Raw genomic sequence first — 56975 nt, forward strand, 5'->3', positions numbered from 1 at the left:
TGTGATGTGATTCGGCAAGTGGTTGAACATGTTGCAGGGCGAGTACCAGTCATCGTCAGGCACTGGTGCGAACTCAACCTCAGAAGCTATCGAACTCACAGAGTATGCCAAGCAATTGAACGCTGATGCCGTTCTCTTGGTCACACCGTACTACAACAAGCCAACACAAGAAGGCTTGTATCTGCATTTCAAGGCGATTGCAGAAGCAGTTGATATTCCGCAGATCTTATATAATGTTCCGAGTCGAACAGCATGCGATTTATTGCCTGGCACCGTCGCCAGATTGTCAAAAATCGACAATATCATTGGCATCAAAGAAGCCACTGGCGATGTCAGTAGAGTCAAGGAAATTCAGTCACTCTGCGCTGACAACTTTGAGCTGTATACTGGCGAGGACGCCAACACGGTCGACTTTATCCTGGCGGGGGGGCAGGGCGTGATCTCGGTGACAGCCAATGTGGCACCCGCAGCGATGCACAATATGTGTCAGGCGGCGCTTGACGGCAATGAGTCTGAAGCTCGAGCCATCAATGAGACATTGGCACCGTTGCATCAAAAACTGTTTGTTGAATCAAACCCAATCCCTGTGAAATGGGCACTAAATGAAATGGGGCTTATCCCACCCGGTATCAGACTGCCGATGACGGTCTTATCTGAGCAACACCACGAAGCAGTACGTGAAGCATTACGTGCTGCAGGTGTTCTGAATCACTAATTGAGCGAACTTGATTAATGAATGTAAAAAGCTTTAAAAACGGTTTCCTGACACTTGCAATCGGCATTGCTGTCACTGGCTGCGGCGCTCTGGAGAGGGTTGTTCCTGATACCACTGAAAATTATCGCCGCGCTGACACCATGCCGCCACTGGATATCCCACCAGATTTGAGCACTTCTCGAATCAATGATGATATTGCTGGTACAACTCAAAGCACGGCAACCTTCTCTGAATATGAAGAAGCGGCCAATAATCCCCTGGCTGCACGCTACAACATTGTGCCAGAAGCCAGACCAACACTTACCGGTGAAGGCGATGACCGCGTGCTGACAGTCCCCGGTGATCGTGATCAAACCTGGCAGCGTGTCAACGCATTCTGGGCAGAGCAACGTATCGGTATTCGCCGCGCAGATGAGCGTATTGGCTTGATGGATACAGAAAATGACCCAGAAGGTTATTCATATCGCTTGCGTATGGAGCGCGGTGACAGTGGTCGTTCAGCACGCATCAGACTGACAGGTCGTGATGAATCTAATATCAATCGTCAAAAAGACGAAGCGATGATGCGTCAACTGGCAGATTATCTGGGCACATTGTTCCAACAGGAACGCCAAGTTGCACAAGCCAGGCAAGCCACACAACCAAGCCAAACCAGTGTCCGTGTCACGATGGTTGACGAGGGCGATGGTCAGCAACTGCTGGTTGAACAAGAGTTCAGTGATGTTTGGGGTCGTGTAGGTCGTGTGCTGGATACACGTGGTTTCCGTGTCGAAGATCGTGACCGTACCCGTGGCACCTACTTTGTTCGATACATTGATCCATTCAGTGAAGTTGAGCGTGAAAAACGTGGTCTGCTGAGTCGTATGGCATTCTGGCGCAGTGCAGCTGAAGTAGCGCCTGAAGAGTACTACTATATCCGATTGATTTCAGATGCTTCTGACACTCGAATTATTATTCTCGATGCAGAAGAACGACGTACAAACTCAGATACTGCCAGACGTCTGCTGGATCTGCTGCAGGAACAGCTGACACAGTAATGCGTTTCGCCTCGATTGGCAGCGGCAGCCGGGGAAACGCAACGATCATCCAGCATGGAAAAACCACACTCATGGTGGACTGTGGTTTTTCCGCGCGGGAGACTGAAAAACGTCTGCAACAGCTCGGACTTGATGCCAGACAACTGACGGCTCTTCTGGTCACGCATGAACATGCGGATCATGTGAACGGCATTCGTGTGCTGGCCAGACGTTATCAATTACCGATTTATGCGACACCGGGTTCTGCTGGTTGTTTATCTGCGGATGTGCAAGCCCAGATTCGGGAAATTGGCTTTGATGAAAGTTTTGCAATCAACGATATAGGCGTTACACCTTTTGCTGTCCCCCATGATGCACGAGAGCCCAGTCAGTTTGTCTTTGAGTCTGGACAACATAAAGTGGGACTTCTGACGGATACCGGCAGTATTACCCCGATTATCGAAGCGGCCTTGAATGATTGTGATGCATTGATGCTGGAAGCCAATCACGACGCTGAAATGTTGGAACGCGGCGAGTACCCTGATCATCTGAAATATCGTGTAGGAGGTCGCTTTGGACATCTCAATAATGCCCAGTCAGCAGCTTTGCTAGAGCGAATTAACACACAAAAGCTTCAACATATCGTGGCAATGCACTTGAGTGAGAAAAATAATTCACCCGAGATCGTAGCGCCACTGTTAGCAAATGTTTTAAATTGTCAGCAAGACTGGATTGGTATTGCCAATCAGGACACCGGCTTTGGCTGGCGTCAAACCCTGTAACCTTACACAGAGAACGTTCATGGAAAAACTGCAGCAACTGTACGCCGGCAAAGCAAAAAGTGTCTACGCAACTGCCAATCCGGATTATGTCGTTCTGAGCTTTCGTGATGACACATCAGCCTTCGATGGTGAAAAAGTAGAACAACTCAGCCGCAAGGGCGAAGTTAATAACAAATTCAACGCCTTCATCATGCAAAAACTGGCAGAGGCTGGTATTCCGACACACTTTGAAAAACTGCTGAATCCAACGGAATCACTAGTTAAACACATGCAGATGATTCCAGTGGAATGTGTAGTCAGAAACGTTGCATCAGGCAGCCTGGTAAGACGTTTGGGTGTTGAAGACGGAATGAACCTCACGCCTCCTGTGTTTGAGTTTTTCCTGAAAAATGACAGTCTGCATGATCCGATGATCAACGAGTACCACATTGCGACTTTTGGCTGGGCCACAGAACAACAGGTTCAGCGCATGAAAGCACTGACCTTTGAAGTCAACCAGGTGCTCAAACAACTGTTTAGTGATGCCGGTATGATTCTGGTGGACTACAAGCTTGAGTTTGGCGTCTTTAAAGGCGAAGTCTGCCTGGGTGATGAGTTCAGTCCAGATGGCTGTCGTTTGTGGGATGCTGAAACTCGCAAAAAACTGGATAAAGATCGTTTTCGTCAGGGACTGGGTGGCGTGATTGAAGCCTATGAAGAAGTCGCAACACGAATCGGTGTGCCGCTTTAGGTTGAAAGCCAGAGTCGTGTCAGGTTAGTGCTCTGGCGACAATGAGTGAACAATAGCCAAGACAGCACAGCGTTGTAACAGAATAATCCAGCTTTATGACCACAGCGAAGTGGCGGCTTTGAGGTGCATCGTTGACCAATCAACGTCGAAAAGCCACTATATCAGCCAGTTGACTACAAACCGTAACGTCTGCCTTAGGGCTCGAGTGAATTATTAGTCATGGAATGATACCTGATGAAGGTTTTGGTGTTTGGCGGTGCCGGTTATATCGGCTCACATGTATGCAAGTATCTGGCACAGCGTGGCCACGAGATCACTGTTTTTGACAACCTCAGCACGGGGCATGCAGAAGCCGTGCGTTGGGGAAACCTGGTTCAGCAGGACATTCTCAATCCCGATGCCATCGAAGACTGCTTCAGGCAGCATGGGCCATTTGATCTTGTCATGCACTTTTGTGCCAAGTCACTGGTCGGCGAATCGGTAACTTCACCAGAGATTTACTACCGGAACAATGTTGTCGGCACCATGAATATTCTGGATGCGATGTTGGCAACTTCTCATCAGCGCATCATCTTTTCCTCCACCGCCGCTGTTTACGGCAATCCACAACAATCGCTGATCGACGAGCAGCATCCAAGATCGCCGATCAATCCATATGGCCAGTCCAAAAAAATGGTCGAGGAGATGTTGCTGGATTACGCCAACGCACACGGGCTGGATTCGGTATCACTTCGTTACTTCAATGCATGTGGGGCAGATCCTGAAGCAGATATTGGCGAGAGTCATCAACCTGAAACACATTTGATTCCTAATGTGCTGAAATCACTGGTAAACCCGAGCCAGAATGTTCTGAAGATTTTTGGCGATCAGTATCCAACCGCCGATGGCACCTGTATAAGAGACTATATTCACGTCAACGATCTGGCTCAGGCGCATTTGCTGGCGGGTGAGTTTCTATTTAATCGTTCCGGTGCTTTTGCTTTTAACCTCGGCAACGGAAGTGGTTTTAGTGTCATGGACGTTGTGAAAGCTGCCAGTCAGGTCACTGGACGACACATTGACTATCAAATCGAAGCACCCAGAGCAGGGGACCCTCCGATTCTGGTCGCCAATGCCCATCAAGCACAACAGCAACTGGGCTGGAAAGCTGAATACACCTCATTGGAAGCCATCATCGAAACAGCATGGCGTTGGCATCAAAATGAAAACTTCTGAAGGAGACGGGCGATGATTCCGGTAATTCTGTCGGGTGGAACAGGTTCCAGACTATGGCCATTGTCACGTAAAAACAAACCCAAGCAGTTTTTGAATCTGTTTGGTGAGCATAGTTTGTTCCAGGAAACTGTGTTGCGCTTGTCCGGGCTGGATGAGTTACAACCGCCAATGATCATCTGTAATGAAAATCATCGTTTCATGGTCGGTGACCAACTGGGAGAACTAGGATTATCGGCAACCGAGATCATTCTTGAACCCCATGCACGCAATACTGCACCTGCGGTCACTTTAGCCGCCTTGCGAGCACTGGAGGGTGCTGATGATCCGATATTGCTCATTTTGGCGGCTGACCATGTGATTAAAGATGTTCCGGTTTTTCATGCGGCGATAGAAGATGCATTAAAGTTAGCCCGGCAGAATCATTTGGTGACCTTCGGTATCCAAGCTGATCAGCCGCATACCGGTTATGGCTATATTGAATCAGCCGAAAAAGGCCAGGCCGCCAAGGTGGTCAGATTTATTGAAAAACCTGATCTTGCCACTGCTGAGAGCTATCTCAAGGCCGGTAACTTTTACTGGAACAGTGGCATGTTCATGTTCAAGGCCTCTGTGTTTATCGAAGAGATGCAAAAATTTGCACCTGAGATCGTTCAGGCTTGCAGGGCAGCACTGAACAATATTCGCACTGATCTTGATTTCACCCGGCTCGACGCCGAGGCATTTCAACATTGCCCAAGCGATTCGGTCGACTACGCCGTGATGGAAAAAACCCAACAAGCGATGGTGGTACCGCTGGATGCCGGTTGGAGTGATGTGGGTTCCTGGAGTTCTCTGTGGGAAAACCATCCACATGATGAGCACGGAAATGTCTGTATTGGCGATGTGGTGACCGAATCATCCAGAAACTGTTATATTCACAGCGAAAACCGACTGGTGACGGCCATTGGTGTCGAAGACTTAATCATCGTAGAAACCCATGACGCAGTCATGGTGTTACCCAAGTCTCGCTCACAGGATGTCAAGACACTGGTCGAAAGACTCAATGACGAGTCAAGAAGTGAAGCCGATGTTCATCGTACCTGTTACCGGCCATGGGGGCATTATGACTCCATTGATGCGGGTGGCAGATTTCAGGTCAAACGTATTACTGTGAAACCGGGTGCATCACTGTCATTACAAATGCATTACCACCGTGCAGAACACTGGGTGGTTGTGAGTGGTACAGCAGAAGTAACCTGTAACGATGAAGTCACTATCCTTTCCGAAAATCAGTCAACGTATATTCCGGTCGGAGCGGTGCACAGATTGAGTAATCCGGGAAGACTTCCACTGGAATTGATTGAAGTTCAGTCCGGCAGCTATCTTGAAGAGGACGATATTATCCGCATTCAGGACAACTACAACCGACAATGAGTACGGATACACTAGGATATTTATGACGCAAGGCAAGATTCGCAAGCACGACGCCAAACTAAACGCAATTGCCCGTCTGGCTGACAGCGCGATTATCCTGATCACTTTCCTGGCCTTGATGGACATCTTTGCAATTGAGTGGCAGCCAAAGCATGTCTGGTCATTATTGCTGTCCATCGTATTGTTTAATTTCTTCGCAGAGAGTCTTGATGCCTATCGTTCCTGGCGGGGAACGGATCTACGACATGAGCTGTATGCCATCCTGTTTGCATGGCTCACCGCAATTTTGATTCTTATCGTTGCAGAGCTGTTGATTCTCAACGAGCAAACCTACGCAAAACCTTTTGTGGCGATATGGATTATCGTCACACCGATAGAGATCATCTCTTGGCACATGATAGTGCGAACAGGCTTAGGCATGATGCGCGCCAAGGGTTTAAATACCCGAAGAGTAGCCATTATTGGCGCAACATCGCTGGGCCATATGCTGGAAAGTGCATTCCGTGAAATGGATTGGTCTGGATATCGATTCACTGGCTTTTACGATGACCGCAAACCTGCGCCTGATCGAAGACTTAATGATGAACAGGTTGAAGTGGTGGGCAATATCGACCAGCTCATTCAAGATTGTAAGGATGGCAAGGTGGATGTGGTCTTTATCACGCTTTCGCTTGCCGCAGAGGCGAGAATCAAACAAGTCACTGAAGAGTTGGCGGATACCACGGCTTCAGTATATCTGGTGCCGGATTTGTTTACATTCAACTTACTGAATTCTCGATGGGTTGAATATCAGGCATCACTGCCATCAGTATTTATGAAACTCCTTTCGCAGGGGTTGATAGCCTCATTAAAAGGGTTGAGGACATTGTGCTGAGCTTTATGATTCTGCTGCTGATTGCTATTCCTATGATGTTCATAGCGCTTTGCATCAAAACGACCTCCAAAGGCCCGGTGTTTTTCAAACAGACCCGCTATGGAATGGATGGTGAAAAAATCAGGGTATGGAAATTCCGCACCATGTATGTGGCAGAGGACGGACCCAAGGTCGTACAAGCCACTCGAGATGACCCGCGGATTACACCTTTTGGACGATTTTTACGGCGAACATCGCTTGATGAATTACCCCAATTCTTTAATTCTCTGGGTGGTTCAATGTCGATTGTTGGTCCCAGGCCCCATGCCGTTGCACACAATGAAGAGTATCGTTCAAAAATTCACGGCTATATGCTGAGGCATAAAGTGAAGCCGGGTATTACTGGCCTGGCACAGATTAACGGCTATCGTGGAGAGACCGATACGCTGGATAAAATGGAAGGCAGGGTCAAGTATGACCTGCAATATATCCAGAACTGGTCACTGATGCTGGACCTGAAGATCATTATGTTGACGATATTGCGTGGATTTTCGGGTAAAAATGTTTACTAACCAGAAAAGGCAGCATACAATTCAGCTATGTGGTGAAGGAGCGCGACAACAATGATCACAGACACTCGTCATAGCGTGATCATTCAATAGACCATCGTCGGTCTCAAAACCTTACCGGATATAAATCAAATCAATAGTGTCAGAGGCGCTGTTGATATAAAGAATTCGTTGCTCAGTGTCATTTTTTTGTCACTGTACCAACGTACAATATTCACAGTACAAAAACATCTGTACTGTTGAGCCATCGTCAGAGAGATGGGTCTGGGCGGTGAAATTCCTTAGGGCATTGATGCTCTAAATTTGTTAGCCAAACTTGTCGTGAGGCAAGGACGGAAAACCACGGGTCTTTGAGCGGTTTTGAAGACAGCCGGGTTGCATTGCTAATTTTCAATTTGTAAGGAAATTGTTATGAAAAAAGCGATGCTATTTTTTGCAGCATTATTGTTCTCGGTAAGTGCACATGCGGCTGTGTTGGATTTGACAACATTTGATAATGATGTTGCAAACAACACGACCAATCTTGCAATAGTGAACAACCCAACAGGTGCATTTTCGTTCAATGCAGTTAACACAACAGGCTCTTTCTCAATGGGCCATGTCGTAGTAGCTGCTGTTGATACGATGGCAAAAATCGAGTGGTCATTTAACCAGTCTGCCGATTTGATTACTGCCCAGATCTCAAAAGGCGGTGATTTTCTTATGGTTGAAACTATCACTGGTGCTGGTACTGTCTTTACTATGATGTTGTTGGCAGGTCAAACTTACTTCTTCGATATCATCGGTGAAGCTAAAGCTGGCATGACTCTGACTCTGGGTATCACTGCTGTACCACTTCCAGCAGCAGTATGGCTGCTCGCTCCAGCCCTGCTGGGCTTCTTTGGTATGCGTCGTAGAGCAATGAAAGTTGCTGCTGCCTAAGCACACCAAGTAGTACTGAGTTAACAATATTGTTAGTTTGACGGGAAAGGGGACTTCGGTCCCCTTTTTCTATTTGGACAGGCTTGATTGACTAGCGAAGTTGTTTTGCTGGATTAGACGTTACAGCCATGTCATGCCTGGTTTCTATTGTGTAGTCACGGGAAAAAACTTTTCTAACTGTACTGTCATGCCGACCGAAGCGGAGGCATCTCAAAAGGAAGTATGAAGCCTGGCTGAACGTGTGTTTTGAGATCCCTCGACAAGCTCGGGATGACAATAATGTGGCTCGGGATGACAGAGGCTTATAGGGGATGACACGTGCGTGTGTGGGTTGACACAAAAGCGTACAAGCAGCATGTCATGCCGACCGAAGTGGAGGCATCTCGAAAGGAAGTATGAGGCCTGGCTGAACGGGTGTTTTGAGATCCCTCGGCAGGCTCGGGATGACAATAATGTGGCTCGGGATGACAGATGCTTATAGGGGATGACACGTGCGTGTGTGGGTTGACACAAAAGCGTACAAGCAGCATGTCATGCCGACCAAAGTGGAGGCATCTCAAAAGGAAGTATGAGGCCTGGCTGAGCGGGTGTTTTGAGATCCCTCGGCAGGCTCGGGATGACAATAATGTGGTTCGGGATGACAGAGGCGTATAAAGAATCGCAACATGTTGCCGGAAACAACGTAACAAACACAGGAATGATGAAGTAAGGGTCTGGAAAGAGAGAGAAGCGTCCTTCCGATAAGTGTGCGGCCACACCCGGTCATTCCGGAAAATGTGTAACCCATACACCTCGTCATTCCGGAAAACGTGCAGCGTTTGTCCGGAATCTCTGCACGGCCTCAACAGATTCCCGCATGCGCGGGAATGACGAAAGAGAGGCGGGAATGACGAACGAGGGGCAGAAATGACGAAGTAGAAGCAGGAATAACGAACGAGGGGCGGGTGTAAGGGGATAAATGAAGGAATGATGAAGTAGAGGCATGAAAAGACGGAGCATTATCATTCTGGGGACGTGAAACCCACACACCTCGTCATTCCGGAAAACGTGCAACGTTTGTCCGGAATCTCTGCACGGCCTCAACAGATTCCCGCATGCGCAGGAATGACGAAGTAGAAGCAGGAATGATGCAGTAGAAGCAGGAATGACGAAGTAGTAGCAGTAGTAATGAAGTAAAGGCGATGTAACGACGACTAAGATACCAGGTGTGTTATCTTTAATTTTGCTCAATCGCTTGCTCACAAACAAAAATAACTTTTTATATTAAAAATCACATGTTAACATCATGAACTCAAGTGATTTATAACAGAGGAACCTGTCATGTTTCTGAATATAAGACTATTTATCGCGATTCTTCTCTTGGCAGGTTTGAGCCACAAGAGTTTTGCTAATGAAGATCGTTATCTGCTGAACGCAGGCGATGTTCTTTTTGTCTCTGTCTGGAATGAAGAAGCACTTCAGAAACAAGTGGTTGTGTTGCCTGATGGCAGTATGAGTTTCCCGCTTGCCGGAGAAATGATTGCTGAAGGCAAAGCCATCAGTGAAGTCGAACAAGAACTAGTCAGCAGACTCTCCGACTATATCTCTAACCCAGTTGTTAATGTCTCGGTGCTCGCCGTTGAGGGCAACAGCATTCACGTACTTGGCAAGGTGCAAAACCCGGGTTCATTTGTAATGCGTCAGAATCTCCGAGCGATGCAGGCACTGAGTCTTGCTGGTGGATTGACCCCATTTGCATCTGAAAACAACATCATCGTGCTTCGCCAGGTCAACGGTGAGCAGCAAACACTCAACGTCCGATACAGTGACATCAAACGTGGTAGAGCGCTGGAGTCAAATGTGCTGCTGCAAAGCGGTGATGTGCTGGTTATTCCATAAGCCATTGAATTCAATTCGATGAGATATTCGCTACTTTTGCTGGGCGTTGCGCTCACCACACCCGCCTTATCGGCAGAGTGGGTCATTGATGGTCGCTTGACTCCTAAAATCGAATATGACGATAACGTTCTGCTTCAAGAATCAAAACAAAGCAGTACTATCTACTCTGTCAGTCCAACGTTAAATTTTTCAAGGTCTTTGGAGAACAATAGTGTCCGAGCGTCCTTGGGCTATGACATCGAGCGTTACGCAAGTCTGAGTCGGCTGAACAGAGAAAATCCTTTCGCTGATATTTCAGCGAGTTATCAAACGATGAGAAGCGGCTATGGTATATCCGCTTCATATAGAGAGCGGACGGTTCGTTCAATTGCAGAAGAAGATACTGGTGATTTTAGTTCTGATGCTACAGTTCGGTCCCGTCGAATAGCACCAAGTTATAGCTATCAGCTCACAGAACGTGATGTCATTGCGTTTAATGCGAGCTACTCTGAACTTCGCTACGACCAACGTAACTTTAGTGACAATGACACTCTGACATTATCATCACAATGGTCGAGAAGTTTTTCTGAACGGTTCTCAGCTGGGTTTAACGCAGGCTATACCCAGTATGAATCAACAGGGGAATTCACCCGCTCGGACTATGATTCAACCAACTTTGGTGTCAACCTGAGTTATCGTTGGACTGAGCGAACCAGCATTACGGGTTCTGCAGGTGTCAATTATTTAAAAAGCACTGTTCGAACTGGGCCGGTAAAACAAAACGACTCAAACAGAGGCACCTTAGCCTCTGTTGCAATGAGTCACCAAACAACGCTAGATAACTTCAGTCTCAATCTTTCACGATCACTGAATCCCTCTGGCGAAGGTGTGTTGAATCAACAAGACCGAGTTTCTTTTAACTGGTCCAGAAAGCTAACAGACCGAATGTCTTTCAACCTCAGTACCAGTTATTCTCAAACATCGAGAGCCGACGATACCGGATCGAATAAACGAAAATTCACTGATGTAGCGCCAAACTTGAGTTGGAGAATGACAGAAACTACCTCAATCAACACGGGCTATCGTTACAGAAAAATTCAGGGCGATCGTGAGGATAATATCAACGGCAATGCTGTCTTTGTATCGTTCGGCTACAATTGGGATGGCATTCGCTTTTCCCGCTAATCAACCGCGCACAGAGTGAAATAATGGAAGAAGAAGTAAAAGGTCTTCGTGACTACTGGGATATATTGTGGCGACGTAAATACTGGATATTGATTCCTGGATTAATACTCTCTGCAATCGCTGCCAGTGTTGCCTATTCACTACCTGCGACATACAAGTCAGAAGGCTTGATTCTCATCGAGACTCAGGACATACCGGCTGACCTTGTAAGGACAACGGTGACAAGCTATGCGGATCAAAGGATTGAAATTATCCGGCAGCGACTTCTGACAACAGCCAACATTATGGCAATCATTGAAAGGCACAATCTTTATGCCGAACAACGTCAGGCAATGACTTCTAACACCGCGATTGTGAATTCATTCAGAAGTAACGTCAGCGTTCAGATGGTGCAAGCAAATGTCACAGATCCAGCTACTGGCCGAGCACGAAGAGCCAGCATTGCATTCCGTGTTTCGTTTATGGATCAATCGCCGCAAGTAGCTCAGCGCGTGGCCAATGATTTGGTAACCGAATTTCTGGATGAAAACGTTCGAACTCGTGTCGATATGGCCGCAGATACCGTTACATTCCTGCGTGACGAAGGCGATAGGTTCCAGCGTCAAGTGCGTGATATCGAGTCCCGAATTGCACAATTTAAAAACCAGCACAGCGACAGCTTGCCAGAACTGTTGCAATTCAATCTGACCACAATTGACGGTTTCCAGCGTGAGCTCGCCGCTAATGAGCGTCAAATTGCTGTAAATCAGGATCAGATTCTCACGCTTGGCATGCAGCTTTCTGCAGTAGATCAATATCTTCCCGCAGGAACTAGTGCCGCACAAGGTCGTACTCAACCCAGCTCATCCCAGCAACGTTTGGATCAGTTGCGTCTTGAGTTGAATGCGCTTAAGAGTCGTTATGCTGCTACGCACCCAGATGTACTCAGAGTTGAGAGGCAAATTGAAACATTACAACAAGAACTTGGTGTTGATGGCCCAACCGAGCGAACTCGGGTAGAGGCCGAACTTGAATCTGTCAGATTAGATCTTCAAAGTGCCAGGGAGCGTTATGCAGAAAGCCATCCCGATATTATTGCCTTGCAAGGACGTGTGAGTAGCCTGGAAACTAGACTGGCTGAACTACCGGTTACTGCAGCAACAACAGATGTTGCTAACGTGACTAACAACAGCGAACGACCACTTAACCCGCTATACATTCAGATTACAGCGCAAATCAATGCAATGGAACGTGAGTTGGGTCGGCTTAGAACTAGACAAGCCGAATTAAGGGCGCTTATAGAAGAATACCAGGCGCGTGTCCAGCGAACACATCTTGTTCAGCAGGAGTACACAGATTTATCGCGTGACCATGAAAATACTCTGGCTAAATATCGTGAACTGAGAGCCAAGCAACTTGCCGCTGAACTATCACAAACATTAGAAGCTGAAAGCAAAGGCGAGAGCTTTACATTGATTGAGCCGCCTGTTGTGCCAAACACTGCTGAAAAACCAGACAGGCGGAAGCTAACCATGATGGGGGTTGTAGCTTCCTTCGGTGCTACCGGCGGCTTGGCCTTTTTGTATGAAATGTTGTTTGGTGGCGTTCGTGGTTATAATGCAATGACTCATGCATTGGGCAGGGCACCTTTAGTGGTAATTCCCATCATACCCACGGAGCGTGACCGTCGCCGCAAGCGTCTCAAATGGACATTGCTGTTCATCATCCTTATTGCAGCCGGCATTGCTGCCGTTGCAGTGTTTCACTTTTACGTGATGCACCTTGAGGTGTTCTGGTTCAAGCTCATGAACAAGCTTAGCTTGCTCTGATATTTCATTAATCGGATGTCTGACAGATATGGATAGAATTCAAAAAGCGCTTGATAAGGCCCGTGAGAAAGCTGCGTCAGAACCAGCCGTCAGTCCGGTCAATCGTCCGCAGCCTCAGGTGGCTGAGGATCCGCTTCAAGCCCCAATTACAGATATTGAGTACACACAAACTCAAGTTGTGCCCGCAACACCAGATCAACTTGCAGAAAATCGAATCATCGCAGGCTTTTACAACAATCCAAATTCTGCCGTATTCAGAATGTTGCGCACCCAAGTATTAAAAAAAATGCGCTCAAACAATTGGCAGACACTGGCCGTCACTTCACCGACAGCAGGAGAGGGCAAGTCAGTCGTTGCAGCCAATCTTGCAGTTGCGATAGCGATGGAGCTTAACCAGACGGTATTGCTGGTTGATATGGATTTGCGTAACCCAAGCATTAGTAAATATTTTTCACTTAACGCCAAGATTGGCCTTAAGGAATACCTTGAATCAAATCTGCGTTTGTCAGACGTGCTGATGAACCCTGGCATCAAACGCCTGGTAGTGCTGCCTGGCGTTGGTCGTGCTGAACATTCAGCCGAACTACTTTCAAGCCCAAAAATGGCGCAATTGGTGGAAGACATCAAAGCGCAATATGATTCCCGCGTGATTATTTTCGACGTACCGCCATTGTTACAGACTGACGATGTGCTGCTCGCCACCAACTACTTCGATTCCGCTTTGCTGGTTTTGGAAGATGGCAAAAACAATGATGCCAACATCAAAAAATCCTTACAGATGCTTGAGGGTACCCACTTGCTCGGAACGGTGATGAATAAATCCGAGCGTCCACCAGAACACCAGAATTATTGATAAATGTATTTAGAACACTTTGGCTTAGACCATAAACCCTTCAATCTGGTACCGGACCCGAATTTCTTTTATCTGAGTCCAAATCATAGAAAAGCGCTGACCATGCTCGAGTACGGCTTGATGAGTCATGCGGGCTTTACTGTGGTAACGGGGGAGATAGGCGCTGGAAAAACCACACTCATCCGAACGCTGCTTAGTAAGATTGGCAATGACTGTGTGATTGGACTTATCAACAATACGCATGAATCATTCGGTGACTTGATGGGCTGGGTATTAGACGCGCTTGAGATTGAGTCAACTGCTAGCGACAATGCGGGTCGTTATCGCGATTACATCAACTTTGTCATTGAACAACATGTTGCTGGACGCCGCGTCGTGTTGATCGTTGATGAGGCGCAGAACCTTACCGTTCAGTCCTTAGAAGAGCTCAGGTTGCTCTCAAACGTCAATATTGACAGTGATATCTTCTTACAACTTATCCTCACAGGTCAGCCAGAGCTGGTTGATAAATTAAACCGACCTGAGCTTAAGCAGTTTGCTCAACGGATTGGCATTGAATTTCACTTGGGCGCTCTGAGCTACCCTGAAACACAAAAATACATCGAATACCGACTTGAAAAAGCAGGTGCTAAACAACGCATTTTCAGTAACGAAGCCTGTGCCGTTATTTTCTGTTATAGCGAGGGTGTGCCACGACGAATCAATAACCTGTGTGACTTTGCAATGGTGTATGCATTTGCTGATGACAGGACATTTATTGATGCTGCACTGGTGCAGGAGATGATCAAAGACAAGCAAAGCTCAAGGGTTGTTTACAACGCACTGTCCGACAAACCGGAAGTTGCCAGAGTCAGAAAATCGCTTTTGGAACAATTTAATATCCAGCTTCGTTAACTTTTTGGGTTTAATTTGCTCAACTGTGAACCCATTCACAAACGAGAATGAATATGATTTATAGAATTGACTCTGTCACCCATCGCCATGCGGGTGTCTCCGGGTCATGAGTGACATAAAAAACGCTCTGCCCCCCAGAGTGTTTTTGAGCCTGACGTTAGTCAGGCTTTTTTTTGCGCATATTGTGTCAGTGGCACAGATGAAGAAATGCAAGAACCCCCGATTAATGAGTGAAAAGTACCTGATATTTGTGAACAGCTTCGCACTTGTGTTAACTATTGTCTCAACTAGAGGTGATTTGTGACGCAACTCACAGCTACATGCAAAATCGATCCCTAGTATCGACCCTGCATTAATCGCAAAAAAATCATTGGGGGGCGATGATTATGAAATTTACTTCTATGCTATTCTCTGGTCTGCTGTTAGCGTTCGCAACAGCGGCTTCTGCACAAAACTACTATGTATGCGACAACGGCGACGACAATAACGACGGCCGTTCTGAAGCAACACCATTTCTCAGTTATGAAAAAGCCATGCAGACATTTAATCGAATGGAAGCAGGTGAAAGCGTGTTGTTTTGTAGGGGAGGGGTTTTTCCTGCCGAAGTATTCGCACGAATCGCGAATTGGAAATGTAGTGCTGAAAAGCCTTGTACTATGGCTGACTACGGCGATGCAGCTAAGCCAGCACCGACAATTGTTGCCAACGGAGTCATACCGCTGAACTTCCAGAACGGCGGAACATCCAGAAGGGATGGTGGCTATATTGTCAGAAACTTGACTTTGCTCAGCAAGAAATTTGAGCATGTCGGGGTCATGCTATACAACGATGTCAATGACGTTACATTGGACAATCTGCACATCGAAGGGTTTAACGTCGGCGTCTACTCTGCGGGGGCAAACCAACCGGAAGGTGGTTCAAACCAAGCAAATGATCGAATTTTTCTGACAAACTCAACGATTATTAATAACAGAAAACAGGGCTGGTTGGGTGGCTGTAATGATTGCGTGATTGACAACAACCATTTTGAAAATAATGGTTTCGGCACCGCAATATTCGATCACAACGTCTATATTGACAGTCCAGTGAAGTCTCAGGATTTTTATAATAGAAACATCAGGTTTACAAACAACACATTGTTGTATTCAACTCGTGTGGACGGGCTCTGCCAAGGTGCATCATTTGTTGTTCACGGCATAATCAAAGACTTGTACATTGACGGCAACATCATTCGTGAAGAAGCCGGTAAAGTCGGCCAACATTGCTGGGGTATAGCTGTTGACCCAGGCAATCAGTTGGATGAGTCTTTTGTCGGCCTAACTATTACCAACAACAAATTGTTCAACGTAGGCAACCTGGGTATTGGCTGTGCTTCGTGTAAAAACGTTTTAATTGCTGATAACATTATTGTTGATGAAGGTAATGTTCTGAGAACAGGTATTGCTGTTCCCAACAAGACAGAGAATTCCTTAAAGTCTGAAAATGTAACTATACGCAACAATAAAATCGTAGCAAACCATGATCTTGCACACGGTATATTATTGCGTGGCTCTCATGAGTTTGATGTCTACAATAATGAGATAAGCCTGTCTTCCACAGACTCTCGCTCAAGATGTATACAACAAGAGGCCGGTAATCTCGAAACTGATGTCTCACGCAATACTTGCGATGCTCATACCAGTGTCAAAATCATTGATGAACCTGCTCTAGACACCGATGTCAGCCAAGAAGAGGTGGCAGAAGCAATAGTAGATCAAAAAGCTACTTCAGACAGTCAGCAGGCTAATGAAGAAGTGGCTTCCAGCGAAGGTGCAACAGAGGTTGATGAGACAGTCTTTATTAGCCCAAGAGCTTCAGGCGAAACTACTGTAACCGAATCTACCACAACTGAAACGACAGCATCTTCAGGAACCACAGGTGGAAGTAGCGGCGGTGGCACAAGCAGTAGTCGAGGCACCAGCTCTACATCAAGTAGCGACGCAGAGTCGACTTTGGCGGACGATGGATATACCGGTTCTACATACTCAAACACAAGCGCTGCCGGAACTGTCGAAACAAACGATTCAGGTAGCACAACGGCTATTTCTGACAGTACAAAGGGAAACAGTAGTTCAAGGTCTGCGAATGCTCAGCCAGGTAACTCATCAATCAAAGCCGTGACGATTGATGATGTGAAAGACGTCACTGAAAATGATATTTCAGATGTCGATGAAAGTCAGTGTCGTGTATTCGCACGTGGTCGCTGCATGATGATGTGACAGAAGGTTGTATTGTTGACGAGAAAAGCTGGTTACGAAAGTAACCAGCTTTTTTTGTGTTTGTGTGAAGCTTGTCACATGTCCTATACTTTTGCTGGTGTCACAGGAAAAATATGAGACAGGGTTAGTCTGCGATGAGATCGAAGTTTGTCTGAAATAGAAATTGTTCATTACAATCCCAAGAGAAAAATTTTTAGTGGTCGGTTAGGGCGTATTTTCCCTATTAAAAAACCTCTGAATAATTTCGGCGACTTACTTGGCCCTCTAGTTGCTCAACATTTGCTCAGAAATGAGTACGGAAAATTCTCAGCGCAAAAAAATGTAAGGCTTTTGACCATTGGTTCCATCATACATTTTGCCAGAGATGGTGATGTGATTTGGGGAAGTGGGATAAATGGGAAAGTTCCTCTGACGTCTTTGCACTTTTCTGAGCTTGATGTCAGGTCTGTTAGAGGGCCTCTAACCCGAGATATCTTAATAGAACGTGGCATTGATGTACCTGAGGTATTCGGAGATCCTGGTCTGTTGACACCCCTTATCTACCCTCATTTAAAAGAGCTCCAAAAAACACCTCGTTATGACTATACCTTTATCCCCAATTACAACGATATACCAAGGTTCAGTGACGAGTTATGGTATTCACCTCAAAGTGGGTTGATGAATTGCCTTGAAAGAATAGCAAAAAGTCGTTTTGTGACAGGAACAAGTCTGCACGCAATCATCATTGCTGAATCATTGGGCATCCCTGCAAGGGCGATTCGGTCGAATAATGAACACGAATTTAAATATGCTGACTATTTTACCGGGACAGGAAGAGACAACTTTGCATTTGCAGACTCTATCGAACAGGCATTATCGATGGGGGGGGAACAGCCGATAGACATTAGCAATATCTCCCAGCCTATTATTAACTCCTTTCCATTCGATTTATGGCATGGCATCGATTGATAGAAGTATCTCAGAATGGAAGATAAGCCATTGCAGAGCGCCAACGACGTTTCGCTAAAGAAAAGAACAATTAATAGTGGGATGTGGACCATAGGCAGCTATGGTGGCCGTCAACTAATTCGACTCGGTAGTAATGTTATTCTCGCAAAGCTTCTGTTTCCTGAAGCTTTCGGTCTCATGATGCTTGTGACGGTATTTATGCAGGGGCTTGGCATGCTCTCTGATATTGGTACTGGACCGAGTATCATTCAAAATAAAAATGGAAATGTTCCACGTTTTCTCAATACAGCATGGACCATGCAAATCATGCGTGGTGTCATTGTTTGGTTGATGGCTGTACTGACTGCGCCATTTTACGCAGGCATCTTTGACGAGCCTTCACTCAAGGTTTTGATTCCTGTCGCGGGTCTTACCGCAGTCATCGCTGGTTTTAATTCTACAAAGCTTATCACCGCCAACCGGGATTTGACTTTGGCTCGCATTACAGTCATGGACTTTTTGACTCAAATAGTCTCAATTGTGGTGATGATTGTCTGGGTATTGATCTATCCAACTGTCTGGGCTCTGGTAGCTGGAGGTTTGGCAGGGGCATTCCTAAAAATGATTCTCAGTCACACCATTCTGACAGGTTCCAAAAATAGTTTTGAGTTTAACCTGGAATATGCGAAGGAAATTTTCAGGTTTGGCAAATGGATATTTTTTAGTACGGCGCTCACATTTTTGGTCATGCAAGTAGACAAATTTCTACTGGGGTACCTTGTAGGTACGGCCATGTTAGGTATCTACACTATAGCGGCGATGTTTAACTCTGTTGCCCAATCCGTGATGCAGACGTTGACAACAAGAGTTTTGTTTCCCTCATATGCAGAGGTAATTAGAGGCAGTGATATAAAACGTTTGCAGCGGGTACTAACCAAAACACGTTTGTTACTTATAAGTAGTGCTTGGGGCATTTCTCTTGGCATGATTGTCATTGGGGCGATGCTGATCGATATTCTTTACGATGAGCGTTACGCCGATGCCGTTTGGATGATCCAGATTTTGCCGCTGAGTACACTTGTGGGTGCCTTATCTCTGACATACCACAGTGCAGTTCTGGCCAAGGGTGGTTCTGCAAGTTTGTTTGTTATTAACTTTATTAAACTTCCCGTTCAGGTTTTTATGATGATATTTGGATATCAATTATGGGGTGTTCCAGGCCTAGTAATTGGATTGACCATGGTTGAGTGGTTGGTGTATCCGGTTACCGCATGGATCGCCTACAGAAATAAAATATGGCAAGCTAAGATTGATTTAATTGCTATTGCTTTTGCTGCGTTGATCGCCTACTACTACATCGGTTATCTGGTCACTTCGGCAAAGATTCCAATATGACTAGACAACTTTTTGTTCAGTCCACGATGGAGAATAAATCCATTCGTGGTATTTGAGGAAGCGCTGAATGTCTGGGAATGACAGTGGTTAGGACAAAAGGGGGCGGGAGTTTATGGATAAATGCACTGAAAATGTAGCCAATCAAGAGTGAGAAATCATGTCAGATCCATTAGTCAGCATCGTCATTCCATGTTACAACCGTGAACGATACATAACAGATGCGCTTAACAGTGCGTTGAATCAAACTTACTCGAATATTGAAATCATCGTTGTAGATGACGGCTCTACCGATAAGACTTTAGAGGTTTTATCTGGTTATGCAGATAAAATCCAAATTATCAGTCAAACAAACAAGGGTGTTAGTGCGGCAAGAAATGCAGGTTTTTATGCATCAAAAGGTGATTATGTCGTTTTTTTAGACTCTGATGACTGGATGTCAGACGATCTTGTCGAAAAGCATGTCCAAACTGCAAAAATTTTCCCAGAGGTTGATATTTACTGCTCTGATAACAGGGGTATTGATGGGCAAGGTAATTTATCTGAGATAGCCAGAACAACCTACCCCGATCAGCCAGACACACCATTGGAATTATTTCTTCTCAAGCCACCTCCATTTCCTGCTTGTGAAATGTATAAAGCCTCAACAGTGCGACAACTGGGTTGTTATGATGAAAGCATGAAATCATTTGCCGACTCAGTGCTCAGACTCAACATAATCCTGGCAGGTGGTAAGGTTGTCAGGACGCAGGGTGGCTACGCTGTCTATAGACCTGTTGCCAACTCAATTACCAAGACTGGTAAGCTCCACGCCTCGGCAATCAGATTGATCAAGAAACTACAAAAACATCCTGCAGTTATAGATGATCCTACGAAACAAGAACTCATTAAGAACCGCTTGCTTCGTCACAGAATGAGAAGATGGAAAAATGTATTTAGCTATCATCTCAGTTTCAAGCCGACCTCAATTTTGAAATTAATTTACCATCTCTTCACCACATCAAAAATGGATCCGGGTTATATGGTATTCATCCTACGAGATCAGCCATGGAAACGATCAGCTGATGAGGTTTTTTAAACCAGGATGTTCTATGAGACTGGTTAATGATCTCTTTGCTGTAACAATATTTGAATGGTAATTTGAAATAGTGTCACTGTAGCCTGGCCGATGAGTTTCAGCGCAGAGATGAAGATCATGTCGTATATACTTTATGTATTGAGAGTGTTGCCGCGCGTGAAAAACAGAACAGAACTAATGGGTGAGACAGTATGAATATACTTGTTATGGGAGGTGCCGGTTTTATTGGTAGCGTACTCATTCGTAGGTTGCTACAAGATGGGCATAGAGTCAGTGTGTTTGATCGTGATGCCCGTGTCCTCATCAACCAAATGCCTGAACTTGCCAGTGCCACACAGGCAGACTTTTCGGATGTAATGAGTCTTGCTGAAGCAATGACAGGCGTCGATCTGATTTTTCATTTGATTAGCACCTCCGTGCCATCAACTTCAAATAAAAATCCTGTACACGATGTTGAAAGCAACCTTGTGAATACTGTAAAGCTGCTTGAGCTGATGCGCGCTACGGATGTGAAGCGAATTATCTACTTATCATCGGGAGGGACTGTTTATGGAAATCCCGTCTCTCTGCCGATCAACGAGTGTCACTCAACCAACCCGACCTGTAGTTATGGCATTGTAAAACTTGCTATCGAGAAGTATCTGCAAATGTACGCCGAACTGTATCAGCTCGATGTGACTATTCTTAGACCATCGAATCCCTATGGTCCAGGCCAGACTCGTAAGGGCGTACAGGGTTTTATTGGCACGTGTGTCGACAAGATAAATTCGGGGCAAGCAATTACCATATGGGGTGATGGCAGTGTTGTTCGAGATTACGTATACATTGATGATGTAGTTTCAGCCTGTGTTAAGGCGATGTACACCAGTCAACGTGGGCCATTCAATATATCCAGCGGTGTCGGTTATTCTCTCAATCAACTAGTCGAAATGATGGAAAAGTTTCTTGATAAAAAGATTGAAGTTATCTATCAGGAAAAACGTAACTTTGATGTTCCTGAGGTGGTTCTTGATAATCAACTGGCCAGGGCAACACTCGGATGGACGCCTAAGACAACCATTGAGAATGGGTTGAAACTGACTCTATCTAATCAAGCTTGATCAAAGTATAGGTCAAAAAATATGCATTGAGAGGGTTGAATCAATGCCTGGTAAAACTGTATTTTCAGCTCCCAGATAATTAAGACAATCAAATGCATGCTCGTATTAGGGATTAATCAGCAACGTGGATAAAAACACTCCCCTCAGAATTCTTGCGCTTAGACCCAGCTATATAAATAACTATGGCATTGGCTATGCAGCGACACAGCTGGCAAAGTTCATGAATAAGGAGGGCGAGGTTATTTCGCACATTATGTCGATTGACTCTGTTTACGCAAAAGAAGGCAACTATGTGAAAACATTGTTACCTCGCTTTCTGAATCGACTTGCTACAAAGCTGTTCAGTGAGCAATCGCTGAAGAAATTCACCGAACGACGGTTCATCAGGATGATGAAACATTATGATGTTGCTCATCTTTGGCCCGGCATATCAGTTGATACAGTGCAGCGAGTCAAATTCATGGGGAAAGTGATCGTCATGGAATGTGTGAATTGTCATCAATCAGTGGCGAAATCAATTCTAGATACCGAGTCGCAACGGTTGGGCGGTGTTGTCACTAACACGATCAGTCAAGATGACATCAAATTCGAGAATGAACTCCTTGAAGCAGCAGATTTTGTCTTTGGAACCAGTCCTGAGGTAATCAATTCACTTTTAAGTCAGGGTGTTAAGACTAATAAAATTATTAATACCTCCTATGGTCTGAGTGATGAGGATATTCATCCGCCATCAATGAAAAAACCAAAAGCAGCTGACGACTTAGTTGCAATTTTTGTTGGCAGTGTGATTGCGAGAAAAGGTATTCATTTACTGCTGGATTACTGGCTGAGTGCCAATGTTCCGGGAAAATTGAAGGTTATTGGACGAATTGCAGCCTCGGACAGACCGCTCGTCAGTGCATATTTTGATAAGCCTTCGATTGAGTTCATTGAATTTACAAACGAGTTGCACTCACATTATGCAAATGCAGATGTATTTTTGCTGCCTAGCCTTGAGGAAGGAAGTCCTCTTGTTACATATCTGGCATTGGGCGCGTCATTACCATGCATTGTATCTTCAATGGGCGCGGGCGGTGTTATTGAAGATGATGTCGAAGGTTTTGTCATTAATCCACATCACAAAGAACAGTGGATCTCCGCTATCAGACAGCTTTTCACCGATAGTTCACTTCGTGAGAAGTTCTCAAGGAATACTGGAGATAAGGCTGAATATTATCGGTGGCAATTGGTCGCTTCACGGCGTGCCGATGCTTTATTGAGGGCATGCAGGTCAAAATGACGCATCGTTGTTTTAGTGTGTATAGTCGACACTATACGCACAGGCTTGATTGGAAACATGAAATGGACTAGCGTCTGCAAGGACAGGTAATGGGAAGCATAGTGGAGGCTGCATATAGATGATTGGCCTTGGACAACGCTAAAAAATACTTACACGTGATATACATTCCAAGATATTAATAAATTCAATTGAAGATGATTTCAATAACGCTTTAACGGACCTCTATGCCAGCAATAACTGCCTATATTGCCATTTCTGTATGGCCATTGATCATATTGTTTCTGTTAAAGCGATTTGGTTTAGAAAAAGGGATCTTGCTTGGTTTATTAACCGCTTATATGTTTTTGCCCGCCGGCTTTAGTATCAATCTGCCTGGAATACCGGCGTTTAATAAATTTTCAGTAACAGTGATTACACTGATTGCCTATCTGCTTCTGAATGGGCGTGGCTTAGGATTCTTGGAGCTTCCGAGGATGTATAAGCTTATTTTGGTGTGGTTTCTTGCCACACCTTTTCTGACGGCTATAACCAATTCAAACTCATACCTTCAGTTGCCTGGCCTTAGTTATTATGATGGTTTGACTGATAGTGTTGGTCAATTTCTGTTTGTAGTGCCATTTATGCTTGGCTTTAAGTATTTCCAGACAGATGACAAGCATTATTTGATTTTTAGATACTTTGCGATGGCTGTGTTGATTTATGCAATTCTTGCTTTATATGAAATAAGAATGAGTCCACAGTTGCACAATATCGTCTATGGATATTTTCCACATTCATGGCTGCAGCAGGTTCGAAGCGGTGGATTTAGGGCGATTGTTTTTATGGGGCACGGACTGTTAGTTGCTCTCTTTTTGGCAATCGGGCTTGGTTTTTTGGCCGCACTCAAAAAAAAACAAGCGGCAATTTTGTCCACTTCAGACGGGAATTGTGATCGCGATTGTAATGATCACATTGGTATTGATGAAAAGCTTGGCTGCATTGGTCTTTGGGCTATTTCTTTACTTTACGATCTTGCTGGCAAGTACAAAGCGTGTTCATCAACTCTCAGTGATGATAGCGATAATTTTCTTATCTTATCCTGTGACCAGTGCCATGGAGGTTTTCCCTCATCAGAGACTGGTGAATATTGCCCAAAGTATCAATCCGGAACGAGCGCAGTCACTGGAGTTCAGGTTCAGGCATGAATCTGAGCTATTAGCTCATGCCAGTCATAAGTCGTTATTTGGCTGGGGCGGATGGGGACGAAACAGAGTTTGGGACGAGGAAACTGGAGAAGATCTGAGTGTGACCGATGGTAAATGGATTTTGACGCTGGGGATTCGTGGTTGGTCCGGCTTCCTTGCAGAGTTTTTTTTGATTACCTTACCATTGTGGTATGCCTTTAAAATTCAAAAAAGAAAAACTGGCATTGAACAGAAGCAGAGAATTTATCTGGCATCGTTGGCTTTGATTCTGGCAATAGTTCTACTTGATCAGATGCCGAATGCTTCACTGAATCCACTATATGTATTTCTTGCCGGAGCATTGCTTGGCAGGGCACAACATTTAAGTAAAACTCAGGTAACAAATAAACCTTCAGAACAAACTGTGAAATCGGGCTGATGGCTATTTGAGTATGACTCACTAGTCTGAAATGATAAAACATCAAAGAATGAGAGACATTTGGAGCTCGCATGATGAATAACAGAGCTGTAACAGGCGTTGTTTCCACCAATTCAATAGCCTATGTCGATGCGATATTTGATAGTTATGCCAGAGATGAAATAGTCGTTTTGCTTCGAGATAAAGACGACGAGCGTATTGAGCTGCTAGGTGTTGACAAGGTTATACAGTCTGAACAAAAGTTTGGTTGGCATGCACGCAAACTTGATTTCAGAAATGACGATGCGCTTGCCCAAATTGCATTTACATCTGGTACTGAGGGTGAGCCTAAGGGTGTAAAGCTGACACACAGAGCACTCTCAGATGTCGTATCACGGCTCAACGCTGTCATGGAGGTCGATAGTGGCATCAGAGAATATGTAGGCATTCCGGCCAATTTCTCATTTGGTTTTGGCCGATTCCGGGCGGTTTCAGCAATCGGTGGCCGGGCCTTTCTCCCTGAACAAGGCTTCAATCCCTTCGAAATAAAGCAAATGTTGCTTGCTGAGGAGATTAACGCAATCTCAGCCGTGCCTAGCCTGTGGCGCTCGCTATTGAAGAATTCTGATATGTATGGCGATGAGTGCGAAAACGTAAAGTGGATTGAAATCGGTAGCCAATACATGAGTCAGGCCGAAAAGGAAGCGCTTAAACGATTATTCCCCAAGGCTGTCATCGTTCAGCACTACGGGTTGACAGAAGCCTCGAGAAGTAGCTTTCTCAGGATTGATCAGACGGAAGGAGCGTTGCTGGAATCTGTTGGAAAGGCTTGGGGTGAAACCGAGTTTAAAATCTCTTCAGCCGGCAATATATGCATCAGGGGCCCTCATGTTGCGCGGGAACTGATAAAAAATGGCGAGACGGTTTCTAATGTTGATCAGGATGACTGGTTTCACACCAGTGACCTCGGGCGGCTGGAAAATGGCTACCTGTATTTTGATGGCAGGGCTGATGATCAGATCAATGTTGGCGGAATTAAGCTCTCGCCAGACAGCTTGGAGCGGAAAATCAGAGAGCAACTGAAGATCAAAGATGGTATATGCGTCTCGGCATTACCTGATGAGCACCTTGGGCATGTTGTGCTCGTAGCTGTATTACCAGAGCATGAAAAAAATATCAGAGATATCACCGAATACACTACAGAAATTCTCAAATCAGCGGGTGTGATGAACCCGAATGCCTTGAAGGTTGATTCGATAGATAAATTTCCGTTGACGGCAACTAATAAAGTACAACGAAAGCAACTGGCAAAGAGTTTTCTGGCATTGGCAAAAAACTCATCAAAAAACACGATATACGTAGCGCCAACTAATGATGTTGAAATTGCACTCGTTAGCATATGGGAAAAGTTACTCAAGAGAAGCCCTGTCGGTGTCGATGATAATTTTTTTGATTTAGGCGGCGATTCTCTGCTGGCTGTGATGGCTACCCTTGAAATATCCAATGTTACTGGTCAGAAATTGGATGTGGGTCAATTGTTTGCTAACCCAACCATCAAGAAAATCGCCGATATCATCGTCAATGGGACTATCAGTCCAGTTTCATCGGTTGTTGAATTACAAGCGGCAGGTGACAAGACACCGCTTTACTGTATTTTCGGAATTAACCTCTACCAACACCTTGCGGACTGTTTTAAAGAAGACACACCGGTGTATGGTGTTTACGTGAGTGAAGAACAAAGATTACTTAACAGTGATAGCAAAACGGTAAGTTCTGGACTCGCTGTTAAGCTTGCTGAGCAATACACAGACACGATTATTCGGCACAACGAACACGGGCCGATCCAGCTTGCCGGTATCTCGTTTGGTGGAGTTGTTGCCATTGAGGTAGCCAGATTGCTTGAACAGCAGGGACGGACTGTTGAAGTAGTGTTTGTGCTGGACAGCATCTTGCGGGAGGGTGTAATACTCTCAACAAGAAAAAAAGTGCAACGTATGTTGCGTGAGCTGAGTGACGAACTCACTATCAAGTTGAATCGCTTCAACATTCTTAAGACTGCAGATAAAGATTTGATCGACAAGCAACGAAAAATAATCTTCAGAAAAGCGATGGAGTCACTCAGAAAAAAACAGTCTAGCTACGATGGAAAAGTGGTTCTGATCAAGGCAAGTGATCAATCATCATGGGGGCCGGGGGTGACGTTTTTAGATGATTACGGATGGGGCAGGTATTTAACTGATGTTCGGGCCATTCATACCTTAGAGACTGATCACCTGGGTATGCTAGATGAAAATAATGTCAGAAATCTTGCACTAGTGCTCAAGCAATATATGTGACGAATAAAGTGGATAAAAGTCCCCGAAAAATTCTCAAAAAACTGAGCCGGATAGACAGGCAATTCAAAAATAATAATATTTTGTCGTTTAATAATGACTACAATTTTCAAAAGAAAAGTATAGTTTTTTTGCTTCCATATCAGAAAATGCCTGCCGGCGGTGTGATAGTCTCCCATCATCATTCAGATACAATTAACAGCCTTTTTAGTGGGGAATTTGTTTCAGAGGTTTTCTATCCTGAAAATGTGACTTGCACGGTCGATAATTTCAAGCATAACTCAAGGTTTAAACGTAACAATAGACTCAATAAGAATCGTGACTTTGTTATCTTGCCAGAGATGATGGCCGCTCGATATGCAAAAGTGCTTATTGAGAACCAGGTTCGGTTCGGTATTCATGTACAAAACGGGTATTCAATTGGACTTGAGCTGTCATCCGACCTGGCTAGCTTTTCAGATTTGAAAGATGTATATCTTAAATCGGATATTATAATAGGAAACTCTGAGGATACCATTCAAAACATACTAACGGTATTCCCTGATGTTGGGGAGAAAATAATCAGGTCTTACTTTGTTATTAACAAAGCCAAGTATCAAGAAGTCAATGATAAGAAAAATATCATTACCTATATGCCGAGAAAGCTTTCAAAACACAGTCAACTTGTTTTGCTTTTTCTGGGAGATAAATTGCCTGAACACTGGACCATTAAAGCGATAGATGGTGTCACAGAACAAGAAGTCTACGACATTTTCTATGAGTCAAAAATCTTTATGTCATTTAGTGAGTTCGAAGGCCTGGCCATGCCGCCAGCGATGGCTGCAATGTCAGGTAATTACGTGATAGGTTACACAGGGGAGGCGAACAAGGAGTACTTTCACCTTCCATGTTTTGAAGAAATTCCATGTGGTGATATTAAGACATTTGTTCAGTCTTTACTTGCCAGTGTTGCACGTTTTGACTCAGGACTAGTTCAGATCGATCATTCCTCGATTGAATACCTTAAGGACCTTTTTTCGCAGCATAGACAGCAGCAGTTTATTCAAGATTTAGTGCGAAAGGTTGATCAAATCATGAGTGAAGCCTAAGGAACCACCTCTTGAATAAGCAAAAACTATCAATCCAGACACTAGTCATCATTGTTAACTACAAAACACCAGAGTTGACAAGCAAGGCTGTGTTGTCTGCATTGAGTGAAATTGAAACCACTGATGTCATTTGTGTTGTTGATAACTTCTCAAATGATAACTCATGCGAAGTCATTGGAAGTTTTATTGATCGTAATCAGCTATCCGATAGGGTTTTTTTACTCAACCTGGAAAAAAATCTTGGTTATTCGTCAGGTAACAATGCTGGAATAGAGTATGCGATTCGAGAATTAAATCTGGCACCAAGTTATTACTATCTTCTAAACCCTGACACAATGGTTCACAAAGGTTCTACCCTAGAGTTGGTGTCATTTTTACAGAAGACTCCGAGTGCAGCTATTGCCGGTAGTTGTATTGTGGACGAAACCGGTCAGCTCAGAAATTCGGCTTTCAGGTTTCCATCCTGGCTCAGTGAACTGGAATCCTCGCTTAGGTTTTCGCCTGTTTCTCGACTCTTGGCAAAGCATCGTGTCTCGTTTGACAACAGCAAAATATCAGCGCCTTGTCAGACTGACTGGGTCGCTGGTGCATCAATGATGATTCGTGCTGAGGCTTATCATCAACTGGGTGGATTGGATAACCATTATTTTCTTTATTTTGAAGAAACAGACTTCTGTAAACGTGCTTTACGAGCAAACTGGCAATGCTGGTATGTACCCACCAGTGTGGTGATGCATTACGAAGGCAAAAGTACCGGTGTATCGAGCAAAGATAAAAGCAGGCGTCGTCGACCGGCATACTGGTTTGAGTCTCGTCAGCGATATTTCAGAAAGAATCATGGACTTTTTTATACCTTGTTCGCTGATTCCATTTTTATTCTAGGCTTCTCTGTGTGGAGGTTACGCAGGTTAATACAGCGAAAACCTGATACAGATCCCGAGCTGTTTTTGTCGGACTTTATTAAAAACAGTAGTCTAATAAGCTGGTTGAGGAAATAGATTTGTTTTCAGAGCTCTGTCAGGATTTTGCCGCCAACAATAAGGATATTCATATTGCGGGTAGAAGGGCGCTGTTTGTCTATCGGTTTGGACAGTGGCGGATGACTATCAGGCAAAGATTTTTCAGAGTGCCAATGAGTGTCTTGTACCGGATAATGGAACGCCATGTCAGGTTCAAATACGGCATTGAGATCCCCTACTCTGCCCAAATAGGGAATGGACTTCGAATAGAACATCAGCATGGCATTGTCATTCATGGCAATGCCCGGATAGGTAATCACTGTACGATCAGGCATGGGGTCACTATTGGCATGAAAAATGTCCAAGAGGCGTTACTTGCTCCGGTAATAGGTGATCATGTGGACATCGGCGCTGGTGCAAAAATTATTGGCAACATCACAATTGGAGAACATGCGCTGATTGGTGCAAATGCGGTGGTTACACGTGATGTCCCTCCTTATGCGATCGTTGCAGGTATTCCTGCAAAAGTGATTGGTTTTACCCAAAAAGCTGGACAATGAGCAACAACAGTAACAGCCCAACCATCGGCGCCGTAGTCATAGGCCGTAACGAAGGCCAAAGACTCATCCGCTGTCTTGAGCCTCTAAATCATCAAGTGCATGTTGTTTATGTGGATTCTGGGTCGACTGATGGAAGTGTCGTAGCTGCTAAAGCGCTCGGCGCAACGGTGGTTGAGCTGGATATGCAACAACCATTTACGGCAGCCCGAGCACGTAATGCTGGTGTTCAGAGATTACTTGAGCTGCATCCTCAGACGCAGTTAATTCAGTTCGTTGATGGAGACTGTGAAATTGTCGATGGTTGGTTGCACAGAGCATCAGAATTTCTCACTGAACACCCTGAGTATGCGATTGTGTGTGGAAGGCGGCGTGAGCGCTACCCGAGTGATAGTTTGTATAACCAGCTTTGTGATATCGAATGGGATACCCCCGTGGGTGACGCACTGGCTTGTGGTGGTGATGCACTGATTCGAGTGTCAGCATTGAAACAAGTGGCTGGTTATAGAGACAGCATGATTGCCGGAGAAGAACCGGAAATGTGCTATCGACTTCGACATGCTGGCTGGAAAATTTTTCGACTGGATGCCGAAATGACTCTACATGATGCGGCAATGACACGCTTCGACCAATGGTGGAAGCGAAATAAACGTGCCGGTCATGCCTATGCTGAAAGTCTTCAGTTGCATCACTTGGGCAAAGAAAAGTTTCGACTGAGAGAAGTCGCCAGCATTATTCTGTGGGCCATGATTTTGCCGCTATTTATAGTGCTGATGGTGCTGATGTTTTCAGCGTATGCCCTGCTGCTTTTGGTTATCTATCCGCTACAGGTGATTCGCTTAAGCATGAGTTACCGAGTAAAACTCACTGGCAAAAATGCATTTATCTATGCAAGCTCAAATGTTATCGGCAAGTTCGCCCAGTTGTCTGGGGTAATGAGTTTTTACTATCGGCGTATCTTTAACAAAAGCAAAAAGATTATTGAGTATAAATAGCGCCATTTTGCTTGTCTGATTGCCAGCGCTCGATCAGTCTGAACAAGGCATAGCCCGCCAAAATACCGATAAAGGGGATGATCGGAAAATGATAGCGATCCCCAGACGCAATGATCGTGTGTAGCACGGTATTGTATCCAATCAAGGCGATGATTGGCGTTTGTAGACTAACCGGAATCAAGCCGCGTTCTCTGATAAGCAGTACGAGCGCATAGATCGACAAAATAACCAGCAAAAGCCAGTAGCCAGAACTGATAATTTTAAGTGGCATTACCATTTTTTCAGCGTTGATAGCTTTGATGCCTTCCAGGTTCCATACCACGCCTATATTTTCTGAACGGTAGTAGTCAACAAAGCGCTTTGCCATGCGACGAACGAACAATGCGGGCTCTTCTTTGATGTGTGCGACAGCTTGTGATTTGTAATACTCGGCACGTTCTACTTCTGAATCGAAATGAAGTCCCTCTTTGAGAGGCATATACTCGCCAGTGGAATCAGGGTTATTGCCCATCCAGAATACTGGGCCGCCATTGGTTGATATCAAAACAACCTCACCGAATAGGTCATAATTTCTCATTGCCCAGGGGCTTATCAGGATTGCCATGGTGAGGACGGTGACGATGCTCGCGAGGATGGTCTGTTTGAAATTGAAGGTATTTAAAAAGGTGATGCCAATCAGGATGAAAGGGATCAGCAACGCGATTGGACGCACGTAGGCTGCGGCAACAAAAAAAGCTGCACTTAACAGCCATTTAACGAGTTGGTTGGGGGTGTTTTTGTACCAGAAATACAAACCCAACAGCATGAATACGTTGAACAGCATTTCACTGGCCAGAACAGTGGTGAATTGAATTTGTGATGGCCAGAAAGCGTAAACAAGACCTACCAAATATGCGGTTCCAACATTGAACCACTGTCTTGCAAGACTCATCATGAGTACAAGCGTTGCAATCCCGACTACAAGATTGAGGCCGACGATGACGTTATAGTTTTCTCCGAAAACATAATATAAAGCTCCGTATATGGCGGGAGTTCCGACAGGCCAATAGGCAGTCAGGTGTCCCTCTGGATAGGCATAGCCGCTGCCAGAGCTAATACTTTGAGCAAATGCATGATACATTACAGAATCGGACACAGGGATAACCGGAATCATCACTAGCCACAAGATTCGAACAAGCAGTGCAAGACCAATGATTATTAATAAATTTCTGGTATAAGCATCTGATGAAGTAAGAAATGACATCCGGTCATCCTATGTGAGATAAATTTGAGGATCATTCTATACACAGCATGATCCATCCAGCAAACCAACGACTATAGATCATATGCAAACAAAAAAGGATATGCGGCCACTGTATGTGGATCTGGATGGAACCCTGATTAAAACCGATATTCTGCTTGAATCGGCAATTCGTTTCATCCGTAAAAACCCACTCGCAGTATTTTGGTTGGTCATTTGGCTTTTTCGAGGCAAAGTCGAACTCAAACGCCAGCTGGCTCAGCATGTTTCACTTGATGTCAGTTTGTTACCTTGTGATCCAAAAGTGATTGAGTTTCTCAGCGCTGAGCGAGAAGCGGGTCGAAAGATAATCCTCCTGACTGCTAGCTATTACACCGTGGCACAGCAGATTGCAGATCATTTGGGGCTTTTCGATCGGGTGATTGCGACACAAGATGCCAACATGAAGGGTGCGGCCAAAGTGGCTGTCTGTAGTGTCGATGGAAGTGAATTTGATTACATGGGGAATGACAGTCCTGACTTTGTGATATTCAAAGCAGCTACGAAATCATACCTGGTGAATCCGACACGCTCGGCTTTGAGATTATCCAAAACCAATCCTGTCACTGAGACATGGTCTGATGACAGGAACTGGCTGACGCTGTTGGCTAAAACAATAAGAATCCATCAATGGGCGAAAAATATCCTGCTGTTTGTGCCACTGCTGGTGGCGGCAAAATACAATGAGCTTGGCAGTATACTCAGTGCATTATTCGGGTTTGTGCTGTTCTCTTTTCTGGCCTCTGCCACCTATATTCTGAATGATCTTTCTGATCTTGATTCAGACCGCAAACATTCGAGAAAGCGTCATCGGCCGATACCTTCGGGGAATATCTCGATCAGTGAAGCACTTCTTTTATGCTTGGCTTTATTTGTTGCAGTCTTGATTGGTATTTCTTTTGCCAATATTGCTTTTCAACTCTCAATTGCAGCGTACCTGGTACTGACGATTCTCTACACGGCCGTTTTTAAGAACTATGTTATTGCGGATGTTATTGCACTGGCCTCTTTGTTCACGATCAGAATTATTGCTGGCGCGATGATTATTGAAGTTGAACCTTCATTCTGGTTGATGGCTTTCTCAATGTTTACATTTTTCAGTCTTGCATTGATAAAACGATGTGCGGAATTGAAGTTACTGATGAGTGAAAATCGTTCTCAGACTTCAGGGCGTGATTATCGAACAGATGATTATTACCTCATGCAGACATTTGGGGTGACGTCTGCGTTTATTTCTCTGCTGATAATGGCTTTTTATGTTCAGGATGCTATTTTGATTCAGTCCTACAACACACCTATCATGCTCTGGGCAACCTTACCGGCATTTGCTTATTGGTTCTGTCGAATGTGGTTAAAAACACAAAGAGCTGAAATGCACGACGACCCTTTGGTCTTCTCGGTTAAGGATCGTGGTAGCGTTATTTGTATCAGCTTTATTGTGATGATTATCCTGGCGGCTAAAATTCTATGAGCCTGATTACTCTGCTGGCGATCCTTGTAAGTGTTTCCCTTTCAGTAGCTGCTCAGATCCTATTGAAGTATGGCGTAGGTCAATCTGAGTTTGCCACGCTGGCAATGGCAGAAAAATTTATCTACTCCCTGGTAAACCCATTTATCTTTCTCGGGTTGTTCTGCTACGGGCTCAGTATGGTGTTCTGGTTATATGTACTTTCTCAAGCTGAAGTGAGTCGTGCATACCCATTTGTAGGGCTCGGGTTCGTTGGCACAATGCTGGTCGCGCACTTTTTTTTGTCAGAGCCAATCACAACACAAAAATTTATCGGTACCTTGTGTGTAGTGCTCGGTGTGATTTTGTTGGCGCGATAAACAACTAACTCTGTGGATACGCAAATGACGCATAGCTACTTATTGATTTCACCCTGCCGTAACGAGTCTGAATATATGCGGCAAACACTGGACTCTGTTGTTAACCAGACTGTGCCACCGGATTTGTGGGTGATAGTGGATGATGGTTCTACGGATGAGACGCCAGAGATTTTGCGAGATTATGCGGATCGCTATCCTTTCATTCAGGTGATTACCCGAGAGAACAGGGGACATCGCAGTGTTGGTCCTGGGGTGATTGAAGCTTTCTATCATGGCTATGATCAAGTCGATGTCAGCCAGTTTGAATTTGTTTGCAAGCTGGATTTGGATCTCGATTTGCCTGAAAAATAATTTTGAGATATTGATCAGCCGGATGAATGAAAACCCACGCATCGGCACATGCAGTGGCAAGGCCTATTTTCGTGACGCAAACACAGGTGAACTTGTCAGCGAAAAATGTGGTGATGAGATGTCGGTTGGCATGACCAAATTTTATCGACGTAGCTGTTTTGAAGAAATCGGCGGCTTTGTACGTGAGGTCATGTGGGATGGCATTGATTGCCATCGCTGTCGACAGCTTGGTTGGTTGGCCTTGAGTTGGGATGAGCCTGAACTTCGTTTTATTCACCTGCGACCCATGGGATCAAGTCAGCAAGGGATCTTTACCGGCCGGATGCGTCATGGTTTTGGACAGTACTTCATGGGCACTGGCATCGTCTATATGACGGCATCTTCCGTGTATCGAATGTTGCATCCGCCAATATTTATCGGTGGTTTTGCCATGTGGTGGGGGTATGTCAAAAGCATGTTGCAGCGTAAGCCGAGATTTGATGACAAGGAGCTGGTGAAGTTTATCCGCCGTTATCAGTGGCAGTGCTTGCTCAAAGGCAAAGCAAAAGCTACTGAAGCACTTAATCAGCAGCAAGTCACTGTCTGGATGGATAAGCAAACAACCCCAAAAGCGCTGAGCTAAACAATGGAAATGACGTCAGCATCAAACAATCAGTTACGGAAAATATCTCAAAAACTTTCGGGTAATCATCGCTTTATTCGAGTTCTTCGGCAAAAAGTTTTTGCGCCGCACAAAAAAACATTGATTTACTGCAATGCAAATTTTGCGAATCCGTATCAAGTGCTGATGTATGGATTCATTCAGGGTATGAATATTTCGCCAGTTTCACTGGAACGGATAAATGTTTATCAGAAAGCCCTGGTTGGGGATGTGTTGCATATCCACTGGGATGAATTCTTCTTCCGCTGGAATGATTCGAATAAAGCTGCTGCTGCCAGAGACTGTGTGCTCAAATTCAAGTCTGGCGGTGGCAAGATTGTATGGACGGTTCATAATGAAGCGCCTCATGAAATCGAGTCAGAACAACAAGCGAACGAGTTTGAAACGAACAGACGATTTATCTGTGAGCAGGCAGATTTAATTCATGTGCACAGTGACTACGCAAAGCAGCACATCGCAGAAAAATATCCCGGTACTGCTGACAAGCTGGTTGTGATTCCGCATCCAAGCTATCTTGGTTGGTATCACCATCAGCCATCACCACACTACAATAAAAAGAAAGCCTTTCTGCTGTTCGGAAACATGAGGCGATACAAAGGCTTTGAAACTATTGTTGATGCGTTTAATCGTGTGGCTCACCCTGAGAGAATTGCCTGCCTGGCGCTGGCAGGGAATGGTGCAAATGAAGTGTCAGCTGAGTTTTCTAATGGGATAGCGCTGGTGAGAAATGGTGGCTATGTCGATGACGATATGGTTCCAGATCTTTTTGTCAGCGCAGATTTTGCTGTTTTTGGTTTTTCCAGAATTTTGACATCGGGATCACTGATGTTGGCGATGACTTTCTCAACACCGCCGATTGCGCCTGCGCATGACTCGATCAAAGACAGTTTACCGGCAGAGTTGCATGATTTGCTCTATGTGCCCGGAGATATTGATGACTTTGCCAGCGTTATTGACTATGCATCAGCAATGTCCGAGAGTCAGTATGCTGAAAAATGCAGGGTGACCCGTGAATACGCTCTGAAGTTGGCCCCTGAGAACATATCTCGCATGTTTGAGCGGGCATTGATTGATCACAAGCTGGTGTAAAGCTATTAAAAATGAAAATCGCCTATCTTGCACCTGAAATTCCCGCTTTGTCGGCGACGTTTGTTTATAACGAAATGCTTGCTTTGCAAAAGCTCGGTGATGAGGTGGAGAGCTTTTCAGTGCACAAGCCGGCATGCATGGCAACGGAACCTGCGGTCAAGGATTTGGCGGCGAACACGGTTGTGCTTTATCAGGTGCCATTATGGGCGGCAGTGGTTTCGATGTTAAAAATGCTAGTGCAAGCTCCCGGCAATTTTTTGCAAGCATTACGTTGGCTGGCTGCTGATTTGCGATCAGTGGGAATGTTCAGTCGAAATGCAGCAGGGCTTATTTATCGTTTTATCTATGGCGCTGAACTTGCGGCCAGGTTGAAGCAATCACATGTTGAGCATTTGCACATTCACTTTGCTCATGTCCCTACCGACATAGGCATGTATGCCGCTGGAATGGCCGGGATTAATTTCAGTTTGACAGCGCATGCCAATGATATTTTTGAGCGTGGCTGGTTATTGAAACAAAAAGCCGAGCGCTCGGCTTTTTTTGCGACTATCTCCGAGTTTAACCGACAGTATCTACTTGGCTTGGGCCTGCCCGAAGACAAACTGAAAATCATCCGCTGTGGCGTGTCTCGCGATTGGCGACAAGCTGCCCATGAAGGTATTGATAAACCGTTCAGCATCGGTGTTGTGGCCAGATTTGTTGAGAAAAAAGGCTTGGATATTCTGCTGCTGGCGGCTGCCCAGCTAAAAAAGCAAGGCCGGAAGTTTCGACTTCATATCGTCGGTAATGGTCCGCTGAAAGCATCACTTGAGCAACTGGCCAGAGATTTACAGCTGGATAATGAGCATCTGCAGTTTTGCGGTGCCTTGGCACATGACGAGGTGGCCCAGTTTTTGACGACGCTGGATGCTTTTGTCTTGCCCTGTCGCAAAGATAGTAATGGCGATATGGACGGCATTCCGGTGGTGTTGATGGAAGCTATGCTGGCAGAAGTGTCTGTGGTATCAACCAATATTTCGGGTATCCCGGAACTGGTCATTGACGGGAAAACCGGACTGTTACCCGAGGCTGAGGATGTTGAAGGCATCGTTCATGCGATTGATTTGTTGATGACCGAACCCGGTCTGGTTGAGCAGATGAAACTCAATGCCGCTCGGCACGTTTGTGAAGAGTTTAGTTTGGAAACCAATGCCGAAAGGCTCAGAAAACTGTACCTTGGTTCAATTGACCGGACTTCGCCATAACGAGAGTATTGTCTCAATGTTCTCCAAAAAATTCTCATGAGTGACATCTCAGAAACATCAACCCCTGCCAATACTCATGATGCCATGGGTTTTGACAAAACCTGTTTGCTGGGGTTGCCATTTGATTGCGTTTCTATGGCAGAGGCGATTGCTGCAATCGAACACGCCATCGATAGCCGAAGTCGTTGCTTCTTGTCCACGCCGAATCTCAATTTTGCGATGACAGCTCAAGCCGATCCATCATTTTACCAATCGGTGCTTGAGAGTGATTTGTCAGTTGCAGATGGAATGCCTTTGGTATGGACTAGTCGCTTGATGGGTGCCGGTGTTTCGGTGCGCGTGGCGGGCTCTGATCTGTTTGCAAGACTCACCGAAACGCCGAGAGCTAAAAAAATCAGGGTGTTTTTCTTTGGGGGTGCATCGGGCATTGCTGAAAAAGCGCATCATGCTCTAAACACGTATAGTCCAGGAGCCATGAGCTGTGGCTTTTATGATCCTGGTTTCGTGGATCTTGATGCGATGAGTAAGCCTGAAGTGATTGCGCTTATCAATAAGGCCGAGCCAGACTTTATCGTCGTGGCGCTTGGGGCAAAAAAAGGTCAGGCCTGGATTATGCAAAACCGCGATAGTTTAAATGCGCCGGTGATAAGTCATCTGGGAGCTGTCATCAATTTTGTCGCCGGTGAAATCGAACGCGCGCCAACAGCATGGCAAAAATCGGGGCTAGAGTGGTTATGGCGGATTGTTCAAGAACCAGCATTATGGAAACGTTATGTTGGGGATGGCGCTAAAGCGGTCTGGATGCTTCTGAGTCGAATCTTGCCATTCTTGATATATCGCCAAATTTTCCGTTGGTCTGGAACAGCGAAAAAAGCCCTTAAGATTGAGTTGACTGAGCACAATGACCGGCTAATTCTGTCGGGCGCTCTGGATAGCCAAGGTGTTGAATTGCTGGAGCGAGAATTGGCTAAGCACTTTGCTGAGCGAGAGCATGTCACACTCACATTGGATCTAAAAGCCCTGCAGTATGCCGATCTTCGTGGACTTGCTTATCTCGTGTCGTTATCAGGTAGAGTCAAGCGTTCAGGATGTAGTGTTGCTTTGGTTAACACCTCTCTGCAACTAATGCGCCTAGCAAGATTGGCTGGTATTCCGGCCCATTTCAAGTTAACCTCGCGCAATACAGCTGAACGCAACATACAAGGAGATAAAGTTGTTGACTAGCAGACACTTATGGGTGGCAGGGGGCATGGTTTTGCTTGCTGTCATTGCCTACTGGAACGGACTAGCCGAAGCCGTTCACCGCTGGGGCAACCAAGAAGAATATAGTCATGGCTATCTTATCCCTTGGTTACTGCCTACATTCTCTGGGAAAAACGCGATGTAATTACCCGGGCGATGGGGCCACCAATGTGGTCGGGGTTGTTGCTGATACTGGCAGCTATTCTTATCTACATCGTTGGTGAAATCAGTGCCTTGTTTTTACTGATGCATTATTCGTTTGTGATGGTGCTAATCGGCATTTCTATGCTGGTCGTTGGTCAGGCGACACGTTATACACTGGCTCCAATCCTGCTCCTTCTGTTTGCCATTCCACTGCCTTACGTTATCGAAGTCCAGCTAACAGCCGGGTTACAGTTATTTTCATCCTGGCTGGGCGTGCAGTTCATTCGTCTGTTTCAAATTCCGGTTTTTCTAGAAGGCAATATCATTGACTTGGGTATATACCAGCTGCAGGTGGTAGATGCATGTAGTGGACTGCGTTACTTGTTTCCACTGATGAGCCTTGGCTTTATTGCTGCGTATTTTTATCAGGCCGCTTTCTGGAAGCGGGCAGTTGTATTTTTGGCAACGATTCCCATTACCATTTTGATGAACAGTTTCCGTATCGGCATGATCGGTGTGCTGGTGGATAATTTTGGCATTTCGATGGCTGAGGGCTTCCTGCACGACTTTGAAGGCTGGATTATCTTCATGGCCTGTGCGGCCATTCTGGCTTTGCTGATATGGGTCATGGAAAAAATAACCAATCCAAATGCCAGTCTGGCGAGTGTTTTTGGTGTCGTTGATGCCTCTAAATTGAACATAAAACAATACCAGGGTGCCTATACATTCTCACTCAAACCAGCGCTGATAGCTTCTGTGGTGTTGCTGTTGGCATTGGGTCTGACGCGAGCGGTCGAGTCCAGAACTGAGTTTGTGCCAGATTATCCCGCATTTGTGAATTTTCCAACCCAGTTGGGGGAATGGCGTGGACAGCATGAAAGTATGGAGCAGCGGGTCATTGATGCACTTAAGCTGTCTGACTATGTCATGGCGAATTATGTAAGTGAAAACAATGAGATGGTGAACTTTTATGTGGCTTACTATGAGTCACAACGCAAAGGTGTCTCACCGCATTCACCACGAGTCTGTATCCCCGGTGGCGGTTGGGAAATATCCAGATTGCAACGTATCGAGGCACATGGGCAGCCTGCCAATCGTGTCATCATTCAGCGGGGTGTCGAACAGCAGGTGGTTTATTACTGGTTTGCAGGACGAGGCCGAAATGTGGCCAATGAATACCTCAATAAATGGTATCTGTTCCGTGATTCGATTTTTGAAAACCGTTCTGATGGTGCGCTGGTTCGTCTTGTTACCGGAGTAGGGCCGGGGGAGACTCTGGAAGATGCTGATGCACGAATACTGGACTTTTTATCCAAGGTTCAACCGGAACTCGATAACTTTATAGTCAATTAGGGATTAGACATGAACAAGTTCAAGAAAACAGTACTGGCGAGTGTGCTTGCGCTCGCTATGGTGGGATGTGGTTCGGCAGAAGATTCTGCTGCCAACTTTGTAGAGAGTGGTAATACTTTTCTTGAAGACGGTAATGTTGAACGCGCTCGTGTGCAGTACCGTAATGCCCTACAGATTGATCCAAGACTGGCCGAACCCTATTACCGACTCGCCCTGATTGATGAAAAATCGCAAAACTGGCGAGGCATGTACGCTAACTTGAGCACCGCTGAAGCCCTGAATCCCGAATATACCGAAGTGCTGATCAAGTTAGGGCAAATGTACCTGTTGTCGAATGTATTCGATGAGGCGATGAAGCGCGCAGAACAGGTGTTGGCACTAGAGCCTGACAATATTGAAGGACTTGCTCTGATGGCAACTATCTACATCAGACAAGAAAACTTTGGCTCTGCCTCGGTAGAACTTGATAAGGCCTTGGCGCTCGCTCCGGATGATCTCAATATTCGCATGTTGGAAGTGACGCTGCTTAACGAGCGAGGTGATCGGCAACGTGCAATGGAGGCAATGGAAAAGTTGATTGATCTGCATCCAGATGCTTCTCCTCTCTACCTGCAATACCTGACTATGCTGGAACAACGTCGCAGGTACGAAGACATGAGCAAGGTTTACCAGAAGCTTGCAGAAATGTATCCAGAAGAGCGCTGGGTTGTTCAGTCGCATGCACAACTGCTGAATGGTGTTTTGCGACGACATGATGACGCGATGCAGACATTGGCTGCATTTGTTGAACGTAACCCTGATGATGTTGAAGCAAAGCTGTTGCATGTTGGGCTTGCCAGAACTGTCAATTCTGCACAAGGCGTATCACTTCTGGACAGCTATATCGAGCAATATCCCAATAGTACAGAGCTTAGATTTGCCCGCGTGGAAGTGTTATTGGCTGACGGTAGAACTGAAGAGGTGATTCAGGATCTGAACAGGCTAATCGAAACTGAGGGGCAGAGTGAATTGGCATCGATGGCACGAGTTTCTCTTGCTGGTATCCGGGCAAGAGCAGGGGATTTAGATGCTGCAAACCGCTTGGTGAATGAGGTGCTTGGCTACTCATCGGATGATGTACCTGCTTTGATTATGCGTGCTCGCTTGAGTATGCAGCAGCAAAGACTTGATGACGCCACCACCGACTTGCGACTGGCTATCCGCAATAATCCAGACTCTGATGAAGCGCTGGTGCTTTTGGCCCAGGCATATGCAATGAGCGGTTCGCAACAGCTTGCCGCAGATACATTCCGCCGTGCATTGACGGCGAACCCTCAAAATCAGGCTGCGGCACTTGCCGTTGCCGAAACACATGTTAGAAACGGCGATATTGAGCGTGCCGAACAAGTTCTGACAACTGCTATGCTGGGCAGCACGGATGTCAATTCGCTGCTTCAGGCGCAATTGCAAGTTCGCCTGGCAGGTCAGAATTGGGAGGGTTCAAGAGAAATAATCGAGCGTCTTAGACAGACAGGAGAAGTCTTGCCAGCGGAGATGGCCTTATTATCGGGACAGATGCATCTCGGCATGCAGAACTACACCTCTGCCATTGAAGAGTTTGAGCTTGCGCTGTCTCAAGAGCCGGGAATGATTTCCGCGCTTCAAGGATTAGTGAATGCACATCTTGCTTTGAATCAGCTTGATGAACTGTTGGCCTATATGAATAACCACCTTGAGAAAAACCCGGATCAAATTGGTGCTTATGGTGTGAAGGCTACTTTACTTCGAAATCAACAGGATCTCGAGGCTGCAAAAGCAACTGTTCAACAAGGACTCTCGATGCGAAGTGATTGGGTCCCCGGTTATAGCTTGTTAGCGTCACTGCACATTCAAGGCGGTGATCCAGAAATCGCAATTGATACCTACAAACGCGGTTTAGCTGAAGTACCTGAAGACAATATGCTGACAATGCAGCTAGCCTCAGCCTATTACACAGTCGGTAACTATGATGCTGCAAAAGCCGCCTATGAAGAAGTGTTGTCACGCAACCCTGATGTGGAGCCTGTGATTAATAATCTGGCGGTTATGTTGTTGGATAACTATGGGACTGATGCGAATAAACGGCGAGCCCTGGAAATGGTTGAGCGTTTCCGCGACTCTGATCAGCCGTATTTTCTTGATACTTACGCATGGGCACAGATCAATGCTGGAAATTATCAGCTGGCATTTCCAGCGCTCAGTCGCGCGATTTCATTAGATAGCTCTGTGCCGGTATTTCATTTCCACATGGCTGTCCTGCAACATCGCATGGAGGATAGCTCAAGAGCACAAGAAGCGCTTAATAGAGCCGAGCAGATGGCAAGAGAGGCCAATGACCAGCGCTTGATGCAGAGAATCGATAAATTCAAGCAAGAGACCGGCATCTGATTGTTAATCAGTTCCGCTACAAAGCCTCGACAGCAATGTCGGGGCTTTTTTGTTTGCAAAACAGAAATTTCAGCCACAAAAAAACGGGCAGAAGCCCGTTTTGATGTAATTGGCGGAGGGTCAGGGATTTGAACCCTGGATGGTCGTTAAACCATGCCGGTTTTCAAGACCGGTGCATTCAACCGCTCTGCCAACCCTCCAAGACGGCGTATGATACTGGGATTGCTCGCTACTGACAACCAACAAATCGGAAAAAAACATAAAGGTTCGGTTTTGCTTGCCAAGCAGAACCAATAAGGTACGATGTTGTCTATTGCGCTGACGCAAGTTAATCATCAACACAAGATGGAGAAGCACTGATGAATTATGATGCTCAATCGACTGCAACTCGTTCGCAGCAGTCTGTCCTTCAAACCAATAAACTGTTGAGAAATACCTACAGTTTGCTGGCTATGACGCTGGTATTCAGCGGCTTTACTGCCGGTTTGTCGATGATGTTCAATCTGCCACATCCAGGTCTGCTGATTACCCTGGTGGGTTATTTCGGTCTGTTGTTTCTGACGGCCAAACTTCGTAACAGCGTATGGGGTCTGGCGTCTGTATTCGCACTGACCGGTTTTATGGGCTTGACCCTGGGGCCGATTGTCAATGCTTACCTTGGTATGCCAAATGGCTCTGAAATCGTCATGCAGGCGATGGTTGGCACTGGTGTGATCTTCTTTGCGCTGTCTGCTTATGCCATCAAGTCTGAAAAAGATTTCAGCTTTATGGGTAGCTTCCTGATGGTGGGTATTCTGGTCGCGTTTCTTGCGGGACTGTCTGCTTACTTCTTCAGCATGCCTGGCCTGGCACTGGCGGTTTCAGCGATGTTTGTTCTGCTGATGGCGGGGCTTATCCTTTACCAAACCAGTGAAATTATTCACGGTGGTGAGACCAACTACATCATGGCCACTGTGACGCTGTATGTCAGCATCTACAATCTGTTCCTCAGCCTGATGCATCTGATCGGTGCTTTTTCAGGTAATGACTGACATTACAGCTAATGTTGTGAACAAGCCCCGTTTATCGGGGCTTGTTTGTATATAGAGGTTGAAAAGTGAAAATTAATCTTGGTAAAAAAGATCGGCAAATACGCATTGTCCTCGGCAGCGTTATAATGATTGTTGCCATTGTCTACCAGAGCTGGTGGGCATTGCTGGGTTTTGCCTTGTTGTTAAATGGTTTGACTGGCCGCTGCGGTGGCTATGCGCTGTTGGGTATTTCTACTGCTGAAAAATCATGCGACCTGCCAAAAAAGAATGACACAGTCTGACTCTTGGATACTCGATGACTGACAAAAGCACCTCACTGATAGACAAATTTGGCCGTAAGGTCAGTTACGTTCGCATGTCGATCACCGATCGTTGCGATTTTCGCTGTGTCTATTGCATGGATGAAGAGATGACATTCATGCCACGTGAGCAACTGCTGACACTGGAAGAAATCGTCTTTCTGCTGCGTGCGTTTTGTGAGCTTGGCGTTGAAAAAATCCGTATCACCGGTGGTGAGCCACTGGTCAGGCGTAATGTGAACTGGCTTTTTGAGCAGCTGGGCGAGCTTAAACAGAACACTACGCTTAAAGAACTGAATCTCACTACCAACGGTTCTCAATTGCCCAAATACGCAAAGCAAATGTTTGATGCCGGTGTGGATCGCATCAATATTAGCCTTGACTCCCTGCAAGCAGATCGTTTTCATGAGCTGACCCGAACGGGCGAATTACAGAGTGTGCTGGATGGTATTGAGGCTGCCAAAGCTGCAGGCTTTAAACGCATCAAATTAAATGCGGTCATCATGAAAGGCCGCAATGATGACGAAATCATCGATCTGGCTGAATTTGCGATTGCCAATGGACTGGATATTTCATACATAGAAGAAATGCCGCTCGGCCATGTTGCTCACGCCAGAAGCGAAAGTTTTTGCAGCAGTGATGAGGTTTTACAAGTTCTAAAAACGCGTTTTGACTTGCAATCCAGCATTGCCAACACCGGCGGTCCATCGCGTTACTTCCAGGTAGCAGGCACTGAGCGCAGAATTGGTTTTATCTCTCCGCATAGTCATAACTTCTGTGACAGCTGTAACAGGGTGCGTGTTACCACTGAGGGCAGATTACTGTTATGTCTGGGGCAGGAACACTCAATGGATTTGCGTCACATCATTCGTGCGCACCCCGGAGACATTGAGCGACTTAAACAGGCCATCATTGCCTCTATGGATATCAAACCCAAGGGACATGATTTTGACATCAAGGCGCAGCCTGTCATTTTCAGACATATGAGTGTGACCGGTGGCTGATCACAGTATCGTGTTGTCTGATGCCGGTATCCATCAACTGCATCAGACCACAGTGCTAGATGAAACAGGCCAACCGCGCGAAGTTTCATTGACCGGCGAGCGGCCACTGACCATCTATCTGGACAAAAAAGAAATTGTCACGCTGATGACTCTGGGACAAGCCCCGGAAATGTTGGTGCTTGGCTATCTTCGCAATCAAGGACTGGTGGATAGCATCGACCATATCGCCTCGGTGCAGGTCGATTGGGATGTTGAAGCAGCTGTTGTGACTACATATCAATCTAAAGACAATCTCGACCAGTTGATGTCTCGCCGCACAGTCACCAGTGGCTGTGGCCAGGGCACCATGTTTGGCAATGTGATGACTTCGCTCGACAACCTCAAAATCGACTGTCGGCCATTCTCTGCTCAAGATATCTATGATGTTTTGTCCCGGTTATCTGAATACAACGAGATCTACAAACAAGCCGGTGCTGTGCATGGATGTGCTTTATGTTCGGTACAAAAAATCGAGATTTTTATTGAAGATGTCGGTCGCCATAACGCAGTGGATGCTATCTCTGGATGGATGTGGCTGAACAACGTTGCCGGTGACGATAAAGTCTTCTATACCACGGGGCGTTTGACCTCTGAGATGGTCATCAAAGTTGCCCAAATGCAAGTGCCGCTGCTGTTGTCACGCTCCGGCGTTACCGAGATGGGCCTTGCCATCGCCAAACGACTTGGTATTGGCATGGTGGCTCGTGCTAAAGGTAAACACTTTCTGGTCTATAGCGGGCAGGATCGTTTTAACTACTAGTGTAATCTTGCGATTCAGTCCTTTATGTCTGTCGTCATTCTGGTGCCCAATACCCGCCATTCTCGGCCCATTTCTCGTCATTACCGCGCTAAATTTCCATCATTATCCCGTCATTCCCGCGCATGCGGGAATCTATTGAGGCCGTGCGGAGATTCCGGACAAATGCTGCGCATTTTCCGGAATGACGGCACTTCGTTATTCCCACCCTAATCCCGTCATACCCGCGCATGCGGGAATCTATTGAGGCCGTGCGGAGATTCCGGACAAACGCTGAGCGTTTTCCGGAATGACGGCTCTTCGTCTTACCCGCGCCGAATTACCATCATTCCCGTCCCAAGATCTCCTGATTCCCACCCTTGTCGCGTCATTCTCGCGCATGCGGGAATCTGTTGAGGCCGTGCAGAGATTCCGGACAAATGCTGCGCATTTTCCGGAATGACGGTTCTTCGTCTTCCCCGAGCCTAATTCCCGTCATTCTCGCGCATGCGGGAATCTATTGAGGCCGTGCAGAGATTCCGGACAAACGCTGCGCGTTTTCCGGAATGACGGCACTTAGTTTTACCCGCGCCGAATTACCATCATTCCCGTCCCAAGAGTTCGTGATTCCCATACTTATCCCGTCATTCCCGCGCAGGCGGGAATCTATTGAGGCCGTGCAGAGATTCCAGACAAAAGCTGAGCTGCACGCTTTTGGAATCAGGTACGTACTCACAGTAAATCCGAATACAAGTCACGCCAATCCGCATTTAACTTCTCAATGAGATTGATCTTCCACTCGCGGCGCCATTTTTTGATCTGTTTTTCCCTGGAAATGGCTCCAATCATCGAGTCATGAAGTTCAAAATAGACAAGTTGGTGTAGTCGGTATTTTTGTGTAAACCCCTCTACGACGTTGTTTTTGTGTTCCCATACACGCTTGATTAGGTGGCTTGTGACGCCGACATAGAGCGTTCCATTGCGTTTATTTGTCATGATGTAGATGGCTGGTTGTTTCATTTATGTCCTTATAATTGAAACTAGGTAGCGATTTGATATTACCGCCAATTTGACACTGTCGTCACGGGAGTCTGCAAAGGCCGTGCAGAGATTCCGGACAAACGCTGCGCATTTTCCGGAATGACGGTTCTTCGTCATTCCCGCCCTTATCCCGTCATTCTCGCGCATGCGGGAATCTATTGAGGCCGTGCAGAGATTCCGGATAAACGCTGCGCGTTTTCCGGAATGACGGGGTGGGGGGGCGTTTCCCAGAATGACAACATGGTTGCCGGTTTTCAAAGTGACGGGAAGGAGTTCAACACCTCTCTGGGGGCACAACCGCACGGGCAAATTTCCCGCTAGCTACTGAGAAGGACTCTTCCGGCTCTTAGGTTGTCATAATAAGGCGTTAATTGATTCAGGAGTCTGTGATGTATTCAGTAAAACTTCCAATTGCTATTTTTGCTGCTGCTTTGATGAGCATTGCTATGGTGGCTCAGGCAGAAAGTGCGGATAAACACGCGCATTCCACTTTGGTACTTGATATCAAAATTACTGGTGACAGTAGTGTGGCGGGCGATGCTGAGGATAATTTGCTGAAGATTGCCAAGTTCAGTGAACATTTGCGTCAGGAGCTGCAAGACAAGACACGTTTTGTAGTGATTGATGATGCTGATGACATGGCAAAAGTGGCTGCGGCAGCTGAGAATGAAGATTTACACCGTTGTAATGGCTGCGAGAGAGCCTTGGCGCGTGAAGTGGGGGCGGGGTATGTGATGCTGCCGAGTGTTTTTAGAATGAGTCATCTGATTTCAACATTGCATATTGAAGTTACTGATGCTGAAAGCGGTACGCTGCTGAAACGTAAAGCTTATGATTTTCGAGGCAACACGGATAATGCCTGGGAGCGGGCGATTCGTTACGCAATTCGGGATCTGGAGCAATGGCAACCTCGGTAAGTTGACCGAGTGACGACTCTCGAGCTTTAACCGCTAGCTTACATCCTGTTTTCGCCGAAGTAATACATAGAGTGCGCCAGTGCCGCCATCTTCAATGGTGGCAGAGTGGAAAGCCAGAATGGCGGGATGTTGCCGTAACCACTGGTTCAGGTGGCTTTTCAACACGGGCTTGTGCTCTCGAGAGCTCCAGCCTTTGCCATGAATCAGCCGCACGCAGCGGATCTGCTGCAGCTGACATTGTTGGATAAAATCTGCCAATGTCATGCGGGCGGCGTCCAGGGTCAGACCATGCAGATCAAGCTCAGCTTCGAGATGAATGCGTCCTGTTCTGAGCTTGGAAAACAGCCGGTGTTGAACACCTTCTCCCTGATAAGACAGGGTTTCTTCATTACCCACCAGTTCAGCTTCGACCAGCGTTGAGAACGGATCCTCCAAACGTGGTGTTTGACTGGCCGTGCGCATCAGGCGCACAGATGTTTTTTGTGGCGTTTCTATCTGCGCCCGGTTTTGACGCAGTGGCTGAGCATCTTTGACTTCTTGTCGAAAAAGCGCAAAGTCATCGTCATTATCGGTTTCGTTGTCAGCCATGGGTGAAGTGATTTTTGCCTGTTATGTGCACAAAAGCCCATGATAACACTGTGACTTGGGTTGACTGCTTTGTTGAGGCATAGATTTGCCTAAAGTGTGCACATCTATTAACATCGTCGCTACTTGTCGGGGTGCCATTAAGTTGGCTGAGATGAAACCCGTTGAACCTGAAGAGGCTAGAACCTCCGTAGGAAACAAGGCGGATTGCCGGTCCGTTTTATTTTGACAACACCGGAATAACGATCCAATTTCTTGTTCGCTGACGCGCAACGTTTCATTTCCCCCGATCTTTTCAAAGCGAGGGGAAAACAACATGTCAGCCAATCCAAAAGTTATCGATATCAGCCAACGTAGCGGCATCAGTACTGCGCCGTTACCTGGTAGTCAAAAAGTTTATGTTCGTGGCAGCCGTGATGACATTCGTGTGCCATTTCGTGAAATCAACCTGACAGATACACCCAACAAAGATCCAAATCTGCCCGGTACGCCCAACGAGCCAGTGTTGGTGTATGACACATCAGGTATTTACACTGACCCACAGGCAAAAATTGATATCGAGGCTGGCCTGCCAGTCATTCGTCAAGCCTGGATTGATGGCCGCGATGATACCGAACAACTCGATGCATTCACCTCAAAATACACACGCGAGCAGGATGACCAAAAGTTTGATATTCCACTGTTTGTAAACCGTCGTCTGCCACGCCGTGCCAAGCCGGGCAAAAACGTCTCTCAGATGCACTATGCGCGTCAGGGAATGATTACCCCGGAAATGGAATACATCGCCATCCGTGAGAGCATGGGGCGCGCTGCGTTACAGGCAGAAGGAAAACTGCCGGAAGGAATGAGCAATCACATCACCCCCGAATTTGTCCGTAAGGAAGTGGCAGAAGGTCGGGCGATCATTCCAGCGAATATCAATCACCCTGAAGCTGAACCGATGATCATCGGCCGCAACTTTCTGGTCAAAATCAACGCCAACATCGGTAATTCGGCAACCACTTCTTCCATTGAAGAAGAAGTCGAAAAAATGGTCTGGAGCACACGCTGGGGCGGTGACACCATCATGGATTTGTCAACCGGTAAACATATTCACCAGACTCGCGAGTGGATTATTCGTAACTCCCCGGTTCCGGTAGGCACGGTGCCCATCTATCAGGCATTGGAAAAGGTCAACGGTGTTGCTGAGGATCTTACCTGGGAAGTGTTCCGCGATACCCTGATTGAACAGGCCGAGCAGGGGGTTGATTACTTCACTATTCATGCCGGTGTTCGTCTGGCACATATCCCGCTGACAGTGAACCGGACCACCGGCATTGTATCCCGTGGTGGTTCGATTATGGCTGCATGGTGTCTGGCACATCACGAGGAGAGCTTCCTCTACACCCATTTCGAAGAAATTTGTGAAATCATGAAAGCCTATGATGTTTCTTTTTCTTTGGGCGATGGTTTGCGTCCAGGCTCGCAGGCAGATGCCAATGATGAAGCCCAGTTTGCAGAGTTGAAAACACTCGGTGAATTAACGCAGATTGCCTGGAAGCATGATGTTCAGGTGATGATCGAAGGACCGGGTCACGTGCCGATGCACAAGATCAAAGAAAACATGGATCTGCAACTGGAATACTGTCACGAGGCACCTTTCTACACCTTGGGACCATTGGTCACGGATATCGCACCAGGTTACGACCACATCACTTCAGGCATTGGTGCGGCAATGATCGGTTGGTTTGGTACAGCAATGCTGTGTTATGTCACGCCTAAGGAACATCTGGGTTTGCCCAATAAAGATGACGTGAAGACCGGCATTATTACCTACAAAATTGCCGCGCATGCCGCAGACTTGGCAAAAGGTCATCCAGGCGCACAAATGCGTGACGATGCAATTTCCAAGGCGCGTTTTGAATTCCGTTGGGAAGATCAGTTCAATCTTGGTCTGGATCCGGATACTGCCCGTGAATTCCATGATGAAACATTGCCCCAGCCAAAAGCCAAGGTGGCGCACTTCTGTTCAATGTGTGGTCCTAAGTTCTGTTCGATGAAAATTTCGCACGACGTCAAGGAAGCCTTTGCCGAAAAATCCAAGGAGTTCAAGGATTCTGGTAGCAAGATTTACCAGCAGGTTTAAAGCAGATGCAGCGTTATCTGGTTTTTGGCAGCGGCCTGATTGGTCGTTTGCTGGCCTGGCGGTTGACCAGGGCGGGACATCAGGTGGATATATTATCCAGTGATGACCGCCTTGGCACCGATAGCGCTGGCTTTATTGCCGCTTCCATGATTGCGCCCTATACCGAGGCAGTATCTGCCGATAAATCGGTGCTGGAACTAGGCATGCGTTCATATGCCCTATGGCCCGTGTGGTTGTCTGAGTTGTCTGAAAGTATTTTTTTCAACAACAAAGGCACCCTGGTGGTGGCGCATCCGGGTGATAAGGCAGAAATGCAGCGCTATCAGCGCCGGGCAGATCATATTGTCGGGACATCGGCATACCAGTCGCTGGATCGAATCCAGCTTGAGGCTCGTGAACCAGAGCTGGCAGAGCGTTTTCAAGAGGCATTGTTTTTTGCCGATGAAGCCTGTCTTGATAACCGCCAGTTGTATCAAAAGCTGGGTGAGTTTCTCGAACAGAATTGTCATTGGCAACAAATCACCGCGGTTGAACATCTCAACGAGCAGGTTATTGATGAGCTGTGCCATCGCTATTTTTCGACAACATTGACGCACTATGATGCGGTATTGGATTGTCGTGGTAATGGTGCGCGAGCTGATATTGCCGACCTGCGCAGTGTGCGTGGAGAGGTGATACGAGTCCACGCACCGGCGGTTGATTTGCAGCATTGCATTCGACTGATGCATCCGCGCTATCCCTTCTATCTGGCGCCGCGCCCCAATCATGAATATGTCTTGGGTGCGACCGTGATAGAGAGCGCTGACAGATCCGAGTTAAGTGTACGCAGTGGCCTTGAATTGTTGTCGGCGCTTTACAGCCTGCATCCTGGATTTGCTGAAGCCAGAATTCTCGAGCTGCGAGCGCATTGCCGACCAGCATTGCTTGGACATTTGCCGGAAATTCGCCAGACCTCATGGGGATACCAGTTGAATGGCTTTTACCGACACGGCTATCTGTTTGGACCGGCGGTGATAGAGCGTTGCCTTGAGTCTCTGGGAATGAAAACACAGCCAATGTTATCGGGAGTCTGTGATGTCCACTGAAGCACAAAAAGCTACAAACACAATTGTTGTGAACGATAAGGCGATTCTGCTGGAGTCACCGGTGTCGTTGACGGAAGCGTTACAGATGGCGGAGCAAGCAGAGGGTCGTTATGTAGTGGTGTTAAATGACACTATCGTGCCACGCTCCGAACATCAAAGTGCAATGGTGAGGCCCGGAGACAAACTGGAAATCATCGCACCGATGAGTGGAGGTTAACATGCAGGCATCTAGCTGGCAGGTTTATGGTCAGACACTGAACAGTCGAATGTTTATCGGCACGGCCTTGTACTCTTCACCGCAGATCATGCTGGAGGCTATCAAGGCCTCGGGCGCCGAAGTAATTACGGTTTCACTGCGCCGTCAGTCAGCGGAACAGGCGCAAAGCGGTCAACAGTTTTGGCAGATGATAGAGTCGCTGGGCTGTCACTTACTGCCGAATACGGCGGGTTGTTACAGTGTCAAAGAGGCTGTGAGTACCGCACGCCTGGCCCGAGAATTGTTTGAAACAGATTGGATAAAGCTGGAGGTTATGGGTGACAGTTATAACTTGCAGCCAGACCCTTTTGCCTTGGTAGAAGCAACGCGAACACTGATTGCTGAAGGCTTTAAGGTATTCCCATATTGCACCGATGACTTAGTGCTCTGCCAAAGGCTGGCGGATTTGGGCTGTGAAGTGTTGATGCCCTGGGGCGCACCGATTGGCACCGGACAAGGTTTGCTTAATCCCTATGCGTTAACCACTCTCAGAAAGCGTCTGCCGGAGATGACTTTGCTGGTGGATGCAGGAATCGGCAAACCGTCTGATGCAGTTCAGGCAATGGAAATGGGCTATGACGGTATATTGTTGAATACTGCGGTAGCGGAAGCGCTTGAACCGGCGGTGATGGCCCAGGCTTTTGCGCAAGCGATTAATGCCGGAAGGCTGGCCTATGAGGGTGGCATCATGCCCAAACGAGATAACGCAAAACCCAGTACACCAACACTGGATCAACCCATCTGGCAGCAACATGTCAGCTAAACCGGCTGTTTTATTGATTGGCGGGGTTGACCCACAGGGTTGTGCAGGACTGACAGCGGATATTCAGACCGTCAGTCATCATGACTGTCATCCCGTACCGTTGGTGACTGCGCTGACCGAACAACGCAGTGACGGTCTGGTGAATCTTGGTGCACTGAGCGCTGAAGCCTTCCTCACCCAATATGAAAGCTGTGTGGCTGATTTTGATATTGCTGCAATAAAAATCGGCTTGATTCCAGATCGACACATCGCAGATTGCATTGTCAAAATTGTTGAGCGTCATCAAGTGCCGGTCATTCTTGATCCGGTGCTGGCGGCCAGTAGTGGTGGTTTGTCCATCGAACCCGAGGTCAGCGAAATTATTCGCAAGCAACTTCTGGGCAAAATCACACTGCTGACACCGAATCTGCCTGAACTCGGACGACTCAGTGCTGAAGTGCAGCCGATGGAGTTGGCGGCGCAACAGTTGCTCAATGAGGGACTTGCCGCCTGTCTGGTTAAAGGTGGCCATGCTGAAACTGCGTTTGCGACTGACTACTTCAGCAGTGCACAGACAACTTTTTATGTGTATCAACCGCGGCTGAAAAATCAGGTGAGGGGCACTGGCTGTGTGTTGGCCAGTAGTATCGCCAGTCAGTTGGCGCTGGGTCATGATCTTCGAGATGCCATCATCCTGGCTAAAGCATATTTAACCCGTGGCATTCGTGATGCGAATCAGCAAGGGCCCTATCATCTGGTGACGCATCATCGTCATCCTCTGACTATCAGCGATATACCCCGCTTGTGTTATCGGGCTGATCTTATCGGCAAGCATTTTGATTTTCCTGCCTGTCCGAAAAATCTTGGCGTTTACCCAGTCGTAGACAGTGCAGACTGGGTCGAAAGGCTACTGACAATTGGTGTCAAAACCATTCAACTGCGTATCAAAGACAAAGCAACCGCCAAAACGCGTAGCGAAATCTTTGACGCCGTGGCAACCAGCCAACAGCATCATGAGGTTAGTTTTTTTGTCAATGATCACTGGCAGATGGCAATTGAGGCGGGCGCCTATGGTGTTCATCTGGGACAGGAAGATCTGCATGATGCCAACTTACTGGAAATTGAACAGTCTGGTTTGAGATTAGGAGTATCGACGCATTCATACTGGGAGTTGGCGCGTGCGCTGGCGCTTAATCCCAGCTATATCGCACTGGGGCCGGTTTATCCCACTACGAGTAAACAGATGCCGTGGGCGCCGCAGGGTATCGAGCGACTGCAACAGTGGCAGTCGATACTCGCCGATCAGTACCCATTGGTGGCGATTGGCGGTATTGATGTGCCTCGGGCCAGAATACTCAAGCAGACGGGCGTGAATTCGGTGGCAATGATCTCGGCAATTACCCAGGCGGATGATTATCAGTCAGTCACTCGTGAGCTGGTGCATTTGTGGGCCGATCATCATCTGTGATGATTTCTGACTCCAGAGCCCGGATTTCAGTAATGTATCAGACTGTTTAACGAGTAACTTTCGAGTTGTTTGCGTCCATTGAGTGGCATGATTTCCAGCAGAAAACTACAGCCGACAATCTCACCGCCAAGTTGTTCGACAAGTTGGCAACTGGCTCGCGCTGTACCGCCGGTGGCCAAAACATCATCAATCAACAATATTTTGTCGCCTGCGTTAATGGCATCAAGGTGAACTTCCAGCGTCGCAGAACCATACTCAAGCTGATAGTCTACCTTTCCGACCTGGTGAGGCAGTTTGCCGGGTTTTCTGAGCGGGATGAAACCTACGCCCAGCTCCCAGGCAGCCAGGCTGCCAAAAATAAAACCACGTGCTTCCATGCCCGCAACGGCCGTGATGTTGCCATCACGAAAAGGATCGACCATTGCCTGAACTGCTTGCTGTAACAGTGCATGATCGGCCAGCAAGGGCGTGATGTCTCGGAAGGTGACACCGGCTTGAGGAAAGTTTTCGATATCGCGAATTTTGCTTTTCAGAGTATTCATGCATGCTCGTTGAGATGGCGGTGGACGAAAGCTATTATAGCTTGCGACTGTTTATGATCGGTTGTTCTTTCACAGTCGTTGCTGTGAGAGATTAACTGACCCTAGTTAAATCCGGAGATAATCTGATTGTGAAATTTTCCATTAGAAAAGGCTTTACCGTATTGCTGACACCGTTGTTACTGACGGCTTGTTTCAGTTTTGGCGGTGGTGAAGAAAAACAGACTGTCGACAGTCAACAACCCAGGTTTTATGTCATGGATGTTGATCGGGGAAGTGTCAGTCCTCAGCAGGCGGTTGAACGCATTCTTTATCTGGCTGATATTTCTGTCAGCCCCCAGTTTGCGGGCAATACTCTGATGCTGCGTGTTGGTGATCAAGAATACGCTGCACAAGCAGGCCATGAATTTATTATCGATCCTCAGACGATGCTGGGTTCGCAACTGGAACGCTGGTTGCAAAAAACCGGTTTGTTTTCAAGAGTCATTCGTCAACCCAGTGACTCAGCTGACATGGTGATGGACGTTACCCTGACTGCTTTGTATGGTGAGAAACGTCAGCAGTTTTCTCCTGAGGCAGTCATTGAGATGCAGTTCTTTTTAAGCAGCAATACCGAGTCTGCCCGAAGACTGTTGTTCCAGACCGGCTTTCGTGTCGAGGTCGATATTGACGAAACCACGCCTGGCAAGACTGTTACCGGCCTGCAGCATGGCCTTGAAGAGATTCTGGTCGCATTGGAGCAGGATTTGAGCGATTATTTTTCCAGAGTGGATGCTCCCTAGTATACCCCTGATAAAGGTGCAGGAAATCGACGATAGTGCTATTATTGACGATTTCGTGACACCTATTATTTTTGGAAACAAAAAATGAGTGAAATTGCGCTGGAACTGGACTCCATTAGTATAGAAGAGGAGATGAAGCAATCCTACCTCGACTACGCAATGAGTGTCATTGTGGGTCGGGCTCTGCCAGATGTTCGTGATGGTCTAAAACCTGTACACCGTCGTGTGCTTTACGCGATGCGTGAGCTGGGTAATAGCTGGAACAGTCCTTATAAAAAATCAGCGCGTATTGTCGGTGATGTCATCGGTAAATATCACCCGCATGGCGATACCGCGGTCTATGACACCATGGTTCGGATGGCGCAGCCATTTTCGATGCGCTACATGCTGGTCGATGGTCAAGGTAACTTCGGTTCTGTCGATGGTGATCCACCTGCCGCGATGCGTTACACCGAAGTTCGCATGGCAAAAATTGCCCATGAAATGCTGGCAGATCTTGAAAAAGAAACCGTCGACTTCATTCCCAACTATGACGAATCAGAATCTGAACCGGCAGTGTTACCGACGCGGTTCCCTGCATTGCTGGTCAACGGCTCATCAGGTATTGCGGTCGGTATGGCGACCAATATTCCGCCACATAACCTGACAGAAATTCTCAATGCCTGTGTCGCAATGATCGATCAGCCAAGCATCAGCGTTGGTGAGTTGATGCAGCATGTGCCCGGACCTGATTTTCCGACTTCTGCCATCATCAACGGTGCCAGAGGCATTGCTGAGGCATACCAGACTGGTCGAGGCCGAGTGCACATTCGGGCCCGAGCTGACATTGAAACCAACGATGCCACGGGTCAGCAAAGCATTGTGGTTAAAGAACTGCCTTATCAGGTCAACAAGGCACGTCTGCTGGAAAAAATCGCTGAACTGGTTAAAGACAAGAAAATAGAAGGCATTTCCGCACTGCGTGATGAGTCCGACAAGGATGGCATGCGCATGGTCATCGTGCTGAAACGTGGCGAAGTACCGGAAGTTGTCCTGAACAATCTGTACCAGCAAACACAAATGCAAACCGTGTTTGGCATCAATATGGTGGCGATTGTCGATGGTCAGCCAAGAACGCTGAATCTGAAACAAATTCTCGAGGCCTTTATTCGTCATCGTCGCGAAGTGGTGACACGCCGTTCGATTTTTGAATTGCGTAAAGCCAGAGAACGTGCCCACATTCTGGAAGGTTTAGCGACAGCACTGGCCAATATTGATGAAGTGATCGAGCTCATCAAGGCGTCGCCAAGTCCGGCAGAAGCCAAGCAGGAATTGTTAAGCCGTGGTTGGCGTAGCGAGATGATTCTTGAGATGCTCGGTGCTGCTGGCGCTGAAGCTTCACGCCCTGAAGATCTGGCTGCTGAATTTGGTCTGGTGCAAGGGCAGTATCATCTGTCACCAGTTCAGGCTCAAGCCATCCTTGATATGCGTTTGCATCGCCTGACCGGTCTTGAGCAAGACAAAATTCTGCAGGAATACCGTGAAGTACTGGATCAAATTGCAGAATTGCTGGCAATTTTGAGTGATCCGGAAAACCTGATGGCGGTGATTCGTAAAGAGCTGGTCGCCATCAATGACGAATACGGTGATGCGCGCCGTACTGAAATTCTTGATGTGCATCTGGATCTGACACTGGAAGATTTGATCACCGAAGAAGAAATGGTGGTCACGCTGTCGCACGCTGGCTATGCCAAGATTCAGCAGCTGGATACCTATCAGGCACAGCGACGCGGCGGCAAAGGCAAATCCGCTACTTCGATGAAAGATGAAGACTTTATCGAACATCTGTTTATCGCCAACACTCACGATACCTTGTTGTGCTTCTCCAGCGCTGGCAAGGTTTACTGGAAAAAAGTCTACGAACTACCGCAAGGTGGTCGCAGTGCTCGAGGCAAGCCTATTGTTAACTTATTACCTCTCGACGAAGGTGAACGTATCAATGCGGTATTGCCGATTCGCGAGTTTGAAGCCGACAAGTTTATTTTCATGGCAACCGCTTCTGGCACTGTGAAGAAAACACCGCTGGTTGATTACTCGCGGCCTCGTGCTAACGGCATTATCGCAGTTGATCTGAAAGATGATGATCTACTGGTGGGTGTGGCGCTGACAGATGGTGCATCAGATGTCATGTTGTTCAGCAGCAACGGCAAAGTGATTCGTTTCCCGGAAACGGATGTGCGTTCGATGGGCCGTGTATCTCGTGGCGTTCGTGGTATGCGCATCAGTGATAGTGAACGCATCATTTCACTGATTATCGCCCAGCCCGATGGCGCCATTCTGACCGCCACAGAGTTTGGTTACGGAAAACGAACCAACCTTGAAGAMTASACTGA

52 protein-coding genes, 1 tRNA gene, 1 pseudogene and 2 riboswitches are annotated in these 56975 nt (G+C 46.6%); of the genes and pseudogenes, 48 read left to right on the plus strand and 6 right to left on the minus strand.

All coding sequences use genetic code 11. From position 1 onward, the window contains the following. The 25 genes and pseudogenes from dapA to MPL1_RS00115 form a co-directional block, all read left to right on the plus strand. Positions 1–715 (plus strand): annotated as a pseudogene (gene dapA, locus MPL1_RS00005) (4-hydroxy-tetrahydrodipicolinate synthase); the annotation flags it as partial. 17 nt (positions 716–732) lie between these two features. Further along, positions 733–1752, plus strand: a complete 1020-nt coding sequence (gene bamC, locus MPL1_RS00010) for an outer membrane protein assembly factor BamC (protein ID WP_009725078.1) — start codon at positions 733–735, stop codon at positions 1750–1752. Next, positions 1752–2513, plus strand: a complete 762-nt coding sequence (locus MPL1_RS00015; RefSeq protein ID WP_009725079.1) for an MBL fold metallo-hydrolase — start codon at positions 1752–1754, stop codon at positions 2511–2513. The genes bamC and MPL1_RS00015 overlap by 1 nt, the downstream gene beginning before the upstream one ends. A 19-nt stretch (positions 2514–2532) precedes the next feature. Then, positions 2533–3243 carry a phosphoribosylaminoimidazolesuccinocarboxamide synthase gene (gene purC, locus MPL1_RS00020; protein ID WP_009725080.1) on the plus strand — a complete coding sequence of 237 codons (711 nt, stop codon included), beginning with the start codon at positions 2533–2535 and terminating at the stop codon, positions 3241–3243. Positions 3244–3477: 234 nt separating this feature from the next. Beyond that, complete coding sequence (gene galE, locus MPL1_RS00025; RefSeq protein WP_009725081.1) at positions 3478–4458, plus strand: UDP-glucose 4-epimerase GalE; 981 nt, start codon at positions 3478–3480, stop codon at positions 4456–4458. A 12-nt stretch (positions 4459–4470) separates the two neighbouring features. Then, positions 4471–5871 (plus strand): mannose-1-phosphate guanylyltransferase/mannose-6-phosphate isomerase, encoded by a 1401-nt coding sequence (locus MPL1_RS00030; protein WP_009725082.1) that lies wholly within the window; start codon positions 4471–4473, stop codon positions 5869–5871. Positions 5872–5893: 22 nt separating this feature from the next. Next, positions 5894–6745: a Capsular polysaccharide synthesis enzyme CpsA, sugar transferase gene (locus tag MPL1_RS13800; protein WP_009725083.1), complete on the plus strand. Its 852-nt coding sequence runs from the start codon at positions 5894–5896 to the stop codon at positions 6743–6745. Next, positions 6718–7296 carry an exopolysaccharide biosynthesis polyprenyl glycosylphosphotransferase gene (locus MPL1_RS13805; protein ID WP_235045480.1) on the plus strand — a complete coding sequence of 193 codons (579 nt, stop codon included), beginning with the start codon at positions 6718–6720 and terminating at the stop codon, positions 7294–7296. Before MPL1_RS13800 ends, MPL1_RS13805 begins: the two co-directional genes overlap by 28 nt. A 296-nt stretch (positions 7297–7592) precedes the next feature. Next, positions 7593–7676, plus strand: a riboswitch (cyclic di-GMP riboswitch). A 28-nt stretch (positions 7677–7704) separates the two neighbouring features. Beyond that, positions 7705–8214: a VPLPA-CTERM sorting domain-containing protein gene (locus tag MPL1_RS00040; protein WP_009725085.1), complete on the plus strand. Its 510-nt coding sequence runs from the start codon at positions 7705–7707 to the stop codon at positions 8212–8214. A gap of 1320 nt (positions 8215–9534) precedes the next feature. Further along, positions 9535–10092 carry a polysaccharide biosynthesis/export family protein gene (locus MPL1_RS00045; protein WP_009725086.1) on the plus strand — a complete coding sequence of 186 codons (558 nt, stop codon included), beginning with the start codon at positions 9535–9537 and terminating at the stop codon, positions 10090–10092. A gap of 18 nt (positions 10093–10110) precedes the next feature. Next, positions 10111–11256 (plus strand): porin family protein, encoded by a 1146-nt coding sequence (locus tag MPL1_RS00050; protein WP_009725087.1) that lies wholly within the window; start codon positions 10111–10113, stop codon positions 11254–11256. A gap of 23 nt (positions 11257–11279) precedes the next feature. After that, positions 11280–13064, plus strand: coding sequence for an LPS biosynthesis protein (locus tag MPL1_RS00055; RefSeq protein ID WP_009725088.1), 1785 nt, complete (start codon positions 11280–11282; stop codon positions 13062–13064). Positions 13065–13092: 28 nt separating this feature from the next. Next, complete coding sequence (locus MPL1_RS00060) at positions 13093–13917, plus strand: CpsD/CapB family tyrosine-protein kinase (protein WP_009725089.1); 825 nt, start codon at positions 13093–13095, stop codon at positions 13915–13917. 3 nt (positions 13918–13920) lie between these two features. Beyond that, entirely contained in the window at positions 13921–14811 is an 891-nt protein-coding gene (locus MPL1_RS00065) for an ExeA family protein (RefSeq protein WP_009725090.1), read from the plus strand. A gap of 386 nt (positions 14812–15197) precedes the next feature. Next, positions 15198–17069: a NosD domain-containing protein gene (locus MPL1_RS00070; protein WP_152417525.1), complete on the plus strand. Its 1872-nt coding sequence runs from the start codon at positions 15198–15200 to the stop codon at positions 17067–17069. 147 nt (positions 17070–17216) lie between these two features. Further along, complete coding sequence (locus tag MPL1_RS00075) at positions 17217–18017, plus strand: polysaccharide pyruvyl transferase family protein (protein WP_009725092.1); 801 nt, start codon at positions 17217–17219, stop codon at positions 18015–18017. Positions 18018–18032: 15 nt separating this feature from the next. Continuing rightward, positions 18033–19391: an oligosaccharide flippase family protein gene (locus tag MPL1_RS00080; RefSeq protein WP_009725093.1), complete on the plus strand. Its 1359-nt coding sequence runs from the start codon at positions 18033–18035 to the stop codon at positions 19389–19391. Between the two features lie 157 nt (positions 19392–19548). Continuing rightward, positions 19549–20466: a glycosyltransferase family 2 protein gene (locus MPL1_RS00085; RefSeq protein WP_009725094.1), complete on the plus strand. Its 918-nt coding sequence runs from the start codon at positions 19549–19551 to the stop codon at positions 20464–20466. A gap of 191 nt (positions 20467–20657) precedes the next feature. Beyond that, on the plus strand, positions 20658–21566 hold the full coding sequence (locus MPL1_RS00090) for an NAD-dependent epimerase/dehydratase family protein (RefSeq protein ID WP_040576715.1): 909 nt from the start codon (positions 20658–20660) through the stop codon (positions 21564–21566). A gap of 124 nt (positions 21567–21690) precedes the next feature. Next, a complete protein-coding gene (locus MPL1_RS00095) occupies positions 21691–22845 on the plus strand; it encodes a glycosyltransferase family 4 protein (protein WP_009725096.1) in 1155 nt (384 codons plus the stop codon). 224 nt (positions 22846–23069) lie between these two features. Continuing rightward, a complete protein-coding gene (locus tag MPL1_RS13125) occupies positions 23070–24029 on the plus strand; it encodes a hypothetical protein (RefSeq protein ID WP_051056937.1) in 960 nt (319 codons plus the stop codon). Then, positions 23965–24447: a hypothetical protein gene (locus MPL1_RS13130; protein WP_152417527.1), complete on the plus strand. Its 483-nt coding sequence runs from the start codon at positions 23965–23967 to the stop codon at positions 24445–24447. Before MPL1_RS13125 ends, MPL1_RS13130 begins: the two co-directional genes overlap by 65 nt. Before the next feature lie 71 nt (positions 24448–24518). Beyond that, the gene (locus MPL1_RS13135; RefSeq protein WP_009725097.1) at positions 24519–26762 is read left to right on the plus strand and encodes an AMP-binding protein; all 2244 of its coding nucleotides are present in this window, start codon (positions 24519–24521) and stop codon (positions 26760–26762) included. Positions 26763–26770: 8 nt separating this feature from the next. Next, positions 26771–27847, plus strand: a complete 1077-nt coding sequence (locus MPL1_RS00110; protein WP_235045476.1) for a glycosyltransferase family 1 protein — start codon at positions 26771–26773, stop codon at positions 27845–27847. A gap of 11 nt (positions 27848–27858) precedes the next feature. Continuing rightward, positions 27859–28845 carry a glycosyltransferase family 2 protein gene (locus MPL1_RS00115; RefSeq protein WP_009725099.1) on the plus strand — a complete coding sequence of 329 codons (987 nt, stop codon included), beginning with the start codon at positions 27859–27861 and terminating at the stop codon, positions 28843–28845. 8 nt (positions 28846–28853) lie between these two features. On the opposite strand, the gene MPL1_RS13930 is transcribed toward MPL1_RS00115, so the two are convergent. Next, the gene (locus MPL1_RS13930; RefSeq protein ID WP_235045482.1) at positions 28854–29141 is read right to left on the minus strand and encodes a hypothetical protein; all 288 of its coding nucleotides are present in this window, start codon (positions 29139–29141) and stop codon (positions 28854–28856) included. 15 nt (positions 29142–29156) lie between these two features. Here MPL1_RS13930 and MPL1_RS14340 point away from each other — a divergent pair, with 15 nt between their 5' ends. Together MPL1_RS14340 and MPL1_RS00125 are read left to right on the plus strand one after the other, a co-directional pair. Then, on the plus strand, positions 29157–29366 hold the full coding sequence (locus MPL1_RS14340; RefSeq protein WP_009725101.1) for a serine O-acetyltransferase: 210 nt from the start codon (positions 29157–29159) through the stop codon (positions 29364–29366). Further along, complete coding sequence (locus MPL1_RS00125; protein WP_009725102.1) at positions 29363–30358, plus strand: glycosyltransferase; 996 nt, start codon at positions 29363–29365, stop codon at positions 30356–30358. The genes MPL1_RS14340 and MPL1_RS00125 overlap by 4 nt, the downstream gene beginning before the upstream one ends. Here the strand turns inward: MPL1_RS00125 and MPL1_RS00130 are convergent. After that, complete coding sequence (locus tag MPL1_RS00130; RefSeq protein ID WP_009725103.1) at positions 30342–31601, minus strand: glycosyltransferase family 39 protein; 1260 nt, start codon at positions 31599–31601, stop codon at positions 30342–30344. The genes MPL1_RS00125 and MPL1_RS00130 overlap by 17 nt on opposite strands. Positions 31602–31683: 82 nt before the next feature. On the opposite strand from MPL1_RS00130, the gene MPL1_RS00135 reads away from it, so the two are divergent. The 9 genes from MPL1_RS00135 (at position 31684) to MPL1_RS00170 (ending at position 41954) form a co-directional block, all read left to right on the plus strand. Next, on the plus strand, positions 31684–33108 hold the full coding sequence (locus MPL1_RS00135) for a UbiA family prenyltransferase (RefSeq protein WP_009725104.1): 1425 nt from the start codon (positions 31684–31686) through the stop codon (positions 33106–33108). Further along, entirely contained in the window at positions 33105–33464 is a 360-nt protein-coding gene (locus MPL1_RS00140; RefSeq protein WP_009725105.1) for an EamA family transporter, read from the plus strand. The genes MPL1_RS00135 and MPL1_RS00140 overlap by 4 nt, the downstream gene beginning before the upstream one ends. A gap of 24 nt (positions 33465–33488) precedes the next feature. Next, positions 33489–33815, plus strand: a complete 327-nt coding sequence (locus MPL1_RS13935) for a glycosyltransferase family 2 protein (RefSeq protein ID WP_235045477.1) — start codon at positions 33489–33491, stop codon at positions 33813–33815. Between the two features lie 22 nt (positions 33816–33837). Continuing rightward, entirely contained in the window at positions 33838–34437 is a 600-nt protein-coding gene (locus MPL1_RS13940) for a glycosyltransferase family 2 protein (protein WP_235045478.1), read from the plus strand. Between the two features lie 186 nt (positions 34438–34623). Then, positions 34624–35565 (plus strand): glycosyltransferase family 4 protein, encoded by a 942-nt coding sequence (locus MPL1_RS00150; protein ID WP_161604001.1) that lies wholly within the window; start codon positions 34624–34626, stop codon positions 35563–35565. Between the two features lie 11 nt (positions 35566–35576). Then, on the plus strand, positions 35577–36809 hold the full coding sequence (locus MPL1_RS00155; protein WP_009725107.1) for a glycosyltransferase family 4 protein: 1233 nt from the start codon (positions 35577–35579) through the stop codon (positions 36807–36809). 36 nt (positions 36810–36845) lie between these two features. Next, the gene (locus MPL1_RS00160) at positions 36846–38033 is read left to right on the plus strand and encodes a WecB/TagA/CpsF family glycosyltransferase (protein ID WP_009725108.1); all 1188 of its coding nucleotides are present in this window, start codon (positions 36846–36848) and stop codon (positions 38031–38033) included. A 123-nt stretch (positions 38034–38156) separates the two neighbouring features. Continuing rightward, positions 38157–39548 (plus strand): VPLPA-CTERM-specific exosortase XrtD, encoded by a 1392-nt coding sequence (gene xrtD / locus MPL1_RS00165; protein ID WP_235045479.1) that lies wholly within the window; start codon positions 38157–38159, stop codon positions 39546–39548. 9 nt (positions 39549–39557) lie between these two features. Beyond that, on the plus strand, positions 39558–41954 hold the full coding sequence (locus MPL1_RS00170; protein WP_009725111.1) for a tetratricopeptide repeat protein: 2397 nt from the start codon (positions 39558–39560) through the stop codon (positions 41952–41954). A gap of 110 nt (positions 41955–42064) precedes the next feature. Here MPL1_RS00170 and MPL1_RS00175 read toward each other — a convergent pair. After that, positions 42065–42154: transfer RNA gene (locus MPL1_RS00175), tRNA-Ser, on the minus strand. Positions 42155–42313: 159 nt separating this feature from the next. On the opposite strand from MPL1_RS00175, the gene MPL1_RS00180 reads away from it, so the two are divergent. The 4 genes from MPL1_RS00180 to MPL1_RS00195 all read left to right on the plus strand — a co-directional run bounded on the left by MPL1_RS00180 (position 42314) and on the right by MPL1_RS00195 (position 45087). Next, complete coding sequence (locus tag MPL1_RS00180) at positions 42314–42985, plus strand: Bax inhibitor-1/YccA family protein (RefSeq protein ID WP_009725112.1); 672 nt, start codon at positions 42314–42316, stop codon at positions 42983–42985. 65 nt (positions 42986–43050) lie between these two features. Continuing rightward, positions 43051–43266, plus strand: coding sequence for a YgaP family membrane protein (locus MPL1_RS13345; protein WP_009725113.1), 216 nt, complete (start codon positions 43051–43053; stop codon positions 43264–43266). Between the two features lie 14 nt (positions 43267–43280). Continuing rightward, positions 43281–44288, plus strand: a complete 1008-nt coding sequence (gene moaA, locus MPL1_RS00190) for a GTP 3',8-cyclase MoaA (protein ID WP_009725114.1) — start codon at positions 43281–43283, stop codon at positions 44286–44288. After that, complete coding sequence (locus MPL1_RS00195; RefSeq protein ID WP_009725115.1) at positions 44281–45087, plus strand: formate dehydrogenase accessory sulfurtransferase FdhD; 807 nt, start codon at positions 44281–44283, stop codon at positions 45085–45087. The genes moaA and MPL1_RS00195 overlap by 8 nt, the downstream gene beginning before the upstream one ends. 708 nt (positions 45088–45795) lie before the next feature. On the opposite strand, the gene MPL1_RS00200 is transcribed toward MPL1_RS00195, so the two are convergent. Next, on the minus strand, positions 45796–46083 hold the full coding sequence (locus MPL1_RS00200; protein WP_009725116.1) for a GIY-YIG nuclease family protein: 288 nt from the start codon (positions 46081–46083) through the stop codon (positions 45796–45798). A 410-nt stretch (positions 46084–46493) separates the two neighbouring features. On the opposite strand from MPL1_RS00200, the gene MPL1_RS00205 reads away from it, so the two are divergent. Then, complete coding sequence (locus MPL1_RS00205) at positions 46494–47021, plus strand: DUF2380 domain-containing protein (protein WP_009725117.1); 528 nt, start codon at positions 46494–46496, stop codon at positions 47019–47021. Between the two features lie 33 nt (positions 47022–47054). Here MPL1_RS00205 and MPL1_RS00210 read toward each other — a convergent pair whose 3' ends face one another. Further along, entirely contained in the window at positions 47055–47609 is a 555-nt protein-coding gene (locus MPL1_RS00210) for a Smr/MutS family protein (RefSeq protein WP_009725118.1), read from the minus strand. Positions 47610–47726: 117 nt separating this feature from the next. Further along, positions 47727–47820: riboswitch (TPP riboswitch) on the plus strand. Positions 47821–47922: 102 nt separating this feature from the next. Between MPL1_RS00210 and thiC the strand changes: the two genes are divergently transcribed. The 5 genes from thiC to thiE are packed head-to-tail and all read left to right on the plus strand — an operon-like array spanning position 47923 to position 53282. Continuing rightward, positions 47923–49731, plus strand: a complete 1809-nt coding sequence (gene thiC, locus MPL1_RS00215; protein WP_009725119.1) for a phosphomethylpyrimidine synthase ThiC — start codon at positions 47923–47925, stop codon at positions 49729–49731. 5 nt (positions 49732–49736) lie between these two features. Further along, entirely contained in the window at positions 49737–50816 is a 1080-nt protein-coding gene (locus MPL1_RS00220) for an NAD(P)/FAD-dependent oxidoreductase (RefSeq protein ID WP_009725120.1), read from the plus strand. Beyond that, positions 50806–51033, plus strand: coding sequence for a sulfur carrier protein ThiS (gene thiS, locus MPL1_RS00225; RefSeq protein ID WP_009725121.1), 228 nt, complete (start codon positions 50806–50808; stop codon positions 51031–51033). Before MPL1_RS00220 ends, thiS begins: the two co-directional genes overlap by 11 nt. Position 51034: 1 nt before the next feature. Further along, positions 51035–51835, plus strand: a complete 801-nt coding sequence (locus MPL1_RS00230) for a thiazole synthase (protein WP_009725122.1) — start codon at positions 51035–51037, stop codon at positions 51833–51835. After that, positions 51825–53282 carry a thiamine phosphate synthase gene (gene thiE, locus MPL1_RS00235; RefSeq protein WP_009725123.1) on the plus strand — a complete coding sequence of 486 codons (1458 nt, stop codon included), beginning with the start codon at positions 51825–51827 and terminating at the stop codon, positions 53280–53282. Before MPL1_RS00230 ends, thiE begins: the two co-directional genes overlap by 11 nt. 26 nt (positions 53283–53308) lie before the next feature. On the opposite strand, the gene MPL1_RS00240 is transcribed toward thiE, so the two are convergent. Then, positions 53309–53824 (minus strand): adenine phosphoribosyltransferase, encoded by a 516-nt coding sequence (locus tag MPL1_RS00240; RefSeq protein WP_009725124.1) that lies wholly within the window; start codon positions 53822–53824, stop codon positions 53309–53311. A gap of 128 nt (positions 53825–53952) precedes the next feature. Between MPL1_RS00240 and MPL1_RS00245 the strand changes: the two genes are divergently transcribed. Beyond that, positions 53953–54603: an ABC-type transport auxiliary lipoprotein family protein gene (locus MPL1_RS00245; protein WP_009725125.1), complete on the plus strand. Its 651-nt coding sequence runs from the start codon at positions 53953–53955 to the stop codon at positions 54601–54603. Between the two features lie 84 nt (positions 54604–54687). Continuing rightward, a partial coding sequence (gene gyrA, locus MPL1_RS00250) for a DNA gyrase subunit A (protein ID WP_009725126.1) occupies positions 54688–56975 on the plus strand: 2288 nt, incomplete at its 3' end.

This window comes from Methylophaga lonarensis MPL (genome assembly GCF_000349205.1).
Classification (GTDB): Bacteria; Pseudomonadota; Gammaproteobacteria; order Nitrosococcales; family Methylophagaceae; genus Methylophaga; species Methylophaga lonarensis.

What these genes read in the sequence shown, in the direction of transcription:
- MPL1_RS00135 (WP_009725104.1), top strand. Translation starts at nt 31,684, where the DNA reads ATGCAAACAAAAAAGGATATGCGGCCACTGTATGTGGATCTGGATGGA.
- MPL1_RS00125 (WP_009725102.1), top strand. Translation starts at nt 29,363, where the DNA reads ATGAGCAACAACAGTAACAGCCCAACCATCGGCGCCGTAGTCATAGGC.
- MPL1_RS00090 (WP_040576715.1), top strand. Translation starts at nt 20,658, where the DNA reads ATGAATATACTTGTTATGGGAGGTGCCGGTTTTATTGGTAGCGTACTC.
- MPL1_RS00080 (WP_009725093.1), top strand. Translation starts at nt 18,033, where the DNA reads ATGGAAGATAAGCCATTGCAGAGCGCCAACGACGTTTCGCTAAAGAAA.
- MPL1_RS00050 (WP_009725087.1), top strand. Translation starts at nt 10,111, where the DNA reads ATGAGATATTCGCTACTTTTGCTGGGCGTTGCGCTCACCACACCCGCC.
- MPL1_RS00240 (WP_009725124.1), bottom strand. Translation starts at nt 53,824, where the DNA reads ATGAATACTCTGAAAAGCAAAATTCGCGATATCGAAAACTTTCCTCAA.
- MPL1_RS14340 (WP_009725101.1), top strand. Translation starts at nt 29,157, where the DNA reads ATGAAAAATGTCCAAGAGGCGTTACTTGCTCCGGTAATAGGTGATCAT.
- MPL1_RS00130 (WP_009725103.1), bottom strand. Translation starts at nt 31,601, where the DNA reads ATGTCATTTCTTACTTCATCAGATGCTTATACCAGAAATTTATTAATA.
- MPL1_RS13125 (WP_051056937.1), top strand. Translation starts at nt 23,070, where the DNA reads ATGCCAGCAATAACTGCCTATATTGCCATTTCTGTATGGCCATTGATC.
- MPL1_RS00015 (WP_009725079.1), top strand. Translation starts at nt 1,752, where the DNA reads ATGCGTTTCGCCTCGATTGGCAGCGGCAGCCGGGGAAACGCAACGATC.
- MPL1_RS13940 (WP_235045478.1), top strand. Translation starts at nt 33,838, where the DNA reads ATGAATGAAAACCCACGCATCGGCACATGCAGTGGCAAGGCCTATTTT.
- bamC (WP_009725078.1), top strand. Translation starts at nt 733, where the DNA reads ATGAATGTAAAAAGCTTTAAAAACGGTTTCCTGACACTTGCAATCGGC.
- thiS (WP_009725121.1), top strand. Translation starts at nt 50,806, where the DNA reads ATGTCCACTGAAGCACAAAAAGCTACAAACACAATTGTTGTGAACGAT.
- galE (WP_009725081.1), top strand. Translation starts at nt 3,478, where the DNA reads ATGAAGGTTTTGGTGTTTGGCGGTGCCGGTTATATCGGCTCACATGTA.
- purC (WP_009725080.1), top strand. Translation starts at nt 2,533, where the DNA reads ATGGAAAAACTGCAGCAACTGTACGCCGGCAAAGCAAAAAGTGTCTAC.
- MPL1_RS00045 (WP_009725086.1), top strand. Translation starts at nt 9,535, where the DNA reads ATGTTTCTGAATATAAGACTATTTATCGCGATTCTTCTCTTGGCAGGT.
- MPL1_RS00150 (WP_161604001.1), top strand. Translation starts at nt 34,624, where the DNA reads ATGAATATTTCGCCAGTTTCACTGGAACGGATAAATGTTTATCAGAAA.
- MPL1_RS00070 (WP_152417525.1), top strand. Translation starts at nt 15,198, where the DNA reads ATGAAATTTACTTCTATGCTATTCTCTGGTCTGCTGTTAGCGTTCGCA.
- MPL1_RS00140 (WP_009725105.1), top strand. Translation starts at nt 33,105, where the DNA reads ATGAGCCTGATTACTCTGCTGGCGATCCTTGTAAGTGTTTCCCTTTCA.
- MPL1_RS00055 (WP_009725088.1), top strand. Translation starts at nt 11,280, where the DNA reads ATGGAAGAAGAAGTAAAAGGTCTTCGTGACTACTGGGATATATTGTGG.
- MPL1_RS13930 (WP_235045482.1), bottom strand. Translation starts at nt 29,141, where the DNA reads ATGCCTGATCGTACAGTGATTACCTATCCGGGCATTGCCATGAATGAC.
- MPL1_RS00205 (WP_009725117.1), top strand. Translation starts at nt 46,494, where the DNA reads ATGTATTCAGTAAAACTTCCAATTGCTATTTTTGCTGCTGCTTTGATG.
- MPL1_RS00085 (WP_009725094.1), top strand. Translation starts at nt 19,549, where the DNA reads ATGTCAGATCCATTAGTCAGCATCGTCATTCCATGTTACAACCGTGAA.
- moaA (WP_009725114.1), top strand. Translation starts at nt 43,281, where the DNA reads ATGACTGACAAAAGCACCTCACTGATAGACAAATTTGGCCGTAAGGTC.
- MPL1_RS00210 (WP_009725118.1), bottom strand. Translation starts at nt 47,609, where the DNA reads ATGGCTGACAACGAAACCGATAATGACGATGACTTTGCGCTTTTTCGA.
- MPL1_RS00155 (WP_009725107.1), top strand. Translation starts at nt 35,577, where the DNA reads ATGAAAATCGCCTATCTTGCACCTGAAATTCCCGCTTTGTCGGCGACG.
- MPL1_RS13935 (WP_235045477.1), top strand. Translation starts at nt 33,489, where the DNA reads ATGACGCATAGCTACTTATTGATTTCACCCTGCCGTAACGAGTCTGAA.
- MPL1_RS00230 (WP_009725122.1), top strand. Translation starts at nt 51,035, where the DNA reads ATGCAGGCATCTAGCTGGCAGGTTTATGGTCAGACACTGAACAGTCGA.
- thiC (WP_009725119.1), top strand. Translation starts at nt 47,923, where the DNA reads ATGTCAGCCAATCCAAAAGTTATCGATATCAGCCAACGTAGCGGCATC.
- MPL1_RS00220 (WP_009725120.1), top strand. Translation starts at nt 49,737, where the DNA reads ATGCAGCGTTATCTGGTTTTTGGCAGCGGCCTGATTGGTCGTTTGCTG.
- MPL1_RS00065 (WP_009725090.1), top strand. Translation starts at nt 13,921, where the DNA reads ATGTATTTAGAACACTTTGGCTTAGACCATAAACCCTTCAATCTGGTA.
- MPL1_RS00030 (WP_009725082.1), top strand. Translation starts at nt 4,471, where the DNA reads ATGATTCCGGTAATTCTGTCGGGTGGAACAGGTTCCAGACTATGGCCA.
- MPL1_RS00060 (WP_009725089.1), top strand. Translation starts at nt 13,093, where the DNA reads ATGGATAGAATTCAAAAAGCGCTTGATAAGGCCCGTGAGAAAGCTGCG.
- MPL1_RS00160 (WP_009725108.1), top strand. Translation starts at nt 36,846, where the DNA reads ATGAGTGACATCTCAGAAACATCAACCCCTGCCAATACTCATGATGCC.
- MPL1_RS00200 (WP_009725116.1), bottom strand. Translation starts at nt 46,083, where the DNA reads ATGAAACAACCAGCCATCTACATCATGACAAATAAACGCAATGGAACG.
- MPL1_RS00180 (WP_009725112.1), top strand. Translation starts at nt 42,314, where the DNA reads ATGAATTATGATGCTCAATCGACTGCAACTCGTTCGCAGCAGTCTGTC.
- thiE (WP_009725123.1), top strand. Translation starts at nt 51,825, where the DNA reads ATGTCAGCTAAACCGGCTGTTTTATTGATTGGCGGGGTTGACCCACAG.
- MPL1_RS00040 (WP_009725085.1), top strand. Translation starts at nt 7,705, where the DNA reads ATGAAAAAAGCGATGCTATTTTTTGCAGCATTATTGTTCTCGGTAAGT.
- MPL1_RS00170 (WP_009725111.1), top strand. Translation starts at nt 39,558, where the DNA reads ATGAACAAGTTCAAGAAAACAGTACTGGCGAGTGTGCTTGCGCTCGCT.
- MPL1_RS13800 (WP_009725083.1), top strand. Translation starts at nt 5,894, where the DNA reads ATGACGCAAGGCAAGATTCGCAAGCACGACGCCAAACTAAACGCAATT.
- MPL1_RS13135 (WP_009725097.1), top strand. Translation starts at nt 24,519, where the DNA reads ATGATGAATAACAGAGCTGTAACAGGCGTTGTTTCCACCAATTCAATA.